Annotated in this window: 50 protein-coding genes and 1 tRNA gene (2 of these 51 only partly in view); 29 read left to right on the forward strand and 22 right to left on the reverse strand. The window is 69.2% G+C overall.

Annotation, left to right across the window (positions count from 1 at the left end):
* Positions 1-1,108: the 5' portion of a globin domain-containing protein gene (locus ACIG0D_RS18105; RefSeq protein ID WP_399801576.1), read on the reverse strand. Its footprint begins 335 nt before the window's first position; 1,108 of the gene's 1,443 nt are visible here — the first part of the coding sequence; its start codon is at positions 1,106-1,108; its stop codon lies off the left edge, out of view.
* 323 nt (positions 1,109-1,431) lie between these two features.
* Entirely contained in the window at positions 1,432-2,064 is a 633-nt protein-coding gene (locus ACIG0D_RS18110; RefSeq protein ID WP_399801579.1) for an HAD family hydrolase, read from the reverse strand.
* A gap of 219 nt (positions 2,065-2,283) precedes the next feature.
* Between ACIG0D_RS18110 and ACIG0D_RS18115 the strand changes: the two genes are divergently transcribed.
* Complete coding sequence (locus tag ACIG0D_RS18115) at positions 2,284-3,150, forward strand: GNAT family N-acetyltransferase (RefSeq protein ID WP_399801582.1); 867 nt, start codon at positions 2,284-2,286, stop codon at positions 3,148-3,150.
* A 68-nt stretch (positions 3,151-3,218) separates the two neighbouring features.
* On the opposite strand, the gene ACIG0D_RS18120 is transcribed toward ACIG0D_RS18115, so the two are convergent.
* Positions 3,219-3,641: a heme-binding protein gene (locus ACIG0D_RS18120; protein ID WP_399801584.1), complete on the reverse strand. Its 423-nt coding sequence runs from the start codon at positions 3,639-3,641 to the stop codon at positions 3,219-3,221.
* Positions 3,642-3,752: 111 nt separating this feature from the next.
* Complete coding sequence (locus ACIG0D_RS18125) at positions 3,753-4,955, reverse strand: MFS transporter (RefSeq protein WP_399801587.1); 1,203 nt, start codon at positions 4,953-4,955, stop codon at positions 3,753-3,755.
* A 142-nt stretch (positions 4,956-5,097) separates the two neighbouring features.
* Between ACIG0D_RS18125 and ACIG0D_RS18130 the strand changes: the two genes are divergently transcribed.
* Complete coding sequence (locus tag ACIG0D_RS18130) at positions 5,098-5,556, forward strand: MarR family transcriptional regulator (RefSeq protein WP_365757086.1); 459 nt, start codon at positions 5,098-5,100, stop codon at positions 5,554-5,556.
* 60 nt (positions 5,557-5,616) lie between these two features.
* Complete coding sequence (locus ACIG0D_RS18135; protein ID WP_399801590.1) at positions 5,617-6,069, forward strand: GNAT family N-acetyltransferase; 453 nt, start codon at positions 5,617-5,619, stop codon at positions 6,067-6,069.
* 53 nt (positions 6,070-6,122) lie between these two features.
* Here ACIG0D_RS18135 and ACIG0D_RS18140 read toward each other — a convergent pair whose 3' ends face one another.
* Positions 6,123-7,508 (reverse strand): serine hydrolase domain-containing protein, encoded by a 1,386-nt coding sequence (locus ACIG0D_RS18140; RefSeq protein ID WP_399801593.1) that lies wholly within the window; start codon positions 7,506-7,508, stop codon positions 6,123-6,125.
* Between the two features lie 238 nt (positions 7,509-7,746).
* Here ACIG0D_RS18140 and ACIG0D_RS18145 point away from each other — a divergent pair, with 238 nt between their 5' ends.
* Entirely contained in the window at positions 7,747-8,310 is a 564-nt protein-coding gene (locus tag ACIG0D_RS18145) for a dihydrofolate reductase family protein (protein WP_399801595.1), read from the forward strand.
* A gap of 84 nt (positions 8,311-8,394) precedes the next feature.
* On the opposite strand, the gene dnaB is transcribed toward ACIG0D_RS18145, so the two are convergent.
* Entirely contained in the window at positions 8,395-9,870 is a 1,476-nt protein-coding gene (gene dnaB, locus ACIG0D_RS18150) for a replicative DNA helicase (RefSeq protein ID WP_365757078.1), read from the reverse strand.
* A 460-nt stretch (positions 9,871-10,330) separates the two neighbouring features.
* On the opposite strand from dnaB, the gene ACIG0D_RS18155 reads away from it, so the two are divergent.
* The gene (locus tag ACIG0D_RS18155) at positions 10,331-11,668 is read left to right on the forward strand and encodes an MATE family efflux transporter (RefSeq protein ID WP_399801598.1); all 1,338 of its coding nucleotides are present in this window, start codon (positions 10,331-10,333) and stop codon (positions 11,666-11,668) included.
* A 194-nt stretch (positions 11,669-11,862) separates the two neighbouring features.
* On the opposite strand, the gene rplI is transcribed toward ACIG0D_RS18155, so the two are convergent.
* The 4 genes from rplI to rpsF all read right to left on the reverse strand — a co-directional run bounded on the left by rplI (position 11,863) and on the right by rpsF (position 13,553).
* Positions 11,863-12,309, reverse strand: a complete 447-nt coding sequence (gene rplI, locus ACIG0D_RS18160; RefSeq protein ID WP_399801600.1) for a 50S ribosomal protein L9 — start codon at positions 12,307-12,309, stop codon at positions 11,863-11,865.
* 18 nt (positions 12,310-12,327) lie between these two features.
* Positions 12,328-12,564 (reverse strand): 30S ribosomal protein S18, encoded by a 237-nt coding sequence (gene rpsR, locus ACIG0D_RS18165; RefSeq protein ID WP_003949403.1) that lies wholly within the window; start codon positions 12,562-12,564, stop codon positions 12,328-12,330.
* Positions 12,565-12,609: 45 nt separating this feature from the next.
* On the reverse strand, positions 12,610-13,182 hold the full coding sequence (locus ACIG0D_RS18170) for a single-stranded DNA-binding protein (RefSeq protein WP_399801603.1): 573 nt from the start codon (positions 13,180-13,182) through the stop codon (positions 12,610-12,612).
* A gap of 80 nt (positions 13,183-13,262) precedes the next feature.
* Positions 13,263-13,553 carry a 30S ribosomal protein S6 gene (rpsF, locus tag ACIG0D_RS18175; protein WP_014673750.1) on the reverse strand — a complete coding sequence of 97 codons (291 nt, stop codon included), beginning with the start codon at positions 13,551-13,553 and terminating at the stop codon, positions 13,263-13,265.
* A 288-nt stretch (positions 13,554-13,841) separates the two neighbouring features.
* Here rpsF and ACIG0D_RS18180 point away from each other — a divergent pair, with 288 nt between their 5' ends.
* The 3 genes from ACIG0D_RS18180 (at position 13,842) to ACIG0D_RS18190 (ending at position 16,629) form a co-directional block, all read left to right on the forward strand.
* Positions 13,842-14,144 carry a hypothetical protein gene (locus ACIG0D_RS18180; RefSeq protein WP_399801606.1) on the forward strand — a complete coding sequence of 101 codons (303 nt, stop codon included), beginning with the start codon at positions 13,842-13,844 and terminating at the stop codon, positions 14,142-14,144.
* A 230-nt stretch (positions 14,145-14,374) separates the two neighbouring features.
* Positions 14,375-15,496, forward strand: coding sequence for a peptidoglycan bridge formation glycyltransferase FemX (femX, locus tag ACIG0D_RS18185; protein WP_399801609.1), 1,122 nt, complete (start codon positions 14,375-14,377; stop codon positions 15,494-15,496).
* A 101-nt stretch (positions 15,497-15,597) separates the two neighbouring features.
* Positions 15,598-16,629 carry an alanine racemase gene (locus ACIG0D_RS18190; RefSeq protein WP_399801612.1) on the forward strand — a complete coding sequence of 344 codons (1,032 nt, stop codon included), beginning with the start codon at positions 15,598-15,600 and terminating at the stop codon, positions 16,627-16,629.
* A 121-nt stretch (positions 16,630-16,750) separates the two neighbouring features.
* Here the strand turns inward: ACIG0D_RS18190 and ACIG0D_RS18195 are convergent, their stop codons facing one another.
* The gene (locus ACIG0D_RS18195) at positions 16,751-18,259 is read right to left on the reverse strand and encodes a glycosyltransferase family 87 protein (protein ID WP_399801614.1); all 1,509 of its coding nucleotides are present in this window, start codon (positions 18,257-18,259) and stop codon (positions 16,751-16,753) included.
* A gap of 156 nt (positions 18,260-18,415) precedes the next feature.
* A complete protein-coding gene (locus ACIG0D_RS18200; RefSeq protein ID WP_399801617.1) occupies positions 18,416-20,683 on the reverse strand; it encodes a transglycosylase domain-containing protein in 2,268 nt (755 codons plus the stop codon).
* 740 nt (positions 20,684-21,423) lie between these two features.
* Between ACIG0D_RS18200 and ACIG0D_RS18205 the strand changes: the two genes are divergently transcribed.
* The 3 genes from ACIG0D_RS18205 (at position 21,424) to ACIG0D_RS18215 (ending at position 24,643) form a co-directional block, all read left to right on the forward strand.
* Positions 21,424-22,107 carry a PadR family transcriptional regulator gene (locus tag ACIG0D_RS18205; protein ID WP_399801620.1) on the forward strand — a complete coding sequence of 228 codons (684 nt, stop codon included), beginning with the start codon at positions 21,424-21,426 and terminating at the stop codon, positions 22,105-22,107.
* A 45-nt stretch (positions 22,108-22,152) separates the two neighbouring features.
* Positions 22,153-23,235, forward strand: coding sequence for an inositol-3-phosphate synthase (locus tag ACIG0D_RS18210; RefSeq protein ID WP_399801622.1), 1,083 nt, complete (start codon positions 22,153-22,155; stop codon positions 23,233-23,235).
* A gap of 145 nt (positions 23,236-23,380) precedes the next feature.
* Complete coding sequence (locus ACIG0D_RS18215) at positions 23,381-24,643, forward strand: MFS transporter (protein WP_399801625.1); 1,263 nt, start codon at positions 23,381-23,383, stop codon at positions 24,641-24,643.
* A 156-nt stretch (positions 24,644-24,799) separates the two neighbouring features.
* On the opposite strand, the gene ACIG0D_RS18220 is transcribed toward ACIG0D_RS18215, so the two are convergent.
* Positions 24,800-26,242 carry a CCA tRNA nucleotidyltransferase gene (locus tag ACIG0D_RS18220; protein WP_399801628.1) on the reverse strand — a complete coding sequence of 481 codons (1,443 nt, stop codon included), beginning with the start codon at positions 26,240-26,242 and terminating at the stop codon, positions 24,800-24,802.
* A 258-nt stretch (positions 26,243-26,500) separates the two neighbouring features.
* On the opposite strand from ACIG0D_RS18220, the gene ACIG0D_RS18225 reads away from it, so the two are divergent.
* From ACIG0D_RS18225 to trxA, 7 genes are all read left to right on the forward strand, one after another.
* Entirely contained in the window at positions 26,501-28,966 is a 2,466-nt protein-coding gene (locus ACIG0D_RS18225) for a DUF6049 family protein (protein WP_399801630.1), read from the forward strand.
* A gap of 44 nt (positions 28,967-29,010) precedes the next feature.
* On the forward strand, positions 29,011-31,308 hold the full coding sequence (gene murJ, locus ACIG0D_RS18230; RefSeq protein ID WP_399801633.1) for a murein biosynthesis integral membrane protein MurJ: 2,298 nt from the start codon (positions 29,011-29,013) through the stop codon (positions 31,306-31,308).
* Positions 31,309-31,446: 138 nt separating this feature from the next.
* The gene (locus ACIG0D_RS18235) at positions 31,447-33,153 is read left to right on the forward strand and encodes a protein kinase family protein (protein ID WP_399801636.1); all 1,707 of its coding nucleotides are present in this window, start codon (positions 31,447-31,449) and stop codon (positions 33,151-33,153) included.
* 18 nt (positions 33,154-33,171) lie between these two features.
* Positions 33,172-33,891: an RNA polymerase sigma factor SigM gene (gene sigM, locus ACIG0D_RS18240; protein ID WP_399801639.1), complete on the forward strand. Its 720-nt coding sequence runs from the start codon at positions 33,172-33,174 to the stop codon at positions 33,889-33,891.
* On the forward strand, positions 33,888-34,871 hold the full coding sequence (locus ACIG0D_RS18245) for an anti-sigma factor family protein (RefSeq protein WP_399801641.1): 984 nt from the start codon (positions 33,888-33,890) through the stop codon (positions 34,869-34,871). The genes sigM and ACIG0D_RS18245 overlap by 4 nt, the downstream gene beginning before the upstream one ends.
* Before the next feature lie 174 nt (positions 34,872-35,045).
* The gene (gene trxB, locus ACIG0D_RS18250; RefSeq protein WP_399801644.1) at positions 35,046-36,017 is read left to right on the forward strand and encodes a thioredoxin-disulfide reductase; all 972 of its coding nucleotides are present in this window, start codon (positions 35,046-35,048) and stop codon (positions 36,015-36,017) included.
* Between the two features lie 37 nt (positions 36,018-36,054).
* A complete protein-coding gene (gene trxA / locus ACIG0D_RS18255) occupies positions 36,055-36,387 on the forward strand; it encodes a thioredoxin (RefSeq protein ID WP_365757040.1) in 333 nt (110 codons plus the stop codon).
* A 96-nt stretch (positions 36,388-36,483) separates the two neighbouring features.
* On the opposite strand, the gene ACIG0D_RS18260 is transcribed toward trxA, so the two are convergent.
* The 9 genes from ACIG0D_RS18260 to rpmH form a co-directional block, all read right to left on the reverse strand.
* Positions 36,484-37,101, reverse strand: a complete 618-nt coding sequence (locus ACIG0D_RS18260) for a GNAT family N-acetyltransferase (RefSeq protein WP_399801649.1) — start codon at positions 37,099-37,101, stop codon at positions 36,484-36,486.
* A 162-nt stretch (positions 37,102-37,263) separates the two neighbouring features.
* Entirely contained in the window at positions 37,264-38,388 is a 1,125-nt protein-coding gene (locus ACIG0D_RS18265) for a ParB/RepB/Spo0J family partition protein (RefSeq protein WP_399801651.1), read from the reverse strand.
* Positions 38,385-39,464, reverse strand: coding sequence for a ParA family protein (locus ACIG0D_RS18270; protein ID WP_399801981.1), 1,080 nt, complete (start codon positions 39,462-39,464; stop codon positions 38,385-38,387). The genes ACIG0D_RS18265 and ACIG0D_RS18270 overlap by 4 nt, the downstream gene beginning before the upstream one ends.
* A gap of 319 nt (positions 39,465-39,783) precedes the next feature.
* Positions 39,784-40,500 (reverse strand): 16S rRNA (guanine(527)-N(7))-methyltransferase RsmG, encoded by a 717-nt coding sequence (rsmG, locus tag ACIG0D_RS18275; RefSeq protein WP_365757034.1) that lies wholly within the window; start codon positions 40,498-40,500, stop codon positions 39,784-39,786.
* Between the two features lie 117 nt (positions 40,501-40,617).
* Positions 40,618-41,130, reverse strand: coding sequence for a protein jag (locus ACIG0D_RS18280; RefSeq protein WP_399801654.1), 513 nt, complete (start codon positions 41,128-41,130; stop codon positions 40,618-40,620).
* Positions 41,131-41,145: 15 nt separating this feature from the next.
* Positions 41,146-42,417 carry a membrane protein insertase YidC gene (yidC, locus tag ACIG0D_RS18285; protein ID WP_399801657.1) on the reverse strand — a complete coding sequence of 424 codons (1,272 nt, stop codon included), beginning with the start codon at positions 42,415-42,417 and terminating at the stop codon, positions 41,146-41,148.
* Positions 42,418-42,420: 3 nt separating this feature from the next.
* On the reverse strand, positions 42,421-42,771 hold the full coding sequence (yidD, locus tag ACIG0D_RS18290; protein WP_365757028.1) for a membrane protein insertion efficiency factor YidD: 351 nt from the start codon (positions 42,769-42,771) through the stop codon (positions 42,421-42,423).
* On the reverse strand, positions 42,768-43,139 hold the full coding sequence (gene rnpA, locus ACIG0D_RS18295) for a ribonuclease P protein component (RefSeq protein ID WP_365757026.1): 372 nt from the start codon (positions 43,137-43,139) through the stop codon (positions 42,768-42,770). Before rnpA ends, yidD begins: the two co-directional genes overlap by 4 nt.
* A gap of 21 nt (positions 43,140-43,160) precedes the next feature.
* Positions 43,161-43,298, reverse strand: a complete 138-nt coding sequence (gene rpmH / locus ACIG0D_RS18300) for a 50S ribosomal protein L34 (RefSeq protein WP_003956500.1) — start codon at positions 43,296-43,298, stop codon at positions 43,161-43,163.
* A gap of 395 nt (positions 43,299-43,693) precedes the next feature.
* Between rpmH and dnaA the strand changes: the two genes are divergently transcribed.
* From dnaA to ACIG0D_RS18355, 11 genes are all read left to right on the forward strand, one after another.
* Complete coding sequence (dnaA, locus tag ACIG0D_RS18305; protein ID WP_399801661.1) at positions 43,694-45,652, forward strand: chromosomal replication initiator protein DnaA; 1,959 nt, start codon at positions 43,694-43,696, stop codon at positions 45,650-45,652.
* Positions 45,653-46,577: 925 nt separating this feature from the next.
* Positions 46,578-47,708, forward strand: coding sequence for a DNA polymerase III subunit beta (gene dnaN, locus ACIG0D_RS18310; protein WP_166000453.1), 1,131 nt, complete (start codon positions 46,578-46,580; stop codon positions 47,706-47,708).
* A gap of 215 nt (positions 47,709-47,923) precedes the next feature.
* Positions 47,924-48,799, forward strand: a complete 876-nt coding sequence (gnd, locus tag ACIG0D_RS18315) for a phosphogluconate dehydrogenase (NAD(+)-dependent, decarboxylating) (protein WP_399801664.1) — start codon at positions 47,924-47,926, stop codon at positions 48,797-48,799.
* 87 nt (positions 48,800-48,886) lie between these two features.
* Entirely contained in the window at positions 48,887-50,008 is a 1,122-nt protein-coding gene (gene recF, locus ACIG0D_RS18320; RefSeq protein ID WP_399801667.1) for a DNA replication/repair protein RecF, read from the forward strand.
* Complete coding sequence (locus tag ACIG0D_RS18325; RefSeq protein WP_399801670.1) at positions 50,005-50,535, forward strand: DUF721 domain-containing protein; 531 nt, start codon at positions 50,005-50,007, stop codon at positions 50,533-50,535. The genes recF and ACIG0D_RS18325 overlap by 4 nt, the downstream gene beginning before the upstream one ends.
* 462 nt (positions 50,536-50,997) lie before the next feature.
* On the forward strand, positions 50,998-53,070 hold the full coding sequence (gene gyrB, locus ACIG0D_RS18330; protein WP_399801673.1) for a DNA topoisomerase (ATP-hydrolyzing) subunit B: 2,073 nt from the start codon (positions 50,998-51,000) through the stop codon (positions 53,068-53,070).
* 42 nt (positions 53,071-53,112) lie between these two features.
* Positions 53,113-55,710: a DNA gyrase subunit A gene (gyrA, locus tag ACIG0D_RS18335; RefSeq protein ID WP_399801676.1), complete on the forward strand. Its 2,598-nt coding sequence runs from the start codon at positions 53,113-53,115 to the stop codon at positions 55,708-55,710.
* Between the two features lie 18 nt (positions 55,711-55,728).
* Complete coding sequence (locus ACIG0D_RS18340) at positions 55,729-56,595, forward strand: DUF3566 domain-containing protein (RefSeq protein WP_399801679.1); 867 nt, start codon at positions 55,729-55,731, stop codon at positions 56,593-56,595.
* Positions 56,596-56,695: 100 nt separating this feature from the next.
* Positions 56,696-56,772: transfer RNA gene (locus ACIG0D_RS18345), tRNA-Ile, on the forward strand.
* A gap of 290 nt (positions 56,773-57,062) precedes the next feature.
* The gene (locus tag ACIG0D_RS18350) at positions 57,063-57,524 is read left to right on the forward strand and encodes a lactococcin 972 family bacteriocin (protein WP_399801682.1); all 462 of its coding nucleotides are present in this window, start codon (positions 57,063-57,065) and stop codon (positions 57,522-57,524) included.
* Between the two features lie 114 nt (positions 57,525-57,638).
* Positions 57,639-57,671, forward strand: the 5' end (the start) of a protein-coding gene (locus ACIG0D_RS18355) for a DUF6518 family protein (RefSeq protein WP_399801984.1). 579 nt of this gene lie beyond the right edge of the window; 33 of the gene's 612 nt are visible here — the first part of the coding sequence; its start codon is at positions 57,639-57,641; the stop codon falls past the right edge of the window.

Here is a 57,671-nt window from a genome sequence, read left to right on the forward strand (position 1 = left end):
CCTTGATCGGGGCGATCCCGGTGCCGCCGCCCAGACAGAGCAGTCCGCTGTCGGTGGTGTGGTCGACGGTCATGGAACCGGCCGGCGGGCCGAGGCGGATGACATCACCGGGCCGGGCGCGGTGCACCAGGGCGTTGGAGACCCAGCCCGCGGGGACCGCCTTCACGTGGAACGTCAGCAGGCCGTCCGAGCGGGGGGCGGAGGCGAAGGAGTAGTGCCGCCACACACGCGGCCACCAGGGCGTCTCCACGCTCGTGTACTGGCCGGCGAGGAAGGGGTACGGCTGGTCCGGGCGGACGGTGATGACCGCGATGTCGGGGGTCCGCAGATCGTGGGCGACGACCTCGGCGTGCCACCAGGCGGGGGCGCGCAGCTCGTCCGCAGCCGCCGCGTCGATCATGACCTGCGAGATCGTCGTATACGTCCGCACCCAGGCCGCTTCGGTCTCCGCGTCCCAGATCCCCTCGGCGTACCGGCTCAGCGCGCCGATGAGGCATTCGCCGACGGCCGGGTAGTGCTCGGGCCGGGTGCCGTACTTGCGGTGTCCCCGGCCCAGGTTTTGCAGGTAGTCGACGAGCACCGGGGTGTTGTCGATGTGCTCCGCGGCGGTGAGCAGCGCCTTGAGCAGACGGTCCCGCTGGGTGTCCATCGCGGGCGGGAAGAGCAACCTCAGCTCGGGGTGCCGGACGAAGAGCAGCGCGTAGAAGTAGGAGGTGACCTTGTCGGCCACGGGGGCGATCTCGGCCATGGTTCGCCGGATGAGTACGGCGTCCGGTGAGGCGTCCTCGGCCGGAGCGGACGGCTGCGGCTCCGGCCGGCCGGTGGGGGCTGGGCGCTGCGTGGGGACGCGGTGGGGGGCGGAGGCTTCGGCGACGGCCGGGGATGGACGCGGTCCGGATATCGGAGGTGCCGATGTCGGAGGCGCCGATATCCGCTGTGCCGGGGATATCTCCGCGGGCTCCGAGGCGGTTGCCGCGTCGCGCTCGCTCTCCGGTGCCGTCGTCGCCGGCTTCTTGCGCGGCGTGAACCAGCCGCCCCCGCCGTCGGAAGTGCCGTTGTCGGCCGACGTGGTGGTCGGAGCGTCCATGCTGTGCCTCGCCTCGAACATCTCTCGGTCGGTCTGCGCACTTCCCGATCGGAAGGTGCCTGCTTCCCCCGCAGACGGCTTGTCCTGCCCCCGAGCACCGCCGCGCCCGGTGCGGCCTCATTCAACCCGTCTTCGCGCACGCGTCAGCCGTATACCCCGGAACGCGGGTCCTCGATCTCTCCGTTCCGTCAGGCTGCTTTTTCCTGCTCTGTCCCCACCGGGGAGGCGTGCCGCCTCTTCCCGACCGGGAACCGGACTCGACCATACCGGCCACCGCGTCGCACACAAGTCCCCCCTGCGCCGGCCACGAAATCGACCATGAAGCGAACCATGAGTTCTCTCAATTACAGGGCGTCACGGACCAATTCATAGGCATCCCACAGATCCTTCCCCTCATAGGCGTGGGTGGCCAGACCGGTCAGACGGTGGTCCGCGTTGACCGCGACGGAAACAGGAACGGCTGCGAACAGATCGGTGTCCGACGACGAGTCCCCGTACGCGACGCAGTCGGCCCGGGTCACCCCGAACTGCCGGCACAGCCGGTCGGCGATCATCACCTTGGCCGCGGCGCTGAGCACGCCCGTCGGGTCCACGGGCTCGGTGAACGGTACTGCGGGGAAGCGCGACCCGTGCGCCGCGTGCGCGCCCCACCCTGTCAGGCGTTCCACGAAGAACGAGGGGGACAGGGAGACGACGGCGCAGTAGTCGCCCCGTTCCCGGATCTCCGCCCAGACGTCCCGGATGCGAGCCAGCCAGGGCGCCCGGTCGAAGGCCGCCGCGACATGCGCCTCGGTCAGCTCCGCCCACAGGGTGTGCACCCGCTGCGCATACTCCGGCGAACCTATCTCTCCGGCCGCGATCGACCGGTCGAGCGCCACCGTCTCCCTCTCCAGACCGAGTTGCCGGGAGATCTCCACCGGCGCGGACGTCCCGTACAGCAAGGTGCCGTCGAGGTCGAAGAGATGAAGTCTCGCCATGGGCCCCGAGGGTACCGGCGGCAAGAGCGAGGCCTGCCGGCTGATGGGCCATCGGCACGGTGATGCATCGGGCGGACGCCCGCCGTTCGTCGACGTTTCACGTGAAACACCTCGCCCTCGTTCTCTCGCCGTGCCCATGGTCACGGCATGGCCAAAAGGACGTACGTCTCACTCGAAACAGGTGGACGCCGAGGGCACCCGTCGGACAGCCTGACCTGCGTGCCCACTCCTTCCGTCGCCGCTCTGCCCATCCGCCGTCTGACGCTTCGCGATCTCGCCGCCTGCGCCGACCTGTCCGAGAACCGGGGGTGGCCACGCGAAGAGCACAAGTGGGGCTTCCTCCTCACCGCGGGGAAGGGGTACGGCATCGACGACCCCGACGGAGGGCTCGTCAGCGCCTGTGCCGTCACCGAGTACGGTCCTCACGGCCGCCCCGATCTGGCGGCCATCGGCATGGTGCTGGTAGCCGAGCGGCACGCCCGGCAGGGCGTCGGGCGCCGTCTGATGCGCCATGTCGTCTCCACGATGGGCACCACCCCGCTGACTCTGCACGCGACGCCCTACGGCCGCCCGCTCTATGAAGAACTCGGGTTCAAGGTCACCGGCCAGGCGGAGATGCTGCTGGGCCGTTTCACCCCGGGCGGACCGGAACCGAAGGTCGCCACCCGGCCCGCGACGGCGGAGGATCTGCCGGCGATTCTGCGGCTCGACGAGGAGGTGTTCGGCTCCGACCGCACGCACATCATCACCCGGCTGCCCGCCTTCGCCGACCAGCTGCGCGTCGCCGAGGAGCACGGCCGGATCATCGGTTACACGGCCGCCTGGCCCAACATGGACACCCATGTGGTGGGTCCGTTGATCGCCCGGGACACGCAGACCGCGCAGGCACTCATCGCCTCCCTCGCCACCCACACCGATCGACCGCTGCGGACCGATATCGACGTACGGCACGAAGAGCTGCTGGCGTGGGCGAAGGAGCGCGGGCTGGCGTCCGTCGCCTTCAACGCGGTGATGACCTACGGCATCGGGGACCTGCCCGGTGACTGGAGTCGGCGCTTCGCTCCGCTGACGGTGGCCGCGGGCTGAGGCCTCGAAACGCGGAAGACGCCGGTCCCCCGTCGGGAACCGGCGTCTTTTCAGATGGAGAGCCGCGCTCAGGCGAGGGCTTCCACGGCGGCGGTGGCGAAGGCGTGGTCCTGTTCCGGCGCTCCGCCGCCGACGCCGATGGCGCCGATCAGCCGGCCGTCCCGGTGCACCGGCACACCACCGGCGATGAACAGCAGCGGCTGGCTGAGAGCGGTCGGCAGGCTGTGGAAGGGCCCGTCCGGCTTGACGGCGTCGACCAGGTCCGCGGTGGGGGCGTTGAGCTGGAGCGCGGTGTACGCCTTGCGGGTGCTGGTCTCACCGGAGATCAGGACGGCCCGGTCGTCGCGGCGGAAGGCCAGCAGGTGACCGCCGGCGTCCAGCACGGTGACGCTGACCGTCACCCCGGCGGCCTCGGCGGCGCGGGAGGCCGCCGCGACCAGGGTCTCGGCGTCCTGGGTGGTCAGAGGGGCGGCGGCGATGGTGGTGCTCACGAGGGGTTTCTCCTTGTGACTGTGTGACTGATGTGGCCGGCGTCGGATCGGTGCCCGCGGGGACGGCCCTGGCCCCGCGGCATCCGGATCCGGACCGGTCGGTGAGGGACGTCAGTGGTGGACGGGCGTCGGCTGCTCGGTGAAGGTGACGGACGCCGGTACGCGGGTCTTCTCGCGGCGCTCCAAGGCGGCCGAGAGGAAGGCGAGGACCAGGGCGGCGGCGGCCAGCAGCGCGCCCACCCAGTTGGGGGCGGTGTAGCCCAGTCCGGCCGCGATCACCAGGCCGCCGAGCCAGGCGGAGAGCGCGTTGCCGAGGTTGAAGGCGCCGATGTTCACGGCGGAGGCCAGCGTCGGGGCGCCGTGCGCCTGGTCGAGGACCCGCTTCTGCAGCGGCGGCACGGTGGCGAACCCCAGAGCGCCGATCAGGGTGATCGTGACGGCCGCGAGGATCTTGTTGTGCGCGGTGAGCGTGAACAGCGCCAGCACCACGGCGAGGGCGCCCAGGGAGACGTAGAGCATGGGCATCAGCGCGCGGTCGGCGAACTTGCCGCCGACGAGGTTGCCGCCGACCATGCCGAGTCCGAAGAGGACCAGCAGCCAGGTGACGGAGCTCTCGGCGAAGCCGGCGGCATGGGTCATCATCGGCGCGATGTAGGTGATAGCCGCGAAGACGCCGCCGAAGCCGAGGACGGTCATCGCCATGGCGAGCAGCACCTGGACGTTCTTGAAGGCGGCCAGCTCGTGGCGCAGGCGCACCCCCTCCGGCTTGGGCATGTCGGGCACCAGCTTGGCGATGCCCGCCAGGCCGATGACTCCGAGCAGGGCGACGATGGCGAAGGTCACGCGCCAGCCGATGGACTGGCCGACGAGGGTGCCCAGCGGGACGCCGACGACGTTGGCGACGGTCAGTCCGGTGAACATCATCGCGATGGCTCCGGCCTTCTTGTCCGGGGCGACCAGGTCGGCGGCGACGACGGAGCCGATGCCGAAGAACGCGCCGTGGGCGAGTGAGGCGACCACACGGCCGATCAGCATGATCCCGAAGACGGGCGCGATGGCGGACAGCAGGTTGCCGACGATGAACAGACCCATCAGCAGCATCAGCATCCGCTTGCGGGAGACCTTGGTGCCGAGCACGGTCATCAGCGGGGCGCCGAGCACCACGCCGAGGGCGTAGCCGGTCACCAGGTAACCGGCGGTGGGGATGGAGACCCCGTAGTCGCTCGCGACCTGGGGCAGCAAGCCCATGATCACGAACTCGGTCGTTCCGATCCCGAAGGCCCCGATCGCGAGGGCCAGAAGCGCGAGAGGCATGTGGGGTACACCTTCCCAGAAGATTGCAGGTGCGCTTAACGTGCGTCCACAATAGTTGCAGACGCGGGATAAATGCAACCGCCGACTATTGCGGTCCTGCTCTATCCTGGAAGCCAGACGCTCCGGGACGGAGGAAACGCCCATGACAGCGACGGACCCCGCGCTCACCGCCCTCGCCCAGGGCTGGTGCGCCCTCTCCCTGCTCCACGGCCGCATCGAGGCGCACATCGAACGCGCTCTGCAGGCCAGGCACGGACTGAGCGTGCGCGAGTACTCCCTGCTCGACGTGCTCAGCCGGCAGCACGACGGCGAAGGGGGGCACCTGCAGATGAAGCAGGTCGCCGACGCGGTGGTGCTCAGCCAGAGCGCGACCACCCGCTTGGTCACCCGACTCGAGGACCGTGGGCTGCTGGAGCGCTACCTGTGCCCCACGGACCGCCGCGGGATCTACACCAACGTCACCGAAGCGGGGCTGAAGCTGCTGGCGGAAGCCCGTCCGACCAATGACGCCGCGCTGCGCGAGGCACTGGACGAGGCGGCCAAGGTCCCGGAGCTGGCGCCGCTCGTGCGGGTCGTGGAGTCGGGGCGGGTGCCCGCATAAGGTGCAGGCAACAGATGCCCGCATAAGGTGCAGGCACAGGCGCCCGCATAGGGTGCGGGCATGGGAGATCTTGAGATACGTGCCGCGGTCGCCGACGACGTCCCCGCGATCGTGGCCATGCTCGCGGACGACCCGCTGGGTGCCCAGCGGGAGTCCCCGGAAGACCTGGCCCCTTATCTGACGGCGCTCCAGCGACTCGCCGACGATCCGAACCAGCACCTCGTCGTGGCCGTCCGTGAGGGCCGCGTGGTGGGCACGCTTCAGCTCACGATCATCCCGGGGCTCTCCCGGCGCGGGGCCACCCGGTCGATCATCGAGGGCGTGCGTATCCACGCCGACGAACGCGGCAGCGGTCTGGGCACCCAGCTCATCGAGTGGGCGATCGACACGTCCCGGAGCGAGGGCTGCCAACTGGTCCAGCTGACCTCCGACAAGTCCCGCGTGGACGCCCACCGGTTCTATGAGCGACTCGGTTTCGAGGCGTCTCACCTTGGGTTCAAGCTTCAGCTCTGACGACGAAGGGGCTCTGTTTCACGTGAAACAGAGCCCCTTCGTCTCCGTGCGGCCTACTTGATCCCCCGCCACCCCTCCGGGTCCACGCCTCCTGGCACATCGGCCGTCTCGTCGTACGGCTCACGCGTGAAGACGAAAGAGCCGAGGTCGAGATGGCTCACAGATCCATCCGGCCGCCGCACGGCCTTCAGCACTTCCCCGGCGTAGTAGCCCTCCAGCCCGGTCCAGGTGCCGTCGCCGTTCGCCCGGAACCGTGAACGGCGTCCGGCGGCGGACAGGGGTCCCAGCGAGACACCGCCGTCGGCCGTCAGCCGCAGGACGAACACCTGCGTTCCCCAGTACCACTGTCCCGCCAACTCCATTACGGCAGGCTCCACTTCCGGGAGTGGACGCCAGGGCTCGGGGATCCGGGGCTCCGCCTCCGCGACGATCCGGATGAGGTCGGCGCTCACCACCGCCGGCAGCGGCCCGGAGGTGCAGTTGGTCAGCACGACGGCCGCCACATCGTCGTCCACGCTGAGGGTGACGTTGGTCAGGAAACCCGGGAGCGAGCCCGAGTGGCCCGCCAGCAGCCGACCGCCCCCGTGGTAGATCTGCAGCCCGAGCCCGTAGGTGATCCCGTCGGCGACATCCGCCGGCTCGGCGGGAGCGGCCGGCGTCCGCATTTCCCGTACGGACTCCGCGCTCAGCACCCGGTCGTCGCCGTGCATCAGGAAGGCGGCGAATTTGGCCAAGTCGCCGGTGGTCGACCACAGTTGACCGGCCGGAGCCATCCGGCCCAGGTCCTCCGCCGGCTCCGGAAGCATCACATCGGCCCAGGGGTGCACCGCCCAGCCCCCGGCGTGCGGGGCCGATGGCCTGCCGCTCGTCCGGCTCAGGCCCAGAGGTTCGAGCACTTCGCGTCGGAGGACGTCCTCCCAGGGAGCGCCGCGCAGCTTTTCGACGAGTGCGCCGAGCAGCGTGTACCCGGGGTTCGAATAGTGGTGACGGCGGCCCACGGGATGCCGGAAGGGCTGTTCCCCCAGGACGTCCGACAGCTCCGGGCGCAGGGATCCGGGGGTGCGCTCCCACCAGGGTCCGGGGCTCTCGGCGGCCAGGCCGCTGGTGTGCGCCAGCAGTTGGGCGATGGTCGCCTCCCCCGCGCCGGTGTCCGGCAGATGCTTCTCCAGCGGATCGCCGAGGTCCAGGACGCCCTCGTCACGCAGCCTGAGGACGAGGACCGCGGTGAAGGTCTTGGTGATCGAGCCGATGCGGTACTGCACGTTCTCGTCCGGCCCGTGCCCCTCCATGGAGGTCCGGGACCCGTGCCACACCACTCGCCCGCCCCTGACCACCGCCGCCACCAGCGACGGGGTGCGCCCTTCGGCCTGTGCCACGGCGATCCGGTGCAGCAACGCCCGCCGGGTACCGGGAAGCAGCTCTTCCTGAGATGTCGTCATGCGCTCAGTCCATCCGGTGAGCCGCCCGGCGTCGAGTCCATTTCGTCCGAGGCCCGCGCTCGAATAGGACCGAGCCGGGCGTCGGCGCGGCCCAGGCCCCTCGCAGGTGGCTGCAGGGTCTCGCCGCCGATGACATGTCGAGCACGAGGGCTGCAGGCGAGCTCAGATCGCGCACCGATGAGTTCCCCGCGCCGCGCCGGTCTGTACGCGTAAGACCGACTCAGGGAAGGCTGGCGCCATGCGGAAGTTGATCTACGGGATGAACCTGAGCCTGGACGGCTACATCGCCGCGCCCGGCGACGACATCGGCTGGAGCGTGCCGAGCGACGAGCTGTTCCAGTTCTGGTCCGACCAGTTGCAGGCGACCGACCTGTCGCTGTACGGGCGCAAGCTGTGGCAGACGATGAGCTCCTACTGGCCGACGGGCGACCAGCAGCCCAACGCCACCCCGGCGGAGATCGAGTACGCGCGCCGCTGGCGGGACATGTCGAAGGTGGTGTTCTCCTCGACGATCGACAAGGTCGACTGGAACACCCGCCTGGTCACCGGCGACGCGGTCGCCGAGATCACCCGGCTCAAGGCCGAGGACGGCGGCCCGATGGACATCGGCGGCGCGACGCTCGCCGGGGCGGCCATGCGGGCCGGGCTGATCGACGAGTACCTGCTGGCCACCGCACCGGTCCTGGTGGGCGGCGGCACACCGTTCTTCACCGCGCTGGACAGCTGGGTGAACCTGAACCTGGTGGAGACGCGGACGTTTCCCTGCGGCGTGATCCTGACCAGGTACGAGACAAGGCGCTGAGCGCCCGCCCGGGAGTCACGGGCCGTCCATCTGCCGGCTGCCGTGAGATCTTGCCAAGGCTTTCGAGCCTTTTCAGGTGGCGGATCAGGTCTGCGCCATGTCCACGAACCGCGAGTAATGGCCCTGGAAGGCGACGGTGATCGTCGCCGTGGGGCCGTTTCGGTGCTTGGCGACGATCAGGTCGGCCTCGCCCGCGCGGGGGGACTCCTTCTCGTACGCGTCCTCGCGGTGCAGCAGGATGACCATGTCGGCGTCCTGCTCGATGGAGCCGGACTCACGCAGGTCCGAGACCATCGGCTTCTTGTCGGTGCGCTGCTCGGGACCACGGTTCAGCTGCGAGAGCGCGATGACCGGGATCTCCAGCTCCTTGGCCAGGAGCTTGAGGTTACGGGACATGTCCGAGACCTCCTGCTGCCGGCTCTCGGCCCGCTTGGAACCGCCGGACTGCATCAGCTGGAGATAGTCGATGACGACCAGCCGGAGGTCGTTGCGCTGCTTCAGGCGGCGGCACTTGGCGCGGATCTCCATCATCGACAGGTTCGGGGAGTCGTCGATGTAGAGCGGAGCCGCGGAGACATCCGGCATCCGGCGGGCCAGGCGGGTCCAGTCCTCGTCGGTCATGGTGCCGGACCGCATGTGGTGGAGAGCGACCCGCGCCTCGGCCGACAGCAGACGCATCGCGATCTCGTTGCGGCCCATTTCCAGGGAGAAGATCACGCTGGGCAGGTTGTGCTTGATCGCCGCGGCGCGGGCGAAGTCCAGCGCGAGCGTCGACTTACCCATGGCGGGACGCGCGGCGATGACGATCATCTGACCCGGGTGGAGCCCGTTGGTGAGCGCGTCGAAGTCGGTGAAGCCGGTGGGGACACCGGTCATCTCGCCGCTGCGCGAGCCGATGGCCTCGATCTCGTCGAGGGCGCCTTCCATGATGTCGCCCAGCGGCAGGTAGTCCTCGCTGGTGCGCTGCTCGGTGACCGCGTAGATCTCGGCCTGGGCGCGGTTGACGATCTCGTCGACGTCGTCGTCGGCCGCGTATCCCATCTGCGTGATCCGCGTACCGGCCTCGACCAGGCGGCGCAGGACCGCCCGCTCGTGGACGATCTCCGCGTAGTACTCGGCGTTGGCCGCGGTGGGCACCGTCTGCACGAGCGTGTGCAGATACGCGGCGCCGCCCACCTTGTTGATCTCGCCGCGCTTGGTCAGCTCGGCGGCGATGGTGATGGGGTCGGCCGGCTCGCCCTTGGCGTAGACGTCGAGGATCGCCTGGTAGATCGTCTCGTGGGCGGGCTTGTAGAAGTCGTGGCCCTTGAGGATCTCGACGACGTCGGCGATGGCGTCCTTGGAGAGGAGCATGCCGCCGAGGACGGACTGCTCGGCGTTGAGGTCCTGCGGCGGGACCCGCTCGAAGGCCGAACCTCCGCCGTCCCACGCGCCGTTCTCGCTGCCGCGGTCATGCTGCTCGTCCCGGCCCCGGCCGCCGTCCGGACGACGGCGGGAGGGCAGGCGATCGCTGGGACCGCTGTCGGCCCACGGATCGTCCAAGGGCTCGGAAATGCTCACCGAGCCACCTCCTCCCGTCCGCGGAACGGACCTCGCCGTGCCCCTCATTTCTACGGCACGGCACTGACAAATCGAGAAGCCCAACTCCGGTTCTGACGCGCCGGTTTTGTGACGGTTTCCCGGCCACCGGACGGAGCGGGCGCCGGACAACGGTAGGCCCCTCGGCACCGTCAGCCAATCTGGTTATCCACAGGCCATGTGGACGACGGGCCCGATGCTGTGGAGAACTGCCCTAAACCTGTGCACGACCCGGTGGACAGCCCTGTGAACAAGAACTCGCGTAACCCTCCACAACGCCTCTGACCTGCGGCTTTCACATCCACCGGCTGTGCAGAAGAAAAACTTCCCCAGTCGGATCAAGATCACTTCGCACGGTGCGCAGGGGTGCACGTCACGAGACGGAAAGTAAGGGTCACAATCCCTTTGCATCGCTTACCTGTGGACGATTAGATTGGTGCTCATGACACAGGCTCCCGCGACCCCCAGAGCGGTACGGCGACAGCACGATCGGGAGATCGTCGCGCTGGCCGTCCCCGCCTTCGGCGCACTGGTCGCCGAGCCCTTGTTCGTCCTGGCCGACAGCGCGATCGTCGGCCACCTCGGAACCGCACAGCTCGCCGGTCTCGGTGTGGCCTCCGCCCTCCTCACGACGGCGGTGAGCATCTTCGTCTTCCTCGCCTACGCCACCACCGCCGCCGTCGCCCGCCGCGTGGGCGCCGGAGAACTCCAGTCCGCCATCCGCCAGGGCATGGACGGCATCTGGCTGGCCCTGCTGCTGGGCGCCGGCGTCATCGCCGTCGTCCTGCCCACCGCCCCTGCGCTGGTGGACCTCTTCGGCGCCTCCGACACAGCGGCCCCGTACGCAACCACCTATCTGCGCATCTCGGCGCTCGGCATCCCCGCCATGCTCGTCGTCCTCGCGGCGACCGGCGTCCTGCGCGGACTCCAGGACACCAGAACACCGCTCTATGTCGCCATCGCCGGCTTCGTCGCCAACGGCGTCCTCAACGCGGGTCTCGTCTACGGCGCCGACCTCGGGATCGCGGGCTCCGCCTGGGGCACCGTGATCGCCCAGTGGGGCATGGCCACCGCCTACCTCGTGGTGGTCATCCGCGGCGCTCGCCGCCACGGAGCCTCCCTGCGCCCCGACGCCGCCGGGATCAAGGCATCCGCCCAGGCGGGCGTCCCCCTCCTGGTGCGCACCCTCTCCCTGCGCGCGATCCTGATGATCGCCACCGCTGTGGCGGCCCGTCTCGGCGACGCCGACATCGCCGCCCACCAGATCATCCTGTCGCTGTGGAGTCTGCTCGCCTTCGCACTCGACGCCATCGCGATCGCGGGGCAGGCCATCATCGGGCGCTACCTCGGCGCCGGTGACGCACAGAGCGCTCGTGACGTCTGCCGGCGCATGGTGCAGTGGGGTATCGCCGTCGGCCTCGTGCTGGGCCTGCTCGTGATCGTGTCCCGGCCGCTCTTCCTGCCGCTGTTCACCAGCGACTCCGCCGTGAAGGACGCCGCGCTGCCCGCCCTGCTCGTCGTGGCCCTGTCCCAGCCGATCAGCGGCGTCGTCTTCGTCCTGGACGGTGTCCTCATGGGCGCCGGTGACGGACCGTATCTGGCCTGGGCCATGGTGCTCACCCTGGCCGTCTTCACTCCGGTGGCCCTGCTCGTCCCCACGCTGGGTGGCGGGCTCACCGCCCTGTGGCTGGCAATGACCTTGATGATGACCGTGCGGATGGCGACGCTCTGGGTGCGCACCCGGTCGGGCCACTGGGTGGTGACGGGGGCGACGCGCTGACGGACGCCCGACCCGTTTCACGTGAAACGACGGTTTCACGTGAAACACCCCGCGATGCAGAACCGGAGCGCAGCAGGACCCGACTCCCACGCAGGGCCAACCCCCACTCAGACCCGGACCCGAGGCATACGAAGAGGGGCCGCACCCGACACGGGTGCGGCCCCTCTCTCAGCGGTTCAAGCCGAGCGCAGCGATCAGGCCGCGACAACCTCGATGTTGACCTTGGCGGCAACCTCGGGGTGCAGACGCACGGACGTCGCGTGGGCGCCCAGGGTCTTGATCGGCGCGCCGAGCTCGATGCGGCGCTTGTCGACCTCGGGACCGCCGGCAGCCTTGATCGCCGAAGCGATGTCGGCCGGGGTGACGGAACCGAAGAGACGACCGGCGTCGCCGGAGCGGACGGCCAGGCGGACCTTGACGCCCTCGAGCTGGGCCTTCACAGCGTTGGCCTGCTCGATGGTCTGGATCTCGTGGATCTTGCGAGCACGGCGGATCTGCTCGACGTCCTTCTCGCCACCCTTGGTCCAGCGGATCGCGAACTTCCGCGGGATCAGGTAGTTGCGAGCGTAACCGTCCTTGACGTCCACGACGTCGCCCGCGGCACCGAGGCCGGAGACCTCGTGGGTGAGGATGATCTTCATGAGTCGGTCACCCTTCCCTTATCGCGCGGTGGAGGTGTAGGGCAGCAGCGCCATCTCACGGCTGTTCTTGACGGCCGTGGCGACGTCACGCTGGTGCTGCGTGCAGTTGCCGGTCACGCGGCGGGCACGGATCTTGCCGCGGTCGGAAATGAACTTCCGCAGCATGTTCGTGTCCTTGTAGTCCACGTACGTGACCTTGTCCTTGCAGAACGCGCAGACCTTCTTCTTCGGCTTGCGCACAGGCGGCTTCGCCATGGTGTATCTCCTGTGTGATCAAGAAGTTGGGGTGCGAGCCCGCCCTTAGAAGGGAGGCTCGTCCGAGTAGCCTCCACCGCCGCCGGAGCCGCCGCCCCAGCCGCCGCCCTGGTTGCCACCGGCGGGAGCGCCGGTCGCCCACGGGTCGTCGGCGGGAGCGCCGCCAGCCTGCTGGCCGCCGCCGGGGCCGCCGCCCCAGCCGCCGCCCTGCTGGCCGCCGCCACCGCCGCCGTAACCGCCCTGGCCACCCCGGCCGCTGGTCTTGGTGACCTTGGCCGTGGCGTTGCGCAGGCTGGGGCCGACTTCCTCGACGTCCAGCTCGAAGACCGTGCGCTTGACACCCTCACGGTCCTCGTACGACCGCTGCTTCAGCCGGCCCTGCACGATGACGCGCATGCCTCGCTGAAGGGACTCGGCGACGTTCTCCGCCGCCTGGCGCCAGACCGAGCAGGTCAGGAAGAGGCTCTCGCCGTCCTTCCACTCGTTGGTCTGGCGGTCGAAGGTGCGGGGAGTGGACGCGACACGGAACTTCGCGACCGCCGCACCGGAGGGGGTGAAGCGCAGCTCGGGGTCGTCGACAAGATTGCCGATGACCGTGATGACGGTCTCGCCTGCCATGGGGGAACCTCTCGGCGGGTTTGCTGCTGCTGGCTGCTGGTGGTGCTACTCGAGTCCCGAGATCAGCTGAGCGGGAGAGCTCAGTGGGTCTCGGGGCGGAGGACCTTGGTCCGGAGGACCGACTCGTTCAGGTTCATCTGGCGGTCGAGCTCCTTGACGACCGCAGGCTCGGCCTGCAGGTCGATGACCGAGTAGATGCCCTCGGGCTTCTTCTTGATCTCGTACGCGAGACGACGACGGCCCCAGGTGTCGACCTTCTCGACCTTTCCGCCACCGTCACGGACGACAGAAAGGAAGTTCTCGATCAGCGGGGAGACAGCGCGCTCCTCGAGATCGGGGTCGAGGATGACCATCACCTCGTAGTGACGCATGTGGAACCCACCTCCTTTGGACTCAGCGGCCACGGTCGTTCCGTGGCAGGAGGGTTGTGATGCGTACGCAACGGTATCGGCCGCCACTGACAATCGGGGGTCGGTGAGCGGCGTCCCCAGGTGGCCTGGTGTTATCTCCTGGCGATCCTGGGCAGACACCGGTGCAGACGGTACAGACTACCCGCACACCGGCTTCCGGTTGAAATCCGGTCGCGGGGATGGTCAGTCTGTACACATCGGGTGTGTACGGCGCTACAGTGCGCCGCCTTCCGCGCAAGGAGGTGCCACATGGCACAGGCATTGCGACCCAACACCGCCGGTTCCCTCTTCGCCACCGACGGCAGGTCCCACCCCGTCCAGGACGCCCTGCTGGCGGTGACCCTGGTACTCGGTGTGGTCTCCTTCATCACGGCGCAGTTCCACAGTCTGCATCTGCTCAGCTCCTGGACCGGTCTGGTGGGGATCGTCACCGGCGCGTACGGCCAGTGGATCTCGGAGACGACCCGCGAACGCTTCGGGCTGATCCTGGGCCTCGGTGCCTCCGGACTCGGCTTCTTCCTCGGCATGGCCCACGGGGGCCTGTTCGGCTGAGGCTCCCGTCCGTACGCGGGGGCCGTTCGGCTGAGCCTGACCGCCGTACACGGCGGCCTCTTCGGCCGAGGCCCCCGGCGTACCGGCACCTCGTTACGCCCCGGCGGCCGTGAGGCCGGGGCGAAGGTGCCGTACGCCCAGTCGGGCCGCTGTCCGGGCGCAGTAGGCTTCGGCGCTAGAGCCGGAGCCCCTGTACCCATGGGGACACACCAGCCCGAGGAGCGCCCCGAATGAGCCTGACCCTGAGGACCATCAGTCGCGAGCAGCATCTGGCCTACATCCAGAGCCTGCCGGCGGCGAGCCACATGCAGGTCCCGGCATGGGCAGACGTCAAGGCGGAGTGGCGCTCCGAGAACCTCGGCTGGTTCGACGACCGGACCGGCGAGCTGGTCGGCGTGGGTCTCGTCCTCTACCGCCAGCTGCCGAAGATCAAGCGCTACCTCGCCTATCTGCCCGAGGGCCCGGTCATCAACTGGTTCGCGCCGAACCTCGAGGACTGGATCCAGCCGATGCTGGCGCACCTGAAGCAGCAGGGCGCCTTCTCCGTGAAGATGGGCCCGCCGGTGATCATCCGGCGCTGGGAGGCCTCGTCCATCAAGCAGGGCATCCAGAACCCGGACGTGAAGCGCCTGCGCGACATCGAGGCCGACTTCATCGAGCCGCGCGCCTTCGAGGTGGCCGACAAGCTCCGCCGTATGGGCTGGCAGCAGGGCGAGGACGGCGGCGCCGGCTTCGGCGACGTGCAGCCCCGCTACGTCTTCCAGGTGCCGCTGGCCAACCGGTCGCTGGAAGAGGTGCACAAGAACTTCAACCAGCTGTGGCGCCGCAACATCAAGAAGGCCGAGAAGGCCGGGGTCGAGGTCGTCCAGGGCGGCTACCACGACCTGGAGGAGTGGCAGCGGCTGTACGAGATCACCGCGGTGCGCGACAAGTTCCGGCCCCGCCCGCTGTCGTACTTCCAGCGCATGTGGACGGCCCTCAACACCGAGGACCCCAACCGCATGCGGCTGTACTTCGCCCGGCACAACGGTGTGAACCTGTCGGCGGCGACGATGCTGATCGTCGGTGGCCACGTCTGGTACTCCTACGGCGCCTCCGACAACATCGGCCGTGAGGTCCGGCCCTCGAACGCGATGCAGTGGCGGATGCTGCGCGACGCCTACGCGCTCGGCGCCACCGTCTACGACCTGCGGGGCATCTCCGACTCGCTGGACGAGTCCGACCACCTCTTCGGTCTGATCCAGTTCAAGGTGGGCACCGGCGGCCAGGCCGCCGAGTACCTCGGCGAGTGGGACTTCCCGCTGAACAAGCTGCTCCACAAGGCGCTCGACATCTACATGTCGCGCCGCTGAGCGCGCAGCGTTTGCTTCGATGGCTCCGGCGGCCTCCACGGCCCCGGCAGCTTCCACCCCTCTGACACACCGCAGCCACGAGAAAGGTTCCAGGTCCGGCCATGGCGCTCACGCTCTACGTCGACACCGCGCGCTGGCGGGCGCACCACAAGCACGTGCAGGAGCAGTTCCCGGGACTGGTCCCGGTCTGCAAGGGCAACGGCTACGGCTTCGGGCACGAGCGGCTTGCGGAGGAGGCCACGCGGCTGGGCGCCGACATGCTGGCCGTCGGCACCACCTACGAGGCCGCGCGGATCAAGGACTGGTTCGGTGGCGACCTGCTGGTGCTGACGCCGTACCGGCGCGGTGAGGAGCCCGTGCCGCTGCCCGACCGGGTGGTGCGGTCGGTCTCGTCGGTCGACGGCGTGTACGGCCTGGTGGGTGCCCGCGTGGTCATCGAGGTGATGTCCTCGATGAAGCGCCACGGCATCAGCGAGCAGGACCTTCCGCAGCTGCACGCCGCGATCGAGAACGTCCGTCTGGAGGGCTTCGCGATCCATCTTCCGCTGGACCGCACCGACGGCTCGGACGCCGTCGAGGAGGTCATCGGCTGGATGGACCGGCTGCGGGCCGCCCGGCTGCCACTGCACACGATGTTCGTCAGCCACCTCAAGGCCGAGGAACTGGCCCGGCTGCAGCAGCAGTTCCCGCAGACCCGGTTCCGCGCCCGCATCGGCACGCGGCTGTGGCTGGGCGACCACGAGGCCACGGAGTACCGCGGTGCCGTCCTGGACGTCACCCGCGTTTCCAAGGGCGACCGCTTCGGCTACCGGCAGCAGAAGGCGGCCTCCGACGGCTTCCTGGTCGTCGTGGCGGGCGGAACGTCGCACGGGGTGGGTCTGGAGGCCCCGAAGGCGCTGCACGGCGTCATGCCGCGCGCCAAGGGCGTCGCCCGGGCGGGCCTCGCCACGGTGAACCGGAACCTTTCCCCGTTCGTCTGGGGCGGCAAGCAGCGCTGGTTCGCCGAGCCGCCGCACATGCAGGTGTCCATCCTGTTCGTGCCGGCCGACGCCCCGGAGCCGAAGGTCGGGGACGAGCTGGTGGCCCATCTGCGGCACACCACCACCCAGTTCGACCGGCTCGTGGACCGCTGAGCACCCGGGGCATCGCCCCCGCCGGAGCACACGAAGTCCGTACGCGCGGCACACACGCGAGAAGGCCGTCCGCGGAGCCCCGCGTACGGCCTTCTGCGTACCGTCTCTCCGCCCTGTTCGCTCAGGGCGAATCATCGGCCGTCTGGGAAGCGCCCCACTCCACCTGCGGGCCCGGCCGGTCCTCGAAGTGGGCCGCGTGGCGCGGCGGGTGGGCGGCGGCACCGAGCACGAAGACGTCCTCCGCGCCGTCGAGCACCCCTCCGGACGGATCGTCGTCGCCGGCCAGGCGCACCACGTCGCGTTCCGGCATGAGGATGTCGCGCACGACGACGGCACACAGGTACAGCGTGCCGAGCAGATGCACGCCGATCGCCCAGTGGTAGCCGTCGGTCGGCAGTCCCTTGTGGGCGTCGCCGCTGGTCGTGTACGCGAGGTACATCCAGATGCCCAGGAAGTACATGACCTCGCAGGCCTGCCAGATGAGGAAGTCCCGCCACTTGGGCCGGGCCAGCGCGGCGAGCGGCACCAGCCACAGCACGTACTGCGGCGAGTAGACCTTGTTGGTGAGGATGAAGGCCGCCACGATCAGGAACGCCAGCTGGGCGAAGCGAGGCCGGCGCGGGGCGGTGAGGGTGAGCGCCGCGATGCCCACGCAGCACAGCAGCATCAGCAGCGTGGCGAGGGTGTTGACGGTCTCGGTGCTCAGCGGGTCACTGGAGTTCTGCGCGAGGATCAGCCAGAAGGAGCCGAAGTCCACGCCGCGTTCCTGGCTGAACCGGTAGAACTTCGACCAGCCCTCGAAGGCGAAGAGCATGACCGGTCCGTTCACCACCACCCAGGCGAGGACCGCGCCCCCCAGTGCCTTCCCGAAGTCCCGCCACCGGCCCGCCCGCCAGCACAGCACGAACAGCGGACCGAGCAGGAAGACGGGATAGAGCTTGGCGGCCGTGGCGAGCCCCAGGAGGACACCGAAGGCGAGCGAGCGGCCCCGCGCCCACATCAGCATCGCGGCGGCCGTCAGGGCGACGGCCAGCAGGTCCCAGTTGATGGTGGCGGTCAGCGCGTAGGCGGGCGCCAGGGCGACCAGCAGACCGTCCCAGGGGCGCCGGGCATGCGTACGGGTCACGCAGACGGCGATGACGGCCGCGCAGACCATCAGCATCCCGGCGTTGACCATCCAGTACCACTGCTCCTGGTGCTGGATGCTGCCGTCGCCCGGGGTGAGCCAGGCGGCGACCTCCATGAAGACGCCGGTCAGCACCGGGTACTCAAGGAACTCCATGTCACCGGGGAGCCGGTCGAAGTACGGCACGAGACCGTCGGCGAAACCGCGTCCCTGGTAGAGGTGCGGGATGTCCGAGTAGCACGCGTGCGTGTACTGCGAGCTGGCGCCGAAGAACCAGGCCCCGTTGTAGCAGGGCGCCTTCTGGACCAGTCCGAGGGCGAACACACCGATCGCCACGAGCGCGATCACCCGTACGGGAGTCCACCAGGACGTCCCGAGCAGGGCGCGCCGCCCGATGGGGCCGCCGATCAGCTCGCTGCCGGCCGCAGCGACCTCGTCGGCCTTCGTCGGCCGTACCGGGTCCGGCTCCTGCGCGCTCGTCTGCGTCGTTTCTGCACTGGGCATGGGGCACATCCTGCCGTACGCGGCTGAGGATCCACGGTGACGTCGGCCTCTGAGGAGGCCGGGGAGAGAAAAGTGCCCCTGTTTCACGTGAAACGAAGTGTTTCACGTGAAACAGGGGCACTACGCCACGCTCAGGGTGAGCCCTGGCAGCAGGCGTCACTCGGTGTCTGTGCCTCCGAAAAAGCCACCGTTGCCGTTGCCACCATTGCCGTTGCCACCGTTTCCGGCTGTCTCACTGATGGTGGGTGCGGGCGAGATCTCACCCTCTCCACCGCCGGTGGCACCGCCGTTTTCGTCATCGCACCAGCCGAAGGCGCAGGTCTCGCTCGCCGACGCGCTCGGAGTCGGCTCGGGCTCGGACGAGCTGGGCGAGGGGCTGGGCTCCTCCGTCGCGGTCTCGCTGGGCGTCACCGTGACCGACGGCGTCGGGGACGGGGCACCGACCTGGTCGATGACCTTTCCGATCGGCGAGGGCTCGGGGAAGCCGGGGTCGGACTCGCCCTCCAGCGCGGCCTTCATGTACTCGGTCCACACCTCGGTGGGGATGTCACCACCGTGGATGGAGTCCTTGCCGGCCGTGCCGTTCATGGAGAGCAGCGCATGGCTCTTGGGGTTCTCACGGAACATCGCGACCGCGGTCGACAGCTGCTGGGTGTAGCCGACGAACCAGGCGGACTTGTTCTCGTCGGTGGTACCGGTCTTGCCGGCCGCCGTGCGCCCCAGGGCCTTGGCGTTCTGGGCCGTACCGTTCTCGATGACGTTCTCAAGGACCTTCGTGACGTTGTTCGCCACGTTCTCGGGAATCGCGTTCTTGACCGCAGGCTTGTCGAAGCCCGGAAGCTCCTGGCCGCCCTGCTTGACCTGCTTCACCGAGTACGGGTCGACCTGCTTGCCGGAGGCCGCGAACGTCGCGTACGCGTCGGCCATGCGGATCGCGCTGGGCGTGGAGGTACCGAGCGCGAACGACGGGTTGATGTCGGAGAAGCTCTGCTTCAGGATGCCCGCCTCCGCGGCGACGTCCCGCACCCTCTCCATGCCAACGTCGACGCCGAGCTGCACGAACGGGGTGTTCACGGACTGCTCCATCGCCTTGTGCAGGGTGATGTAGCCCCAGGGATGGTCGCTCTCGTTCTCCTGGTAGAAGAGCGAGTTGTCCTTCTTGAGGTAGTAGCTGCCGTCCGGCTTCTGCACCTTGAGGTGGTCGTTGCCGTTGTACTTGCTCATCGGCGAGATGCCGACGCCGTCGCTCTTGTACGTGCCGTACTGCATGGCGGCGGCGAGCACGAACGGCTTCCACGTCGAACCGACGGGGACACCGGAGGTGTCGGCGTTGTTGTTGAAGTGGCCCTTCTCGTAGCCCGCGCCGCCGTAGAGGGCGACGATCGCGCCGTCGTTGGGCTTCACCGACGCGGCACCGAACTGGACGTGCTGGTCCAGCTTCCGCTTCGGGTCCAGGCGCTCCTTCTCGATCTTCTTGACGGCCTTGGCCAGCGCCTCGACCTTGTCCCGCTCGAAGGTCGTGTAGATCTGGTAGCCGCCCTGGTCGAACTGCGCCTCGGTGATGTCGCTGTGGGCCAGCACGTACTTCTTGGCGGTGTCGACCAGGTAGCTGATCTGGCCGGTCATGCCCTTGATCGCCTTGCGGCCCTGGGGCTCGGGGTACTCGCTGACGGCCTCCTGGTACTTGGCGTCCGAGAGGTGGCCGTCCTTGTTCATCTCTCCGAGGATCCAGCGCCACCGCTTCTCGGACCGCTCCCGGTTCGCGTCCGGGGTCGCCGCGTCGTCGAGGCTCTGGTTGCCGGCCGGGTCGTAGTACGTCGGGCCCTTCAGCAGGGCCGCGAGGAAGGCGCACTCGCTGGCGCTGAGGTCCTCGGCGTCCTTGCCGTAGTACGTCTGCGCGGCGGCCTGGATGCCGTACGCGCCCCGCCCGTAGTACGAGGTGTTCAAGTAGCCCTGAAGGATGTCGCGCTTGTCGAGCTTCGTCCCCACCTTGATCGAGATGAACATCTCCTTGAACTTCCGGGAGACGGTCTGTTCCTGGCTCAGGTAGGTGTTCTTGACGAACTGCTGGGTGATCGTGGATCCGCCCTGGGTGTCACCGCCCGTGGCCATGTTGGCCAGGGCGCGGGCGATGCCCATCGGGTCGACGCCGGAGTCCTCGTAGAAGGTCTTGTTCTCCGCGGAGATGACCGCCCACTGCATGTCCTTGGGGATCTGGTCGATGGAGATGTTCTGCCGGTTCTCGCCGGAGCCGGTCGCCACCATCTGCTTGCCGTCGGCCCAGTAGTAGACGTTGTTCTGGGACAGCGCGGCGGCGTTCTCCTCGGTGGGGATGCCCACCATCGCGTAGCCGATGCCGGCGACGGCGACGAGGCTGCCGAAGAAGGCCAGGCAGAGACCGGAGATCAGCTTCCAGGAGGGCATCCAGCGCTGCCAGCCGTACTTGCCGGAGCGCGGGTAGTCGATGAACCGCTTCCGGTCGGAGGCGGCGGCCCGCCCCCGGCCGCGTCCGGGTCCGTTCGGTCCGCCGGGACCGCGTCGCCCGTTCTCGGCGGCTCTGCGGCGACCGCCACCGCTTCTCTGCGCTGCCCGCCGGGCCTCGGCGCGGCCGCCGTACGGCCGCTCCTCGCCTCCCGGTGCGTGAGAACCCGACCCATAGGTGTCGGATGGAGATCCGGTGGCGCCTCGCGGTGCCGCTCGGCGGCCGGAGGACGAGCCGGACTGGCCGCGTCGGGCCGCGGCACGTCCGCCTCCCTGCGGCTGCGGCGGTTTGCGACGGTGCTCGCTCATCGAACGACTACTCCTCGGGCAGGCGCACCCTTGCGCGCCTGGAAACGGCGGCTGGTTTCCGGTCCCCCCGAAGTACGGATGTGGTCGGTTCCGCATTCACCCGTACTGCACCAGGGACGGGGACGTCCCCGGACGCAACTCGGTTCCCGGTGGTGTGCATGCCGCACAGACTACGCAGCGGCAAAACCCGCCGAGCCCTGAAGTTCACCCCAAAACAGGCAACTCGGCTCCTACGAATCAGTGATGTGACGCCGTTCACGATTCCCCCTCTTGTCGCATGAGAGGGGCCGTTCTATCGTGCTGATGTATCGAGTCGATACATCAGCACGGCATAAAGACCGTGACGGTACGACCGCGGCAGAGAGGAGGCGATCATGAGCCGGCGTTCCGGGATCCTCGAGTTCGCCGTACTCGGCCTGCTCCGCGAATCTCCGATGCACGGCTACGAGCTGCGCAAACGACTCAATACGTCACTGGGTGTGTTCCGCGCGTTCAGCTACGGGACGCTCTACCCCTGCCTCAAGACGCTGGTCGCAAACGGCTGGTTGATCGAAGAACCGGGCCAGGACGCCGAGGAGGCGCCGGCCGCCCCGCTCACGGGCCGGCGCGCCAAGATCGTCTACCGGTTGACGGCAGAGGGTAAGGAGCACTTCGAACAGCTGCTCTCGCAGACCGGCCCCGACGCGTACGAGGACGAGCACTTCGCCGCGCGGTTCGCCTTCTTCGGGCAGACGTCGCGCGATGTACGCATGCGCGTGCTGGAGGGCCGCCGCAGCCGGCTGGAGGAGCGTCTGGAAAAGATGCGCGCCTCCCTGGCGCGCACCCGAGAGCGCCTCGACGACTACACCCTCGAGCTCCAGCGCCACGGAATGGAGTCCGTGGAGCGCGAAGTGCGCTGGCTGAACGAGCTCATCGAGAGCGAGCGGGCCGGGCGGGACCTGAGGGGTTCCGCCTCCGGGGAGCCCGCTCAGCAGGACACCACATCTGGAGCGCCGGGCGGCCTGCCCCGGCCCGGGGACGACACCCGGCCGGATACGCCCGACGACACCGCCACGTGAGACCCCCGTCAGGGCCTCACCGAGTACACACAGGGAGCAACCGGAATGGGTTCGGTTCGCGTAGCCATCGTCGGCGTGGGCAACTGCGCCGCGTCGCTGGTGCAGGGAGTCGAGTACTACAAGGACGCCGACCCGGCGTCCAAGGTCCCCGGCCTGATGCACGTGCAGTTCGGCGACTACCACGTCCGTGACGTGGAGTTCGTCGCCGCGTTCGATGTCGACGCGAAGAAGGTCGGCCTCGACCTCGCGGACGCCATCGGCGCCTCCGAGAACAACACCATCAAGATCTGCGACGTGCCGAACACCGGCGTGACCGTCCAGCGCGGCCACACCCTCGACGGCCTCGGCAAGTACTACCGCGAGACCATCGAGGAGTCCGCCGAGGAGCCGGTCGACGTCGTCCAGGTCCTCAAGGACAAGCAGGTCGACGTCCTCGTCTGCTACCTGCCGGTCGGCTCCGAGGACGCGGCGAAGTTCTACGCCCAGTGCGCCATCGACGCCAAGGTCGCCTTCGTCAACGCCCTCCCGGTCTTCATCGCCGGCACCAAGGAGTGGGCGGACAAGTTCACCGAGGCGGGCGTCCCGATCGTCGGCGACGACATCAAGTCCCAGGTCGGCGCCACCATCACGCACCGCGTCATGGCGAAGCTGTTCGAGGACCGCGGCGTCATCCTGGACCGCACGATGCAGCTGAACGTCGGCGGGAACATGGACTTCAAGAACATGCTCGAGCGCGAGCGCCTGGAGTCCAAGAAGATCTCCAAGACGCAGGCCGTCACCTCGCAGATCCCCGACCGGGAGCTCGGCGAGAAGAACGTCCACATCGGCCCGTCCGACTACGTCGCCTGGCTGGACGACCGCAAGTGGGCGTACGTCCGCCTCGAGGGCCGCGCCTTCGGTGACGTCCCGCTGAACCTGGAGTACAAGCTCGAGGTCTGGGACTCCCCGAACTCCGCCGGTGTCATCATCGACGCCCTGCGCGCCGCGAAGATCGCCAAGGACCGCGGCATCGGCGGCCCGATCCTGTCGGCGTCCTCGTACTTCATGAAGTCCCCGCCGGTCCAGTACTTCGACGACGAGGCCCGCGAGAACGTCGAGAAGTTCATCAGGGGCGAGGTCGAGCGCTAGCGAGACAGGAAGCGCGCGCCAGCGAGACAGGAGGGTGCGCGCCGGCGAGACAGGAAGCGCGCGCTGAAGCTCCGCTCCCTGTGGGCAGTTGAGGGTCCCCGAGGCGTGACGCCCGGGGACCTTCCCCATATGTGAGGCTGACCCCATGGCCGTCGTACGTGATCTGCGCGTCCTGCTCCGCTTCCGGAACTTCCGGCGCCTCCTCGCCGTGCGACTGCTGTCCCAGGGCGCCGACGGCGTCTACCAGGTCGGCCTCGCCACCTACGTCGTCTTCTCCCCGGAGAAACAGACCTCGCCCGCCGCGATCGCCTCTGCCATGGCGGTGTTGCTGCTTCCGTACTCCCTGGTGGGCCCCTTCGCCGGTGTGCTCCTCGACCGCTGGCGCCGCCGCCAGGTCTTCCTCTACGGCAACGTGCTGCGTGCCCTGCTGGCCACGGGCACGGCCCTGCTGATGACGAGCCATGTCCCGGACTGGCTCTTCTACGTCTCCGCCCTCTGTGTCACCGCCGTCAACCGCTTCGTGCTCTCGGGCCTGTCCGCTGCGCTGCCGCGCGTGGTCGACGCCGAGCGGCTGGTGATGGCCAACTCCCTCTCCCCGACCGCCGGCACCCTGGCCGCGACCGCGGGCGGCGGCCTCGCCTTCGTCGTACGGCTGGCCGGGTCCGACTCCGACGCGGCGGTGGTGCTGCTGGGCGCCGTGCTGTACCTGTGCGGAGCCGCCGCCTCCCTGCGGATGCCCCGTGACCTGCTCGGCCCCGATCCGCAATGGGTACGCCCGCGTCTGGGGGCGGCGCTCTCCGGCACCCTTCGCGACCTGAGGGCGGGCGTACGCCATCTCGCCGAACCCGCCCGTCGGGAGGCCGCCTGGGCACTGACGTCGATGACGCTGATGCGCTTCTGCTACGGCGCCCTCACGGTCATGCTGCTGATGCTCTGCCGGTACGCGCTGACGTCCGATCCGGACGACGGACTCGCCCTGCTGGGGCTGGCACTGGGCGTGTCCGGCGCCGGATTCTTCGTCGCGGCTGTGGTGACCCCGTGGGCCGCCGGACGACTCGGTCCCGGACGCTGGATCGTGGTGTGCGCGGCGGCAGCCGCCGTCCTGGAGCCCGCCCTGGGTCTGCCCTTCGCCACCGTCCCACTGCTCGTGGCCGCCTTCGTGCTGGGGCTGATCACCCAGGGCGCGAAGATCGCGACGGACACCGTCGTGCAGTCCTCGGTCGAGGACGGCTTCCGCGGCCGGACCTTCTCCGTCTACGACGTCCTGTTCAACGTCGCCTTCGTGGGAGCCGCCGGCGTCGCCGCCCTGATGCTGCCCCCGGACGGCCGCTCCGCGGCACTGGTGCTCGTCGTGGCCCTGACCTACGCGGCGGTTGCTGCGGCTATGGCCCGCTTCGAGCGCCGATAGATGTCACATCAATGCGCGGGCCGTCGGCGACTGCCTGACCAACAGGAAGAGGGGCGACGTTTCACGTGAAACGTCGCCCTTCTTCACATCCAGACGGCCCCGTGAGCCTTGTACTGAGGTCATGTTTCACGTGAAACATGACCGCGTTTCACGCGCTCAGCTCCGCGCGGCCCACCACTCCTTGAGAGCCGTCACGGCCTCGTCGTGCCCCATCGGGCCGTGCTCCAGCCGCAGCTCCAGCATGTGCTTGTAGGCCTGGCCGACCTCGGGACCCGGCTTGATGCCCAGGATCTCCATGATCTGGTTGCCGTCGAGGTCGGGCCGGATGGCGTCCAGCTCCTCCTGCTCCTGAAGCTGCGCGATGCGCTCCTCCAGGCCGTCGTACGCCCGGGACAGCGCGGCCGCCTTGCGCTTGTTCCGCGTCGTGCAGTCCGAGCGGGTCAGCTTGTGGAGCCGGTCGAGAAGGTGCCCCGCGTCCCGGACGTAACGGCGCACGGCGGAGTCGGTCCACTCCCCGGTGCCGTAGCCGTGGAAGCGCAGGTGCAGCTCCACGAGCCGGGAGACATCCTTGATCAGCTCGTTGGAGTACTTCAGCGCGGTCATGCGCTTCTTGGTCATCTTCGCCCCGACCACCTCGTGGTGGTGGAACGAGACCCGGCCGTCCTTCTCGAAGCGGCGGGTGCGCGGCTTGCCGATGTCGTGCAGCAGCGCGGCCAGCCGGAGCGTCAGGTCCGGGCCGTTCTCCTCCAGCGCGATCGCCTGCTCAAGGACGATCAGGGTGTGCTCGTAGACGTCCTTGTGCCGGTGGTGCTCGTCGCTCTCCAGGCGCAGGGCCGGCAGCTCGGGCAGCACATACGCGGCCAGGCCGGTGTCGACCAGCAGCGTGAACCCCCTGCGAGGGTGCGCGGAGAGGATCAGCTTGTTCAGCTCGTCCCGCACCCGCTCGGCCGAGACGATCTCGATCCGTCCGGCCATCTCCGTCATCGCCGTGACGACCTCGGGGGCCACCTCGAAGTCGAGCTGCGCGGCGAAACGCGCGGCCCGCATCATCCGCAGCGGATCGTCCGAGAAGGACTCCTCGGGCGTACCCGGCGTGCGCAGCACACGCGCCGCGAGATCGTCGAGCCCGCCGTGCGGGTCGATGAACGTCTTCTCCGGCAGGGCCACCGCCATCGCGTTGACCGTGAAGTCACGCCGGACGAGGTCCTCCTCGATGGAGTCGCCGTACGAGACCTCCGGCTTGCGGGAGGTCCGGTCGTAGGCCTCCGACCGGTAGGTGGTCACCTCGATCTGGTAGCCGTCCTTCTGCGCCCCGACCGTGCCGAAGGCGATGCCGACATCCCAGACGGCGTCCGCCCAGGGCCGCACGATCTTCAGAACGTCCTCGGGGCGGGCGTCGGTCGTGAAGTCCAGGTCATTGCCGAGCCGGCCGAGCAGCGCGTCCCGTACCGAGCCGCCGACCAGGGCGAGAGAGAACCCGGCCTCCTGGAAACGGCGGGCGAGGTCATCGGCGACCGGGGCGACCTGCAGCGGCTCGGTCACCGCACGGTGCTGCTCCTGGGTCACGGCGCTGGTGGTTTCTTCGTTGGCGTTCGGCACAACAGAAGAGGGTACGTGGCCTGGGGCGCCGCGGGCGCGCCGATTGTCCCCGCCCGGTCCCGGCCACCGATACCCGCCCAAGCCGAGCCCTTGCGACGTACACCAGCGCTCTCCTTTATACGTGCACATTCGGGACGGCGGTCCGTAGTCCCCCGATCTTGTGGCGCGGTCCGCGGCACTTCCCCTCAGCGCGCATCGTTACCATGCGTGGACGCACATTCCGACGACCACTGACGACGACGAGGGACGGGCGAGCGCGTGGCCGAGGCGGCAGACATCCAGGGGACGTGTCCCTCACCTGCCCGCCGGCGGCTGCTGCGCGTCGGAGCACTGCTGGCGGGGGCACCCCTGCTGGCCGGCCTGTGCCAGCTGCCCGCCGCGTCGGCCGCGGACGCCGCCGGCCAGACCACCGCGAAGGCCGCCTCCGGCTCGGACACGGTGGCCGTCGCCCTCGACTCGTTCAGCCCCGCCGTCCCCACGGACGGCGACACGCTCACCGTCTCCGGCACCGTGACCAACAAGGGCAAGGAGACGATCACCGACGCCCAGGTGGATCTGCGCGTCGGCCAGGAGCTGACCACCCGCTCCGGGATCGACACCGCCGCGAAGAACGACGACTACGTCCCGGGCTCCGACGGCAGCGAGGTCGGCGGGGACTACACCGAGGAGTTCGCCAAGCTCACCCCGGGCGTCTCCGAGCACTTCAGCATCTCCGTGCCGGTCGACGAGCTGGATCTCGGCGACGAGGGCGTCTACGCGTTCGGTGTCTCGCTGACCGGCGAGACCCCCTCGCGCCCCTGGGACGAGGTGCTGGGCTTCCAGCGGACCTTCCTGCCGTGGCAGCCCGAAGAGGCCGAGCCGAGGACGAAGACGACGTTCCTGTGGCCGCTGGTCTCCACGGCGCACATGACGGCGGAGACCGGCTCGAACGAGCAGCAGACCCCGGTCTTCCTCAACGACGACCTCGCCAAGGAGATCGCCCCCGGCGGCCGGCTGGCCCGGATGGTGGCGCTCGGCAAGGAGCTGGACGTCACCTGGGTGATCGACCCGGACCTGCTGGCCTCCGTCGACGCGATGACGCGCAGCTACGAGGTGCGGAACGGCGACGACACCACGCCGGGCCGCCATCAGGCGGTCGCCAACCAGTGGCTCGCCGAATTGCAGAAGGCGGTGGCCGGCAAGGAGGTCGTCGCGCTGCCCTACGCCGATCCGGACCTGGCCTCGCTCGCCCACAACGGCACGGACGTCGCCGGCTCGCTGAGCCAGTACAAGGCGGCCACGGACGTCGCCGCCATCACTGTGGAGTCGATCCTCCACATGCAGCCGAGCACCGACTTCGCGTGGCCCGTCGAAGGGGCGATCGACCCGTCGATCGTGAAGGTCGCCACCTCCGCGGGCGCGGACCGGGTGATCGCCCGCAGCGACAGCCTCGAGGAGAACGACGCGCTGCCGTACACGCCGTCCGCGGCCCGCCCCATCGGCGGCGGCACCACCGCGGTCGTCGCGGACGCCCGGCTGTCCACCGCCTTCGAGGGGGATCTCACGAAGGCGTCCGCCGGCACGCTCGCCGTGCAGCGCTTCCTCGCCCAGAGCCTCGCCCTGAACCAGCAGACGGACAAGCAGCGCAGCATCGTCGTCGCCCCGCAGCGGATGCCGAGCGCCAGCCAGGCACGGGCGATGGCGGAAGCGATCACGGCTCTCCAGGGTGGCACCTGGACCGAGACGCAGGAGCTGACGGCCGCCGCCGAGGCCAAGCCGGACGCCCGGGCCACCCGGAAGGTGCCGCCGGCCTCGGCGTACCCGTCGGCGCTGCGCAAGCGGGAACTGCCCCGCGAGGCGTTCGAGCAGATCGCGGCCACGCAGGACAAGCTCGACGACTTCCAGGTGATCCTCTCCTTCCCGCGGCGCGTGGCCACGCCGTTCGGGCTGGCCATAAACCGTGAGATGTCCACGTCGTGGGAGGGCCGCTCCGCCGAGGCGCAGAGCTTCCGCGACGGCGTCGAGGGCTACCTGGACGACCTCGCCAAGCAGGTCAAGCTGATCGAGAAGTCGGAGACCAAGCTCTCCGGCCGCAGCGCCACCATCCCGGTGACCGTGCAGAACAACCTGGTGCAGGGCGTCGACAACCTGGTGCTGCGCCTCACCTCCACCAGCCCCACCCGTCTGGAGATCGGTGGCGAGGCCTACGACGAACAGCCCGTCTCCGTCTCCGGCGGGCACAGCCAGTCGGTGAAGTTCAACACGTCCGCCAACGCCAACGGCCGGGTGACGGTGATCGCCCAGCTGTTCACCGAGGACGGGCAGCCGTACGGCGAGGCCGTCCAGTTCGACGTGAAGGTCACCGAGATCACGGCCACCGTGATGCTCGTCATCGGCGGCGGCGTGCTCCTGCTGGTCCTCGCCGGCTTCCGGATGTACACCCAGCGCAAGCGGGCGGCCGCCCGGCAGGCCGAGGAGGAGGGCCAGGACCCGGCGGACACGACGGCGGACGCGACGACGGCCCCGGCGACGGACGCGTCAGCGGACGGACCAACGGATGCCTCGGCGGACGCGGACCACCCCGCGGACACACCCGAGAACCCGGAAGACCCCGACGACCGTCTCAAGGAGGAGTCGGACACCCGGCCCGGGGCAGGCGACCCGGAGCAGCCGAGTGACCCGACACCGGACACCGCAGCGGAAAGCGCCGACCCGTCCGGCACGGGTGAGAGAGTGGACCGTTGAGGATGTCGTGGCCGGTGGGCCCGGGACGATGAGGTGGGGTAAGCATGAACGCGCCGTACGACGGTGACCGCGGCCAGGCCGTGGGCAGCTCGGGCTTCCCCGAGGGCCCGCCGCCCGAGCACGGCCAGGTGCCGCCGCAGCACCCGGCGGACATGTACCTCCAGGACGCCTACGAGCAGGACCCGTACCGGGCGCAGGACGTCACCGCCCAGGACCCGGTCGCCGAGGCGCTGTACGACCGCGCCGCACACCCGCCGCCGCCCCCGGGCACGTATCCGCCGCCGCAGCAGCTGTACGCACAGCCCCCGCAGTCGCCGTACGCCCCCGACCCGAACGTGTGGGCGCAGACCCCGGCCCCCGAGCCGGACGGCGCCACCCAGTACCTGCCGTACGGCGACGACCCCCGCACCACGCAGTACGTGGGCGTCGACGACCTGGTCACCCAGGCCGGCGGGCAGCGCCACGAGCACGACGCCTTCGCCCACCTCTTCCGCGACCAGCAGCAGGGCGCCGTCCGCCCGTCGACGGAGCACCCGGGAGTGCCCGGACCGGCCGCCGCGCCGGGCACCGGACAGGGACCGGCACCGCAGTACCCCTCGCCCGAGCAGTACCAGGCGCAGGAGGGCCAGTACCCCGTGGCGGAGCAGCAGGAGCCCCACGACCAGGCTCCGGCGCCCGCGGCCCCGGCCCCGGCCGCCGCGCCGAGGAAGGGCGGCCGCGCGGCCGGGCTGCTGAAGTCGAGCGCCGTGATGGCGGCGGGCACGATGGTCTCGCGCCTGACCGGCTTCATCCGCTCGGCGATGATCGTCTCGGCGCTCGGCGTCGGCCTCCTCGGCGACACGTTCCAGGTCGCCTACCAGCTGCCCACGATGATCTACATCCTGACGGTGGGCGGTGGCCTCAACTCGGTCTTCGTCCCGCAGCTGGTCCGGGCGATGAAGGAGGACGAGGACGGCGGCGAGGCCTACGCCAACCGGCTGCTGACGCTCGTCATGGTCGCCCTGGGCGCGCTCACCGTGCTGACCGTCTTCGCCGCGCCGCTGCTGATCCGGCTGCTCTCCGACGCGGTCGCGAGCGATCCCGCGGCCAACGAGGTCGGCGTCACGTTCGTGACCTACTTCCTGCCCTCGATCTTCTTCATGGGCATCCATGTGGTGATGGGCCAGATCCTCAACGCGCGAGGCCGCTTCGGCGCAATGATGTGGACGCCGGTCCTGAACAACATCGTCATCATCGTGACGCTCGGGATGTTCCTCTGGGTGTACGGCACCGCCGAGCACTCGGGCATGACGGTCACGAACATCCCGCCGGAGGGCCAGCGGCTCCTCGGCATCGGTGTCCTGCTCGGCCTGGTCGTCCAAGCGCTGGCCATGATCCCGTACCTGCGCGAGACCGGGTTCCGGCTCCGCCTGCGGTTCGACTGGAAGGGGCACGGCCTGGGCAAGGCCGTGACCCTGGCCAAGTGGACCGTCCTGTTCGTCCTCGCCAACCAGGCCGGCGCGATCGTCGTCTCTCAGCTGTCCACCGCGGCGGGCAAGGACTCGCCCGTCGACGGCACCGGCTTCGCCGCCTACGCCAACGCCCAGCTGATCTGGGGCCTGCCGCAGGCCATCATCACGGTCTCCCTGATGGCGGCACTGCTGCCCCGGCTCTCGCGCTCCGCGGCCGAGGACGACGCGGGTGCCGTCCGTGACGACATCTCCCAGGGCCTGCGGACGACGGCCGTGGCGATCGTGCCGATCGCCTTCGGTTTCCTCGCCCTCGGCATTCCCATGTGCACCCTGATGTTCGGCACCTCCGGCACCGACGAGGCCACGAACATGGGCTTCATGCTGATGGCCTTCGGTCTGGGCCTGATTCCGTACTCCGTGCAGTACGTCGTGCTGCGCGCCTTCTACGCCTACGAGGACACCCGCACGCCCTTCTACAACACGGTCATCGTCGCCGCGGTCAACGCGGGTGCGTCCGTGCTCTGTTACCTGTTGCTGCCCGCCCGCTGGGCGGTGGTCGGCATGGCCGCCTCGTACGGCCTGGCCTACGTCATCGGCGTCGGTGTCGCCTGGCGCCGACTGCGCAACCGGCTGGGCGGCGACCTCGACGGCTCCCGCGTACTGCGGACGTACGCACGGCTGAGCATCGCCTCGGTGCCGGCGGCCCTGCTGAGCGGCGCGGCCTGCTACGGCGTCACCCAGGTTCTCGGTCAGGGTGCCCTCGGCTCCTTCGCCGCGCTGCTCGCCGGCGGGGCGGCACTGCTCGGGATCTTCTTCGTGGCCGCCCGCCGGATGCGCATCGAGGAGCTGAACTCGCTGGTCGGCATGGTGCGCGGGCGCCTGGGCCGCTGAGACGGGGGGTACGCGCACAACCTTCGACCGCCACCGTGTGTCGTGCATAGCGGCGGACTGTGGGCACAATTGGTTTCGGCGTCGGACGGCGCGCACGGGGTCGTACGGCGCGCAATGGATGGGGAGGCAGGAACGACGGTGGCGGAACGGAGCACGGCTGCCGTCGACGTGGCAGACAACAGCGGCGAGAAGCCGCTGACCGCCAAGGCGGACCAGGCGGACCAGTCCACGGCCGACGGGGTGGCCCAGAAGCGGGAGCGGGACACGGAACGGAACGAGGCACAGGGGAGTGACGGGACCGAGGGTCCCGTGAGGAAGGCCTCGCCGCCCGAGCTGCACAGCGGCCACAAGCTCGCCAGACGCTACCGGCTCGAGGAGTGCGTCACCCGTCTGGACGGTTTCAGCAGTTGGCGCGCGGTCGACGAGAAACTGCGCCGCGCCGTCGGCGTCCATGTGCTGCCCGCCGACCACACCCGTGCCCGTGCCGTGCTGGCCGCGGCCCGCTCCTCCGCGCTGCTGGGCGACCCTCGGTTCGTCCAGGTCCTCGACGCCGTCGAGGAGAACGACCTTGTTTACGTCGTGCACGAGTGGCTGCCCGACGCCACCGAGTTGACCACGCTGCTGGCCGCCGGGCCGCTGGAGCCGCACGACGCCTACCAGCTCGTCAGTCAGGTCGCCTCCGCCATGGCCGCCGCGCACCGCGAGGGCCTGGCCCATCTGCGTCTGAACCCCAACGCCGTGCTGCGCACCTCCACCGGCCAGTGGCGGATCCGCGGCCTCGCCGTGAACGCGGCGCTGCGCGGCATCAGCTCCGACACCCCGCAGCGCGCCGACACGGAGGCCATCGGCGCCCTGCTCTACGCCGCGCTCACCCAGCGCTGGCCGTACGAGAACGACGCCTACGGCCTGTCCGGGCTGCCCAAGGACGTCGGGCTGATCGCCCCGGACCAGGTACGCGCCGGCGTCCACCGCGGCCTGTCGGAACTCGCCATGCGCGCACTCGTCAACGACGGCGCCACCGCCTCGCGTCACGAGTCCCCCTGCACCACCCCGGAGGAACTGGTCAAGGCGATCGGCGAGATGCCGCGCATCCGCCCGCCGGAGCCCGCGTTCACCGCCCCGCCGGAGTACCAGCGCACCACCTACCAGCAGGGCACCTACGGCCGCACCGCACCGCACCCCGGCGTCACCCAGCCGGTGCCGGCCCCGCCGCCCCCGCTGCAGAGCCGCACCGGCAAGGCCCTGAAGTGGGCCGTCTCCGCACTGCTCATCGCCGCCCTGGGACTGGGCAGCTGGCAGCTCGCGGACGCCCTGATGGACCAGGGCGGCAATGCCGACGACCCCACCCAGACGCAGACGACGGACGGCGACGACAAGAACACCGAGAAGCCCAAGAAGCCCCAGCCGATCGCCATCCAGAACGCCCGGGACTTCGACCCGTTCGGCAAGGACGGATCCGAGAAGCCGGGCGACATAAGCAAGGTCTACGACGGCATTCCCGGCACGTACTGGCAGACGGACTACTACCTCGGCGCCAAGTTCGGCAATCTGAAGAGCGGCGTCGGCGTCATCCTCGACCTCGGCAAGGTCCAGGAGGTCGGGAACGTCTCCGTCACCTTCGTGGGCAGCACCTCGGTCGAACTGCGGGCCGCCCAAGGGGACGTGGAGCCGCAGAGCTTCGACGCCTACACCAAGGTCGCCGGAGGCACCGGCACCACGGTGCCGCTGAAGCCCGGCAAGGAGCTCAAGGCCCGGTACCTGCTGGTCTGGCTCACCGAGCTGCCCCTCCAGGCGGACAGCGGCCAGTACCGCGGCAGGGTCGTCGACATCAAGGTGACCAGCTGAAAGGGCGGGGGCGGGGGCGTGCGGAGCGACCATCACGATGCACCTGACGAGGTCCTTCTGGCGCGCCACGTCGCCGGCGACCCCAACGCCTTCGGTGAGCTGGTCCGCCGCCACCGCGACCGGCTCTGGGCCGTCGCCCTGCGCACCCTCGGCGACCGCGAGGAGGCGGCCGACGCGGTGCAGGATGCCCTCGTCTCGGCCTTCCGCGCCGCCCACACCTTCCAGGGCAAGTCCGCCGTCACGACCTGGCTGCACCGGATCACGGTGAACGCCTGCCTGGACCGCGCCCGCAAGGCAGCCTCCCGCAAGACCGCGCCCGTCGACGACACCGAGCGCCTGGAGCAACTGCTGGAGCCGCACGAGTCGGCCGCGGCGCCCGCCGAACGCAACGATCTGCACCGGCAGCTGCTGGACGCGCTCGCCACGCTCCCTCCCGACCAGCGGGCGGCTCTCGTCCTGGTGGACATGCAGGGCTACCCGGTCGCCGAGGCCGCCCGCGTGCTGGACGTGCCGACCGGGACGGTCAAGAGCCGCTGCGCCCGGGGCAGAGCGAAACTCCTGCCCCTGCTCACCCATCTACGGCCGGAGAACACCAGTGCCGGTACACAACCGGGTGAAGGGCGGAACCGGACGCAGGGGACATCCGTCCCACCGGCAGCGGGCCCACGCGACGGAAGCGCGCGGGATACCGGGTCGAGCGATTCAGCTGCTGTGAAGGGCGGAGGTGGGCGAGCGTGACTTCGACGACGGACACGGCCGGGCACCCGGACGTCACCGAGATCTCCGACTTCACCGAGGGCCTGCTCCCTCCCTCCCGCACTGCGGACGTACGACGGCACCTGGACGAGTGCGAGCTGTGCTCCGACGTCCACGCCTCGCTGGAGGAGATCCGCGGCTTGCTGGGCACCCTCCCTGGGCCCCCGCGCATGCCCGCCGATGTCGCCGGCCGGATCGACGCCGCACTCGCCGCAGAGGCCCTGCTGAACGCCTCGGCACCCGAGCCGACGACCGATGACAGGGACGCCGCCGGTGAGCCGGTGGCCACCCCTCACCTCACCTCCGACGCGCACAGCGGCACCAGCGGCGCCCCCGTTTCACGTGAAACATCGACCGCCCCAGACCGCCCCGCCGGACGCGCCCGTGTCTCCTCCACCGGCCCGGGCCGCAAGAACCACAACGACCGCACCGACCGCCGCGACGGCAAGGACCGCAGGCGCGCCGGCCGCCGCCGAGCGGCCGTCCTCGGTGCCGTCCTCTCGGTTGCCGTGCTGGGACTGGGTTCCGTCCTGTGGACGTCGCTGACCGGCTCGGAGCCGGGCACCACCGCCCAGGAGCGGCAGACCACCGCTGCGGACACCTTCTCCGAGGGACGGCTCAAGACACAGGTCGCGGATCTCCTGGCGGAGCAGCAGGGCTCCAGGAAGGGCTCCCGCAGCCCGGACCGGCACGTCGAGACCACCCCCGGCTCCGGTCAGCCCCGCGTCTTCCAGCAGCCCACCGTCGATGTCCCCGCGTGCGTCCAGCAGGGCATCGGACACGAAGGGGAAGCCCTCGCGACGGAGGAAGGCATCTACAAGGGGACCGACGCGCTGCTCGTCGTCCTGGCCGACGCCTCCGACCCCGCACGGGTGACCGTCTTCATCGTCGAGTCGACGTGCGTCAAGGAACCGGCGGCGGGTACGGCAAAGGTGCTGCTGAAGCAGTCCTACCCACGCTGAGCCGCCGCCTCGTTCGTTCCTGGTCCGCTGGGCCCGTCTCGTATAGCGGTCACCCGCCCGTGTGCCCGGACACAGCGGGAATGCGCGCCCCTTAGGATCCGTTGGGTGGGGTGAGAGTTCTGAAAGGGGCTCCCACCGGTCAAACGACGCCGTCCAGAGACGAGGAATCAAGCCGTGAGCGACGTCCGTAACGTGATCATCATCGGCTCCGGGCCCGCCGGCTACACCGCGGCGCTGTACACCGCGCGCGCGTCGCTGAAGCCGCTGGTGTTCGAGGGCGCCGTCACCGCGGGTGGTGCGCTGATGAACACCACCGAGGTGGAGAACTTCCCGGGCTTCCGAGACGGCATCATGGGCCCCGAGCTCATGGACAACATGCGCGCCCAGGCCGAGCGCTTCGGTGCCGAGCTCGTCCCGGACGACATCGTCTCCGTCGACCTGACCGGTGAGATCAAGACCGTCACGGACACCGCAGGTACCGTCCACAAGGCGAAGGCCGTCATCGTCGCCACCGGCTCCCAGCACCGCAAGCTCGGCCTGCCCAACGAGGACGCCATGTCCGGCCGTGGTGTCTCCTGGTGCGCCACCTGCGACGGCTTCTTCTTCAGGGACCACGACATCGCCGTGATCGGTGGCGGTGACACCGCGATGGAGGAGGCCACCTTCCTCTCGCGCTTCGCCAAGTCCGTGACGGTCGTCCACCGCCGGGACACCCTGCGCGCCTCCAAGGCGATGCAGGAGCGTGCCTTCGCCGACCCGAAGATCAAGTTCATTTGGGACAGCGAGGTCGCCGAGATCCAGGGGGGCCAGAAGCTGTCCGGGCTGAAGCTGCGCAACGTCAAGACCGGCGAGCTCTCGGATCTGCCGGTGACCGGCCTGTTCATCGCGATCGGCCACGACCCGCGCACCGAGCTCTTCAAGGGCCAGCTCGACCTGGACGAGGAGGGCTACCTGAAGGTGGACGCGCCCTCCACCCGGACGAACGTGACCGGTGTCTTCGCCGCCGGTGACGTGGTGGACCACACCTACCGCCAGGCGATCACCGCAGCCGGTACCGGCTGCTCCGCCGCTCTCGACGCCGAGCGCTTCCTCGCTGCCCTCGCGGACAACGAGCAGAAGGCCGAGCCCGAGAAGACCACTGTCTGACCATCCGCCCCACGCATCACCAGTTAAGGAGCCCGCCGTGGCCGGCACTCTCAAGAACGTGACCGACGACTCCTTCGAGCAGGACGTCCTCAAGAGCGACAAGCCCGTCCTGGTGGACTTCTGGGCCGCCTGGTGCGGTCCGTGCCGCCAGATCGCGCCGTCTCTCGAGGCGATCGCCGCCGAGTACGGCGACAAGATCGAGGTCGTCAAGCTGAACATCGACGAGAACCCGGGTACGGCCGCCAAGTACGGCGTCATGTCGATCCCGACGCTGAACGTCTACCAGGGCGGCGAGGTCGCGAAGACCATCGTCGGCGCCAAGCCGAAGGCCGCGATCATCCGCGACCTCGAGGACTTCATCGCCGAGTGACGCCCACGGGAAGCGATCGACGTTTCACGTGAAACACGAATGGGCCAGCCCGCACGGGCTGGCCCATTCGTATGAGAGAGCCAGGAAGGAGAGCCGTCAGAGCGGCCGGAGCGCCGGCTCCTTCTGTACGGCGCCCAGAAGCCGGTCCAGCGCCATCTCCACGTCTTCCTTCCAGGAGAGCGTCGTCCTCAGCTCCAGCCGCAGGCGCGGATACGTGGGGTGCTGCCGAACCGTCTTGAAGCCCACGGCGAGGAGATGGTCGGCGGGCAGCACACAGGCGGGCTCCTTCCAGCGTGCGTCGCCGAACGCCTCGATCGCCTTGAACCCTCGCCGGAGCAGATCCTTGGCGACCGTCTGCACCATCACACGGCCCAGCCCCTGCCCCTGGTAGCCCGGCATGATGAACCCCGTGATCAGCTGGACCGCGTCCGGCGAGACCGGGCTCGTGGGGAACGCCGTCGAACGCGGCACATAGGCCGGAGGCGCGTAGAGCACAAAGCCCACCGGATTGTCATCGACATAGACGACCCGGCCGCAGGAACCCCAGTCCAGGAGTACGGCGGAGATCCATGCTTCCTTCTCCACTTCCGCCGTGCCCGACTGCACCGCGGACTCACCGCTGACCGGGTCCAGCTCCCAGAAGACGCAGGTGCGGCAGCGCTTGGGCAGATCCTGAAGGTTGTCCAGCGTGAGCGGTACGAGCCGACGCCCCATGAAGGCTGTTCCTCGCTTCCTTCTCCGCTCCCCTACCCCCACGCATGGTATCCACGAAGCGATTCCATCGATACCGCCAAAAAGCAAAGTGCGGGCCGTGTTCCGGTACACACCGGACACGGCCCGCACAGGTCGTCGGACGAGACCGCCGACTGCGGAGGCTCAGTCCTCCGTCTCCTCGGCGTTGTTCTCCAGCAGGCTCTTCTGCAGGACCGGCCCCTCGCCGGGGGCCAGCGTGCTGAGGATGCGCTCAAGGTCCTCCACAGAGGCGAACTCGACGGTGATCTTGCCCTTCTTCTGGCCCAGGTCGACCTTCACCCGCGTCTCGAAACGATCGGAGAGCCGGGTGGCCAGCTCGTTCAGCGCCGGGGAAACCAGGGAGCCGGCCCGGGGGCCCTTGGCCCGCTGAGTCGTCTTGGGCCGCGACCCCATCAGGGTCACGATCTCCTCGACGGCCCGCACGGACAGCCCCTCGGCCACGATCCGGTGAGCCAGCCGGTCCTGCTCCTCCGAGTCCTCCACGGAGAGCAGAGCCCGGGCGTGCCCGGCGGAGAGCACTCCGGCGGCCACCCGGCGCTGCACCGCCGGCGAGAGCTTCAACAAACGCAGGGTGTTGGAGACCTGCGGGCGAGAGCGACCGATGCGGTCCGCCAGCTGGTCGTGCGTGCAGTTGAAGTCCTTCAGCAGCTGGTCGTAGGCAGCCGCCTCTTCCAGCGGGTTCAGCTGCGCGCGATGCAGGTTCTCCAGGAGAGCGTCGAGGAGAAGCTTCTCGTCCTCCGTCGCCCGCACGATCGCAGGGATCGCTTCCAGACCCGCCTCACGGCAGGCCCGCCACCGCCGCTCGCCCATGATGAGCTCGTACTGGCCGGGGCCCAGCTGCCGTACGACGACCGGCTGGAGCAGGCCGACCTCCTTGATGGAGGTGACCAGCTCGGCCAGCGCGTCCTCGTCGAAGACCTCACGCGGCTGCCGGGGGTTGGGCTTGATGGCGTCGAGCGGGATCTCGGCGAAGTGGGCGCCCATCGGGGGAGCGGGAATGTCCCCGGCGCCGTTGACCGACGGCTCCTCGGTTTCACGTGAAACAGGCGGCAGCGTGGCCACCTTCGCGGCGGCCACCCCCCGGTCGCTCGTCAGCACCGGAACGGCCGCAGGAGACGTCGAAGCAGCGACCCCCGCAGCACCCCCCACGGCACCCGCCATCGCGGTCTGCGCCGGCGTCTTCTCGGTCGGGGCCGCAGGGATCAATGCCCCGAGTCCACGGCCCAGCCCCCTCCGTCGCTCGCTCACTGGATCCCCTCCACCATGCTCTGGTCGTTCTGAGCGCCGATGTGCGCGTGCGTCCCGTCATAGCTGACGCTGACGCCGGCGCCCCTCAGCGCGATTTCTCGTGCCGCCTCAAGATAGGAGAGGGCACCGCTCGATCCGGGATCGTAGGTCAGCACCGTCTGCCCATAGCTCGGCGCCTCGGAGATACGGACCGAGCGGGGAATGCTCGTCCGCAGCACCTCGTCGCCGAAGTGGTTGCGCACCTCTTCCGCGACCTGGGACGCAAGGCGCGTCCGGCCGTCGTACATGGTGAGCAGGATCGTCGATACATGCAGGGTGGGGTTGAGGTGCCCCCGCACCAGGTCGACATTGCGCAGCAGCTGACCCAGGCCCTCCAGCGCGTAGTACTCGCACTGGATCGGGATCAGGACCTCCTGACCGGCGACCAGCGCGTTGACCGTCAACAGGCCCAGCGACGGCGGGCAGTCGATGAGGATGTAGTCCAGCGGCTGCTCGTACGCCTGGATCGCCCGCTGAAGACGGCTCTCCCGTGCCACCAGGGACACCAGCTCGATCTCCGCACCGGCGAGATCGATCGTGGCGGGGGCACAGAAGAGACCTTCGACGTCGACGACCGGCTGGACGACCTCCGAGAGCGGCTTGCTCTCGACCAACACGTCGTAGATGGAAGGAACTTCGGCGTGGTGGTCGATCCCCAGAGCAGTGGACGCGTTGCCCTGCGGATCGAGGTCGATGACCAGGACCCGGCTGCCGTGCAGAGCCAGCGAAGCGGCGAGGTTGACGGTCGTCGTGGTCTTGCCCACGCCGCCCTTCTGGTTCGCGACCACGATGACGCGGGTCTGCTCGGGCCGTGGCAGGCCCTCGCCTGCGCGGCCCAGAGCCTCGACCGCCAGTTGGGCAGCACGACCGATGGGAGTGTCGTCCATCGGAGGCGGTGTTTCACGTGAAACATCCGCTCCCGTCGACTCGGTACGGGGACCGGGGACCGGATCGGTCATCGGTCCCGCGATGTTGGCGTCGGACCGCAAGGATTCACTCTCCTCGACTTCAGGCTCGCGATGAACAGAGCCTCCCATGCCTTCGGTGTCGTGAACCAGTGAGGCCTGGTCTTCTGTGGAGAAATCCACCTCTGTGGACAACTCCGTGCCCCCGGAGAGGGATGGGGCGTCGGAGGGAGTAGGGGCATCGGAGGAAACAGGAGCCTCGCCGAGAGACCCGAGAGGCTTACGGTCGCGGGGTTCGGCCGCAGCGCGGCCGCGGCTGATGATGCCGTGCAGCAGTGAGCGACGTTTCACGTGAAACACGATGCACAGCGGCTGCGGCCGAACTGCCGCGACACTCCGTGATGCGTAGGTTTGGCAGCTTGTGTGGAGTACGTGTCGTCGAACGGGTCGATCAGCGACGCCTGCGGGTCCGTCCCGTCCGGGCCGCCTTGGCGCGCTTGGCTGCGAAGCGGACGCCGCCCGGGCTCTCGCCGACCTCCACGCGCACGACCGTGGACATCGGATCGACGATCCCCTCACCCACATGCAGGATCGAGGTCTCGACCGCGCCGAGCTTGCTCAGCGCGCTGGCCGCCGCCTTGAGCTCCTCCTCGGCGGTGTCACCCTTGAGCGCCAGCATCTCGCCGTAGGGGCGCAGCAGCGGGATGCCCCAGGCGGCCAGCCGGTCCAGCGGGGCCACGGCTCGGGCCGTGACCACATGGACCGGGGGCAGCTTGCCCATGACCTCCTCGGCACGGCCGCGGACCACCGTCACATGGTCCAGGCCCAGCAGCTCCACGACCTCGGTGAGGAAGTTGGTGCGCCGCAGCAGCGGCTCCAAGAGCGTGATCTTCAGGTCCTCCCGGACCAGCGCCAGCGGGATCCCGGGCAGGCCGGCGCCCGAGCCGACGTCGCACACCGTCACACCCTCGGGCACGACCTCGGAGAGCACCGCACAGTTCAGCAGGTGCCTCTCCCACAGGCGGGGCACCTCACGCGGGCCGATGAGCCCCCGCTGCACTCCTGCCTCGGCGAGGAGCTCGGCGTATCGGACCGCATCCGCGAAGCGATCGCCGAATACGTCACGAGCCTGCTCGGGAGCAGGGGGGAGCTCAGCTGCCTCCGTCACGGGGACCGTCCTTCCTACCGCATCGGCGCGCCGGGCGCCGACCTCCAGAACTACCAGGCTGACAAAGTTCGGCCCCGCCTGCGCAACAGACGGGGCCGGAGGAACGTGCGTACCGAATCAGTCGGGCAACACGACGACGAAGCGCTGCGGCTCCTCGCCCTCGGACTCGCTGCGCAGTCCGGCGGCCTTGACCGCGTCGTGCACGACCTTGCGCTCGAACGGCGTCATCGGCTTCATCCTGACCGGCGAGCCGCTGCTCTTGGCCTCGGCGGCGGCCTTGGCGCCCAGCTCGGACAGCTCGGAGCGCTTCTTGGCGCGGTAGCCGGCGATGTCGAGCATCAGGCGGCTGCGGTCCCCGGTCTCCCGGTGCACGGCCAGACGGGTGAGCTCCTGGAGCGCCTCCAGGACCTCGCCGTCGTGGCCGACCAGCTTCTGCAGATCACGGCTGCCCGTGTCGCTGATGATCGAGACAGAGGCGCGGTCGCCCTCGACGTCCATGTCGATGTCACCGTCGAGGTCGGCGATGTCCAGCAGACCCTCAAGGTAGTCCGCCGCGATCTCACCCTCCTGCTCCAGGCGGGTCAGGGTGTCTGCACCCTCGGCAGCGGCGGAGATGGTGCCTTCCGTCACGGGATGGACTCCTTCTTACTTCTTGGACGGGGACTTGGGCCGCTGCGGACCCTTGCGCTGGCCGGACTGGGCCCGGCTGCGGGAGCCGCCGGACTTGGACGCCGCCTTCCCGGCGGAGTCCGCGGACGTGTCGTCCTGCGGCTCGTCGGACTTGGTCAGCGACGTCTTCTCACCGCCACCGGCCGGCTTGGGGCCACCGGCCTGGCGCTTGGACTTGGGCTGCCGCTTGGGCTGCTGGCGCCGCACAGCGGCGGTGGCGGTCGTCGTACCGTCCTCGTTCTCCGCGACGACGGTGGTCTCGCTCTTCACCACGGAGCCGTCGGGCTGGGCCGCGAGCCCGGCCTTGCTGAGGCCGTTGATGAACTTGCGCTCGTACTCGTTGCGGTCGCGGCCCTTGGCGACGATGGCCTTCACGATGGCGCGCTCACGCCGACTGCGGGTCTTGCCGTGGTGGGTGACGTGCTTGTAGAGGCGCTCCAGGTGGGCGGCCTGGGCCTTGGAACCCGGGGTCGGGTTGTTATGGATGACGTACATCTGCTGGCCCATGGTCCACACGTTGGTGGTCAGCCAGTAGACGAGGACACCGACCGGGAAGTTGATGCCGAAGACGGCGAAGATGACGGGGAAGACGTACATCAGCATCTTCTGCTGCTGCATGAACGGCGTCTTCACCGTCGTGTCGACGTTCTTCATCATCAGCTGGCGCTGCGTGTAGAACTGCGACAGCGACATCAAGACGATCATGAGCGCGGTGACGATCCGCACGTCGGTAATCGAGGAGCCGAGCGCTTCGACCTTGCTCGAGCTGTCGGTGAACTTCGCGGCGAGCGGGGCGCCGAAGATATGGGCCTTCTGCGCGCTCTCCAGCAGCCGGTCGTTGATCACGCCGATGGTGTCGTTCGACGCGATGCTGTTGAGCACGTGGTACAGGGCGAAGAAGAACGGCGACTGCGCCAGGATGGGAAGGCACGAGGAGAGCGGGTTGGTGCCCGTCTCCTTGTACAGCTTCATCATCTCTTCGGACTGGCGCTGCCGGTCGTTCTTGTAGCGCTCCTGGATCTTCTTCATCTCCGGCTGGAGCGTCTGCATGGCCCGGGTCGCCTTGATCTGCTTCACGAAGAGCGGGATCAGGCAGATACGGATCAGGATCACCAGGGACACGATGGACAGGCCCCAGGCCCAGCCCGTGTCAGGGCCGAAGATCGCACCGTACAGCGAGTGGAACTGGACGATGACCCACGAGACGGGTGTGGTGATGAAGCTGAAGAGGCTGGCAATCGTGTCCACTAATCATGCTCCTTGGGCATGGGACGAGGTCTCTGCGGCCGGGCTCGAGACATTGTCTTCGGTGGCCGTTTCGGCGGCGGAGGGCCCGCCCTTCCGTGCGCGCCAGGCGTCGCGCAGCATCTCGTGCCACCGGGGGCGCTTGCGCGGCGGGACATGGTCCACACCGCCCAGCGACCACGGATTGCAACGCAGGATGCGCCAGGCCGTGAGTGCGGTGCCCTTGAGAGCCCCGTGTCGGTCGATGGCCGTGTAGCCGTAGTGGGAACACGACGGGTAGTACTTGCACACCGGCCCGAGCAGCGGGCTGATGGTCCACTGGTAGAGCTTGATCAGCGCCAGCAGCGGGTACTTCATCGCGCGCCCCCTCCCAGCAGCCGCTGCAGAGCGGCGTCCAGGTCTCGGGCCAGTTGGGCGTGGTCGGCGTCACCCGCTCCGGGCAACGCGCGTACGACTACCAGGCTACCGGGGGGCAGCTGGGCGACTCGGTCGCGCATCAGATGGCGAAGTCTGCGCTTCACCTTGTTGCGCACGACCGCACCGCCCACGGCCTTGCTCACGACGAAACCCGCACGCGTCGGGGGAGCGCTCTCCCCAGGCGCGTGCGGGTCCGTGGCACCGCTTCGAAGGTGGACGACGAGGAGTGGGCGTCCGGCCCGGCGTCCTCGTCGTACCGCGGTCGCGAAGTCCTCGCGCCGCCTCAGCCGGTTCTCGGTGGGCAGCACGACGGCATGACCTGACCGGGATCAGGCGGACAGACGGGCGCGACCCTTGCTACGGCGGGACGCGAGAATCGCGCGGCCGGCACGGGTGCGCATACGCAGCCGGAAGCCGTGGGTCTTCGCGCGACGACGGTTGTTCGGCTGGAAGGTGCGCTTGCTCACTCGGGGGCTCCAGAAAGAAATCGGTGGTGGCGGGGTGCCGTCCTGGCTGTCACCGTGCGCCCACGAGTAGCTCGCGTTACGCCCGAGTGCACCGCTTTCCGATCACCGGACTACCCCCGCGCTGGCGGGGACGTGATCTGTGCCCATCGGAGGCAGGCGGCAGCAGCCATCGACAACTCGACCTGGTTACGGTACGCGGGGCTACGCCATCCGGTCAAACCGGCGGTGGGTGGGGGACACTATCCACAGGCTGGGGACAACAACTTGAACCGCAGCGGTCGCCCTGACTACCGTGGCTGGACTCCGATTCGTTCCCTTATCCCTACCCACCCGGTTTTTCATCCCGACCCGTCCCACAACCACACGTTCGTGGGACCTGTGAGAGAGCGTGCCCTGTGGCTGACGTACCTGCCGATCTTGCCGCAGTGTGGCCACGTGTACTCGAGCAGCTCCTCGGCGAGGGCCGCGGGCAGGGGGTCGAGGCCAAGGACGAGCACTGGATCCGGCGCTGCCAGCCGCTGGCGCTGGTCGCCGACACCGCGCTGCTCGCCGTACCGAACGAGTTCGCCAAGGGTGTGCTGGAGGGCCGCCTCGCACCAGTCGTCAGCGAGACGCTGAGCCGCGAGTGCGGCCGTCCGATCCGGATCGCGATCACCGTCGACGACTCCGCGGGCGAGCCTCCGGCCCCGCCGGCGCCTCCCGCCCAGCTGCGCTACGAGGAGCAGCCCGAGCTTCCGTCGGGCCCGTACGAGGGGGGATACGGCCGCCACCGCGCGGAGCCCCTGCCGGGCACCGGCGACGACCAGCTCCCCACCGCCCGCCCCGCCTACCCGGCGGAGTACCAGCGCCCGGAGCCGGGCGCCTGGCCGCGGCCGGGGCAGGACGAGTACGGCTGGCAGCAGCAGCGCCTCGGCTTCCCCGAGCGCGACCCGTACGCGACGCCGCCGCAGGACGCGTACCGCTCCCGCGCCCAGGACTCCTACGGGCCGCCCGCCCAGGAGTCGTACGGGTCCTCCGGGAACGACACCTACGGGTCCCCGGGCTCCGAGGGCTACGGCGGCAAGCCGGGCGAGGGCTACGGGAGGCCGTCCCAGGACTACCGCCCACAGGGTGTGGACCGGCCGCCGTACGAGCAGCAGCGCTCCGACTACGAACCGTCTCGCGGCGACTACGACCAGCAGGGTGCCCGCCGGGACCTGCCCGAGCAGTCGGGCGGAGGCCCCGTGCACCGTGGTCCGGCCGGCACCGCGCTGCCCTCCGCGAGCGGTGCCCCCGGCCCGCTGGCCGCGCAGCCCGCCCCGGCGACCGGACCCGGCGAGCCGACCGCGCGGCTGAACCCGAAGTACCTCTTCGACACCTTCGTCATCGGCGCCTCGAACCGCTTCGCGCACGCCGCGGCGGTCGCCGTCGCCGAGGCGCCCGCGAAGGCGTACAACCCGCTGTTCATCTATGGCGAGTCCGGGCTCGGCAAGACGCATCTGCTGCACGCGATCGGGCACTACGCGCGCAGCCTCTACCCGGGCACGCGCGTGCGGTACGTGAGCTCGGAGGAGTTCACCAACGAGTTCATCAACTCCATCCGCGACGGCAAGGGCGACAGCTTCCGCAAGCGCTACCGGGAGATGGACATCCTGCTCGTCGACGACATCCAGTTCCTCGCGGACAAGGAGTCGACGCAGGAGGAGTTCTTCCACACCTTCAACACGCTGCACAACGCGAACAAGCAGATCGTGCTGTCCTCCGACCGGCCGCCGAAGCAGCTGGTCACGCTGGAGGACCGGCTGCGCAACCGTTTCGAGTGGGGTCTGATCACGGACGTCCAGCCGCCCGAGCTGGAGACGCGGATCGCGATCCTGCGCAAGAAGGCGGTGCAGGAGCAGCTGAACGCGCCGCCGGAGGTGCTGGAGTTCATCGCGTCCCGGATCTCGCGCAACATCCGCGAGCTGGAGGGCGCGCTGATCCGGGTGACGGCGTTCGCGTCGCTCAACCGGCAGCCGGTGGACCTGGGCCTGACGGAGATCGTCCTGAAGGACCTGATCCCCGGCGGCGAGGACTCGGCGCCCGAGATCACCTCGACGGCGATCATGAGCGCCACCGCGGACTACTTCGGGCTGACCGTGGAGGACCTGTGCGGCACCTCGCGCGGGCGCGCGCTGGTCACCGCACGGCAGATCGCCATGTACCTGTGCCGTGAGCTGACGGATCTGTCGCTGCCGAAGATCGGCGCGCTGTTCGGCGGCCGGGACCACACCACGGTCATGCACGCCGACCGCAAGATCCGCAATCTGATGGCCGAGCGGCGCTCCATCTACAACCAGGTGACCGAGCTGACGAACCGCATCAAGAACGGCTGACAGCGCCGTCCACGGCCCCGAGGGCGCCCCCGGAGGAGATCCGGGGGCGCCCTTCGTCGTGACCGGGGACGCCCTTCGTCATGCCCAGAAGCGCCGTCCGGAGGCCCGCAGCCGCGCCGCCGCCGCTCCCGCCGGCCACCCGCTGTTCGATTACCTGCCGGGTTACGGCCACTCTCCACAGATTCGGCGACTTTTTTCCGTCCACACGCTGGGGACTGCCGAGTTGTCCAGATCGCATCCACAGGCGAGCCTGTTGAAGGACCATCAGACCAGGTCAGCGGGTTGTGGATCCGTGGACGAACGATCTCCACAGGTTGTGGACAACGCGGTGGTCCACAACCTGTGCACGGAGTTGTCCACGGGCAACCCACAGCCTGGGGGCGGTTGTCCCCAGCGATCCCCAGCTTCTCCACATGGCTGTCCACTGTTCGGCAACCCGACGCACCTCCTCACCGCGTCGAGTGAAAGCCGTCACACCAAGGTGCCGGATTGGGCTGTGGGAAAGCTGGGTAAAACTGGGGACGCCGCTGGGGAGAACTCGCCCCGGCCTGTGCATGGGGTGTGCAGAACTTTCTTTTCTCCACAGAGACCCCCGGTTGTCCACCGGTGCCGCCCACAGGCCCCGTGGACAAAATCTCCGCTCTGAGCTGGGCAAACGAAGTTATCCACGGTATCCACAGGCCCTACTACTACGAACGACTAGAGAGAGCGCTGAATCCGTTTCGAAGTGGGCCCTGTGCACAACTCGCTCTGCGTTGCCCGGCTGCCCCTCGGCACGACTTGACCCCGAGAGGCACCTACTGTCAGTGCGGTGCGTCAGACTGGTGCCCGGTGTCCTTCCCCTCCCCGGGGCCGGTGACACCGAGACAGACGACGAAGGCGAAGCAGGGCGAGAAGCGCCGGCAACAGCAGGAGGCGGCTTACGGTGAAGATCCGGGTGGAACGCGACGTACTCGCGGAGGCAGTGGCCTGGGCGGCGCGCAGCCTCCCGGCCCGTCCGCCGGCGCCTGTCCTCGCCGGCCTGCTCCTGAAGGCCGAGGACGGCCAGCTGAGCCTGTCCAGCTTCGACTACGAGGTCTCCGCGCGTGTCAGCGTCGAGGCCGAGGTCGAGGAGGAGGGCACGGTGCTGGTCTCCGGCCGCCTGCTCGCCGACATCTCCCGCGCGCTCCCCAACCGCCCGGTGGAGATTTCCACAGACGGTGTACGGGCGACCGTGGTCTGCGGCTCCTCCCGCTTCACCCTCCACACCCTGCCGGTGGAGGAGTACCCGGCGCTGCCGCAGATGCCGAACGCCACGGGCACCGTCCCCGGCGAGGTCTTCGCCTCCGCCGTGCAGCAGGTCGCCATCGCCGCTGGCCGCGACGACACGCTGCCCGTCCTCACCGGTGTGCGCATCGAGATCGAGGGCGACACGGTCACGCTGGCCTCCACCGACCGCTACCGCTTCGCGGTCCGCGAGTTCCTGTGGAAGCCGGAGAACCCGGACGCCTCCGCGGTCGCCCTGGTGCCCGCCAAGACGCTCCTGGACACCGCGAAGTCCCTGGGCGCCGGTGACAGCGTCACCCTGGCGCTCTCCGGCTCCGGCGCGGGCGAGGGTCTGATCGGTTTCGAGGGCGCCGGCCGCCGTACGACCACGCGGCTGCTGGAGGGCGACCTCCCGAAGTACCGGACGCTGTTCCCGACGGAGTTCAACTCCGTCGCCGTGATCGAGACCGCCCCCTTCGTGGAGGCCGTCAAGCGTGTGGCCCTGGTCGCCGAGCGGAACACCCCGGTGCGGCTCAGCTTCGAGCAGGGCGTGCTCATCCTGGAGGCCGGCTCCAGCGACGACGCACAGGCTGTGGAAAGGGTCGACGCCCAGCTGGAGGGCGACGACATCTCGATCGCCTTCAACCCGACCTTCCTGCTGGACGGTCTGAGCGCGATCGACTCCCCGGTGGCCCAGCTGTCCTTCACCACGTCCACCAAGCCCGCGCTGCTCAGCGGCAAGCCGGCGCTGGACGCGGAGGCGGACGAGGCCTACAAGTACCTGATCATGCCGGTCCGGCTCAGCGGCTGACCCTTCGTCCACGTTCCGGTCGGACCCTTCGTCCACAGCCCCTCCACAGCGAGGAAACCGCAGGTCAGGGGCTGTGTCCGAATGAGCGCTCAGGCCCACAGGTGTGCACAGGTGTCCGGGTTTAGGCTCGGACACGAGTACGACGGTGCCGTGGCGGAAAACCGCCCGGCGCGCCGTACCGCCACGCCACCTCGGACACCTAAGGAACACAACTGATGGAGCTCGGTCTCATCGGCCTCGGCAAGATGGGCGGCAACATGCGCGAGCGGATCCGCCGCGCGGGCCACACCGTCGTCGGATACGACCGCAATCCGGACCTCGCCGATGTCCACAGCCTGGAAGAGCTTGTGGGCAAGCTCAGCGGACCGCGCGTGGTCTGGGTCATGGTCCCGGCCGGCGAGGCCACCCAGTCGACCATCGACCGGCTCGCCGAGCTGCTGGAGCCCGGCGACATCGTCGTGGACGGCGGAAACTCCCGCTGGACGGACGACGAGAAGCACGCCGCCCAGCTCGCCGCGAAGGGCATCGGCTTCGTGGACTGCGGTGTCTCGGGCGGTGTCTGGGGCCTGGAGAACGGCTACGCGCTGATGTACGGCGGCGACGCCGAGCACGTCGCCAGGGTGCAGCCGATCTTCGACGCGCTCAAGCCGGAGGGCGACTTCGGCTCGGTGCACGCCGGCAAGGTCGGCGCGGGCCATTTCGCGAAGATGGTCCACAACGGCATCGAGTACGCCATGATGCAGGCCTACGCCGAGGGCTGGGAGCTGCTGGAGAAGGTCGACTCCGTGGAGAACGTCCGCGAGGTCTTCCGCTCCTGGCAGGAGGGCACGGTCATCCGTTCCTGGCTGCTCGACCTGGCGGTCAACGCCCTCGACGAGGACGAGCACCTGGACCGGCTGCGCGGTTACGCACAGGACTCCGGCGAGGGCCGCTGGACCGTGGAGGCCGCCATCGACAACGCCGTGCCGCTGCCCGCGATCACGGCCTCCCTGTTCGCGCGGTTCGCCTCGCGGCAGGACGACTCGCCGCAGATGAAGATGATCGCCGCGCTGCGCAACCAGTTCGGCGGCCACGCGGTCGAGAAGAAGTAGTCCACACCCTGGGGAAACCCGGGGGCACTGAGGGAAACCCCGGGGACGACCCGGGGAGATCCACGCCGGAGGAGGTCGGCGACCGCCATGCACGTCACGCATCTGTCGCTGGCCGACTTCCGCTCGTACGCCCGGGCCGAGGTCTCGCTCGACCCGGGCGTCACCGCGTTCGTCGGCCCCAACGGCCAGGGCAAGACGAACCTCGTCGAGGCCGTCGGCTATCTCGCCACCCTCGGCAGCCACCGCGTCTCCTCCGACGCCCCCTTGGTCCGCATGGGCGCCGAACGGGCGGTGATCCGCGCGCAGGTCCGGCAGGGGGACCGGCAGCAGCTGATCGAGCTGGAACTGAACCCCGGCAGGGCCAACCGCGCCCGCATCAACCGCTCCTCGCAGGTCAGACCCCGCGACGTACTGGGCATCCTGCGCACCGTGCTGTTCGCGCCGGAGGACCTGGCGCTGGTGAAGGGCGACCCCGGGGAACGGCGCCGCTTCCTCGACGAGCTGATCACCGCCCGCTCCCCGCGCATGGCCGGCGTGCGCTCGGACTACGACCGGGTCCTCAAGCAGCGCAACACCCTGCTGAAGACGGCCGCGCTCGCCCGCCGCCACGGCGGCCGTTCCATGGACCTGTCCACCCTCGACGTCTGGGACCAGCACCTCGCCCGCGCGGGCGCCGAACTCCTCGCCCAGCGCCTGGACCTGATCAACGCCATCCAGCCGCTCGCCGACAAGGCGTACGAGCAGCTGGCCCCCGGCGGCGGCCCGGTCGCCCTGGAGTACAAGCCGTCCGCACCGGGCGAGGCCCACACCCGTGAAGCGCTGTTCGAGCAGCTGATGGCGGCACTCGCCGACGTGCGCAAGCAGGAGATCGAGCGCGGCGTCACCCTCGTCGGGCCCCATCGCGACGATCTGCTGCTCAAGCTCGGCGAACTGCCCGCCAAGGGGTACGCCTCGCACGGCGAGTCCTGGTCCTACGCGCTGGCGCTGCGCCTGGCCTCCTACGACCTGCTGCGCGCGGAGGGCAACGAGCCGGTGCTGATCCTCGACGACGTCTTCGCCGAGCTGGACGCCCGCCGCCGGGAGCGGCTGGCCGAGCTGGTCGCGCCCGGCGAGCAGGTCCTGGTGACGGCGGCGGTCGACGACGACGTACCGCACGTCCTGAGCGGGGCCCGGTACGCCGTGGCCGGCGGGACGGTGGAACGCGTATGACCGACCAGGCACCGAAGCGGGCCCCCGAACCCTCCGGCGTCGACCTCGCGCGTGTGGCGCTGCGGGCCGCGAAGGAGGCGGCACGCGCGCGTGGGGACGCGGCGCAGCAGAAGAAGCAGGCGCGCCGCGGCGGCGGTCTGCGCTCCGGGGCGCGCGCCGACGGCCGCGATCCGATGGCGCTCGGCTCGGCGATCAACCGGCTGATCACCGAGCGGGGCTGGGAGGCGCCGGCCGCGGTGGGCGGGGTGATGGGCCGCTGGCCGGAGATCGTCGGCGAGAACGTGGCCAAGCACTGCGTCCCGGAGAGGTATGACGAGGACGAGCGGGTGCTGGTCGTGCGCTGCGACTCCACGGCCTGGGCGACGAACCTGCGGCTGCTGGCTCCGCAGCTGGTCGCGCGCCTGAACGAGGACCTGGGCCACGGCAGGGTCCGGATGATCAAGGTGCTCGGTCCCGGCGGCCCGGCCCGCCGCTACGGCCCGCTGCGCGCGCCCGGCAGCACCGGGCCCGGCGACACCTACGGCTGAGCATCCCGCCCCTGAGTACCGGGCACCTCGCCCCGTGCCTCGCGAGCACCACGGCACCACCTTCCCCGCACCCACCGATCTCACGTGACTGAGATCACGTCGCTGTGCCCCACGCATCCCGTTTTCCACAGCAGTCACTGCCTTGTCGTACAACCGCACGCGCATGCGATTTTCGACCTGACCGGGGAGTAGCTATGGGTTGACGGCTCGAAGCGCTGGGTGCCTCTGTGAGCCTCTTGGAGACCCCTTCCGTATATCGGGACCCGATCGAGGACGGTTCAGGGCGGCACATGAGGACTCAGGTACCGGCAAACCCCCAGCGATGTCAGTGCTACCGGTAGACTGGAAGACAATCCCGCCCCGAACGTGGGGACCGCCCGGGAAACGCTGAGCAACGCTGATCAAGGCTTACCAACGCAACATGCCGCAGCCGCTCCGGCAACCCGCCGACGAGCCCGGCTCGTGCTGTGCCAGAAAGGGCGCTTCGTGGCCGATTCCGGCAACCCCAACGAGAACATCCCGTCCACCGAGGCCGCGGCCGAAGGCACCGAGGCCTCCGTCTCGACCTCGTACGACGCCAGTGCCATCACCGTCCTCGAGGGTCTGGACGCGGTCCGCAAGCGACCCGGTATGTACATCGGTTCCACCGGTGAGCGCGGCCTGCACCACCTCGTGTACGAGGTCGTCGACAACTCCGTCGACGAGGCCCTGGCCGGCCACGCGGACACGATCGACGTCACGATCCTCGCCGACGGCGGCGTACGCGTCGTCGACAACGGCCGTGGCATCCCGGTCGGCATCGTCCCCTCCGAGGGCAAGCCGGCCGTCGAGGTCGTGCTGACCGTCCTCCACGCGGGCGGCAAGTTCGGCGGCGGCGGCTACGCGGTCTCCGGTGGTCTGCACGGTGTCGGCGTCTCGGTCGTGAACGCGCTGTCGAGCAAGGTCTCCGTCGAGGTCAAGACGGACGGCCACCGCTGGACGCAGGACTACAAGATGGGCGTCCCGACCGCCCCCCTGGCCAAGCACGAGCCCACCGACGAGACCGGCACCTCGGTCACCTTCTGGGCCGACGGCGACATCTTCGAGACCACCGAGTACTCGTTCGAGACGCTGTCGCGGCGCTTCCAGGAGATGGCGTTCCTCAACAAGGGACTGACCATCAGGCTCACCGACGAGCGCGAGTCGGCGAAGGCCACGGCCGGCGCGGACGAGGCGGGCGCGGACGAGAAGCACGAGCCGAAGACCGTCACGTACCACTACGAGGGCGGCATCGTCGACTTCGTGAAGTACCTCAACTCCCGCAAGGGAGACGTGGTGCACCCCACCGTCATCGACCTGGAGGCGGAGGACAAGGAGAAGTCCCTGTCCCTCGAGGTCGCGATGCAGTGGAACAGCGGCTACAGCGAGGGCGTCTACTCCTTCGCCAACATCATCCACACCCACGAGGGCGGCACCCACGAAGAGGGCTTCCGCGCGGCGCTGACGAACCTGATCAACAAGTACGCGCGCGACAAGAAGCTGCTCCGCGAGAAGGACGACAACCTCACGGGTGACGACATCCGCGAGGGTCTGACCGCGATCATCTCGGTCAAGCTGAGCGAGCCCCAGTTCGAGGGCCAGACCAAGACCAAGCTGGGCAACACCGAGGCGAAGACCTTCGTCCAGAAGGCGGTCTACGAGCACCTCAGCGACTGGCTGGACCGCAACCCGAACGAGGCCGCGGACATCGTCCGCAAGGGCATCCAGGCGGCCACCGCGCGCGTGGCGGCCCGCAAGGCCCGCGACCTGACCCGCCGCAAGGGCCTGCTGGAGACCGCGTCGCTGCCGGGCAAGCTGGCCGACTGCCAGTCCAACGACCCGGCCAAGTGCGAGATCTTCATCGTCGAGGGTGACTCCGCCGGCGGCTCGGCCAAGTCCGGCCGCAACCCGGAGTACCAGGCGATCCTCCCGATCCGAGGCAAGATCCTCAACGTCGAGAAGGCGCGGATCGACAAGATCCTGCAGAACCAGGAGATCCAGGCGCTCATCTCCGCCTTCGGCACCGGAGTCCACGAGGACTTCGACATCGAGAAGCTGCGCTATCACAAGATCATCCTGATGGCGGACGCCGACGTCGACGGCCAGCACATCAACACCCTGCTGCTGACCTTCCTGTTCCGCTTCATGCGGCCGCTGGTCGAGGCGGGCCACGTCTTCCTGTCCCGTCCCCCGCTCTACAAGATCAAGTGGGGCCGGGAGGACGTCGAGTACGCGTACTCCGACCGCGAGCGCGACGCGCTCATCGAGATGGGCCGCCAGCGCGGCAAGCGCATCCGCGAGGACTCGATCCAGCGCTTCAAGGGTCTCGGCGAGATGAACGCCGAGGAGCTGCGCGTGACGACCATGGACCAGGAGCACCGCGTCCTCGGCCAGGTCACCCTCGACGACGCCGCCCAGGCCGACGAGCTGTTCTCGGTCCTCATGGGCGAGGACGTCGAGGCCCGCCGCCAGTTCATCCAGCGCAACGCCAAGGACGTCCGCTTCCTCGACATCTGAGTCGGTCTCAGCTGACCGCACCAGGAAGGATCTTCACCAGCAATGGCCGACGAGAACACTCCCGTCACCCCCGAGGCAGAGGGCGGCGACATCGCGATGCGGATCGAGCCCGTCGGGCTCGAGACGGAGATGCAGCGCTCCTACCTCGACTACGCGATGTCCGTCATCGTCTCGCGTGCGCTGCCGGACGTCCGGGACGGCCTCAAGCCCGTCCACCGCCGCGTGCTGTACGCCATGTACGACGGCGGGTACCGCCCCGAGCGCGGCTTCTACAAGTGCGCGCGCGTGGTCGGCGACGTCATGGGCAACTACCACCCCCACGGCGACAGCTCCATCTACGACGCCCTGGTCCGCCTCGCCCAGCCCTGGGCGATGCGCATGCCGCTCGTCGACTCCAACGGCAACTTCGGCTCGCCGGGCAACGACCCGGCGGCGGCCATGCGCTACACCGAGTGCAAGATGGCGCCGCTGTCGATGGAGATGGTCCGCGACATCGACGAGGAGACCGTCGACTTCACGGACAACTACGACGGCCGCTCCCAGGAGCCGACCGTCCTGCCCTCCCGCTTCCCGAACCTGCTGATCAACGGCTCGGCCGGTATCGCGGTCGGCATGGCGACCAACATCCCGCCGCACAACCTGCGCGAGGTCGCCGCCGGCGCCCAGTGGTACCTGGAGCACCCCGAGGCCTCCCACGAGGAGCTGCTGGACGCGCTCATCGAGCGCATCAAGGGCCCCGACTTCCCGACCGGCGCGCTCGTCGTCGGCCGCAAGGGCATCGAGGAGGCGTACCGCACCGGCCGCGGCTCCATCACCATGCGCGCGGTCGTCGAGGTCGAGGAGATCCAGAACCGCCAGTGCCTGGTCGTCACGGAGCTGCCGTACCAGGTCAACCCCGACAACCTCGCGCAGAAGATCGCCGACCTGGTGAAGGACGGCAAGATCGGCGGCATCGCCGACGTCCGCGACGAGACGTCGTCCCGCACGGGCCAGCGCCTGGTGATCGTCCTCAAGCGGGACGCGGTCGCCAAGGTCGTCCTGAACAACCTGTACAAGCACACCGACCTGCAGACGAACTTCGGCGCCAACATGCTGGCGCTGGTCGACGGCGTCCCGCGCACGCTGTCCCTCGACGCGTTCATCCGCCACTGGGTGACGCACCAGATCGAGGTCATCGTCCGCCGTACGCGCTTCCGGCTGCGCAAGGCCGAGGAGCGCGCCCACATCCTGCGCGGCCTCCTCAAGGCCCTGGACGCCATCGACGAGGTCATCGCGCTGATCCGGCGCAGCGACACCGTCGACGTCGCGCGCACGGGCCTGATGGAGCTCCTGGAGATCGACGAGATCCAGGCCAACGCCATCCTCGAGATGCAGCTCCGCCGCCTCGCGGCCCTGGAGCGGCAGAAGATCGTCCAGGAGCACGACGAGCTCCAGGCGAAGATCAGCGAGTACAACGAGATCCTGGCCTCGCCGGTCCGCCAGCGCGGCATCGTCAGCGAGGAGCTGGCCGCGATCGTCGAGAAGTACGGCGACGACCGCAAGACCCAGCTGGTGCCCTACGACGGTGACATGTCCATCGAGGACCTGATCGCCGAGGAGGACATCGTCGTCACCGTCACGCGCGGCGGCTACGTCAAGCGGACCAAGACGGACGACTACCGCGCCCAGAAGCGCGGCGGCAAGGGCGTACGCGGCGCGAAGCTGAAGGAAGACGACATCGTCGACCACTTCTTCGTCTCCACCACGCACCACTGGCTGCTGTTCTTCACCAACAAGGGCCGGGTCTACCGCGCGAAGGCCTACGAGCTGCCGGACGCCGGCCGCGACGCGCGCGGGCAGCACGTCGCTAACCTGCTGGCCTTCCAGCCGGACGAGGCGATCGCCGAGATCCTCGCGATCCGCGACTACGAGGCGGCGCCCTATCTGGTCCTGGCGACCAAGGCCGGCCTGGTGAAGAAGACCCCGCTGAAGGACTACGACTCCCCGCGTTCGGGTGGTGTCATCGCCATCAACCTGCGCGAGCGGGAGGACGGCTCGGACGACGAGCTGATCGGCGCCGAGCTGGTCTCGCCCGACGACGATCTGCTGCTCATCAGCAAGAAGGCGCAGTCGATCCGGTTCACGGCGACGGACGAGGCGCTGCGCCCGATGGGCCGTGCCACCTCGGGCGTCAAGGGCATGAGTTTCCGCGAGGGAGACGAACTGCTCTCGATGAATGTTGTTCGACCCGGTACGTTCGTGTTCACTGCCACAGACGGCGGGTACGCGAAGCGGACCGCTGTCGACGAGTACCGCGTCCAGGGACGCGGCGGCCTCGGCATCAAGGCCGCCAAGATCGTCGAGGACCGCGGTTCGCTCGTCGGTGCGCTGGTGGTCGAGGAGACCGACGAGATCCTCGCCATCACGCTGTCCGGCGGTGTGATTCGCACGCGAGTCAACGAGGTCAGGGAGACGGGCCGTGACACCATGGGCGTCCAACTGATCAATCTGGGCAAGCGCGATGCCGTGGTCGGCATCGCACGTAACGCCGAGGCGGGACGCGAGGCGGAGGAGGTCGACGGCGACGTGGCCGTCGACGAGACCGCCGAGGGTGCCGCGACGACCGGCACGGACGAGGGTGAGGCGCCCTCGGCCGAGTAGCACGAGGAGTGAGTCAGCGTGAGCGGAGCCACGGGCGCCGGATCGGCCGGTACCTCGACGGGTCATACGACCGGTCAGGAAACGGACGGCGGGGGCCGTGGCTCCGCCGCGCAGGCGGCGGATCCGCAGACGACCAATCTGAAGGCCATCACGTCGCCGGTGAACGCCGAGGAAGCCTCCGACGCGACCGAAGCGACCGACGCCGATGCCGCCAAGAGCGGCAGGAGCGGCCGGGGCCGCCGCGGCGGCAGGGCCGCCAAGGACGCGAAGAGCGCGAAGAACGCGAACACCTCGCCCTCGCCTGACACGCATGGATCCCAGGGGGGAACTGTGACGGACACCCGAGGCCCGCAGACCCAGCAGCCGGGGGCCTCGCCGCTGCCCGGGGAACGGCAGCCGCAGCAGCCCTCCGGGCCGTACCACCCGCCGCAGGCCTACCCGGCGGGCCAGCCGGCGCAGAGCGCGGCGGGCAGCGCCGTACGCCGGCCGCGCACCGGGGCGCGCACCACCCCGCGCGTCCGCAAGGCGCGGCTGCGGGTGGCCAAGGCCGACCCGTGGTCGGTGATGAAGGTCAGCTTCCTGCTGTCGATCGCGCTGGGCATCTGCACGATCGTGGCGGCGGCCGTGCTGTGGATGGTCATGGACGCGATGGGCGTCTTCTCGACCGTCGGCGGCACCATCTCGGAGGCCACCGGGTCGAACGAGTCGAACGGCTTCGACCTCCAGGCGTTCCTGTCGCTGCCCAACGTGCTGCTGTTCACGTCGATCATCGCAGTGATCGACGTCGTCCTCGCGACGGCCCTCGCCACCCTCGGTGCGTTCATCTACAACCTCTCCGCGGGCTTCGTGGGCGGTGTGGAGCTGACGCTCGCCGAGGACGAGTGAGCGGTTCCCGGGCCCTCGACGGCCATCGATTTTGGGACTGGCCCGGTCGTGCGCTAATCTTCAGGAGTCAGCGCGCGGGACACACACCGCAGAGCGCGGCGGGGCTATAGCTCAGTTGGTTAGAGCGCATCCCTGATAAGGATGAGGCCACAGGTTCAAATCCTGTTAGCCCCACCAGCACGAAGACCCCCGGTCCGATGGACCGGGGGTCTTCGGCGTTCTGCGACGTCTACGCGTCTACGGCATCTTCCGTCGGCAGGCCGTCTCGGCGCGGTTGATCGACGCGTGCGGGGGATCTGCCCGAAAAAGGGATTTGCGTCCGTATTGGGCGCATTAAATCGTGGGGGAATTTCTCGCCAAGATCGTTTACAGTAGGTCTTGATCGTTCGAGATCACCGCAAGGGCTGTGTGCGTTTTTTACCGCACGGACCAGCAGCCCTTTTTGTTGACGGGGAGAAAATTTAAAAATGAAGAAGTCCGTGAAGAATATAGCCATCGCCGCTTCCGCGACGGCTTTCATCGGGACATTCGTCGCGGCGGCGCCCGCGACCGCGGCCAACCCGGCTCCGGCTCCGGTCCAGGTCCGCACTTTCACCGCCGACAGCGGCGTCAAGCCTCCGGCGGAGCTCATCGGCCCGAACGGTGAGAAGCCCAGCGAGTGGGGCGTGGTGAGCTACCCCGCCGGCGCCAAGGGTCTGAAGACCCCGCGGGTGAGCAAGGGCGGCGGTACCTGGAACTACGGCACCACCCTCGACGGTGCCTACAAGGGCTGCTACTCCAACTACATCCACCCGACCAAGAAGCACTCGGCCAGCGTCTCCATCGCGAACGCCACCGACAAGGACATCCGCGAGAAGGACATCTGGGCCAAGGCCTACGCCAAGGCCGGGGCCGCCCACACCTGCAACGCGTACTGGGGTGTCTACTAGGCACGGCCTCTGACCCGGCGCACTGATCCATGTCCTGGCCGGCCGCCGTCTCGGCGGTGCGGGCCAGGGCATGGTTTGTTTCTGCCCCATCCCCCCCACCGCAAGGGTGTGCTCGTGCGTTCCTCTTTTCCGAGATTGACACTGGTC

The sequence above is a fragment of the Streptomyces sp. NPDC052773 genome, assembly GCF_044547145.1.
Classification (GTDB): domain Bacteria; phylum Actinomycetota; class Actinomycetes; order Streptomycetales; family Streptomycetaceae; genus Streptomyces.

Excerpts from the sequence above, each read along its gene's own strand:
- ACIG0D_RS18110 (WP_399801579.1), bottom strand. The coding sequence starts at position 2,064 with ATGGCGAGACTTCATCTCTTCGACCTCGACGGCACCTTGCTGTACGGG.
- ACIG0D_RS18125 (WP_399801587.1), bottom strand. The coding sequence starts at position 4,955 with ATGCCTCTCGCGCTTCTGGCCCTCGCGATCGGGGCCTTCGGGATCGGA.
- ACIG0D_RS18130 (WP_365757086.1), top strand. The coding sequence starts at position 5,098 with ATGACAGCGACGGACCCCGCGCTCACCGCCCTCGCCCAGGGCTGGTGC.
- ACIG0D_RS18135 (WP_399801590.1), top strand. The coding sequence starts at position 5,617 with ATGGGAGATCTTGAGATACGTGCCGCGGTCGCCGACGACGTCCCCGCG.
- ACIG0D_RS18140 (WP_399801593.1), bottom strand. The coding sequence starts at position 7,508 with ATGACGACATCTCAGGAAGAGCTGCTTCCCGGTACCCGGCGGGCGTTG.
- ACIG0D_RS18145 (WP_399801595.1), top strand. The coding sequence starts at position 7,747 with ATGCGGAAGTTGATCTACGGGATGAACCTGAGCCTGGACGGCTACATC.
- ACIG0D_RS18155 (WP_399801598.1), top strand. The coding sequence starts at position 10,331 with ATGACACAGGCTCCCGCGACCCCCAGAGCGGTACGGCGACAGCACGAT.
- rplI (WP_399801600.1), bottom strand. The coding sequence starts at position 12,309 with ATGAAGATCATCCTCACCCACGAGGTCTCCGGCCTCGGTGCCGCGGGC.
- rpsR (WP_003949403.1), bottom strand. The coding sequence starts at position 12,564 with ATGGCGAAGCCGCCTGTGCGCAAGCCGAAGAAGAAGGTCTGCGCGTTC.
- ACIG0D_RS18170 (WP_399801603.1), bottom strand. The coding sequence starts at position 13,182 with ATGGCAGGCGAGACCGTCATCACGGTCATCGGCAATCTTGTCGACGAC.
- rpsF (WP_014673750.1), bottom strand. The coding sequence starts at position 13,553 with ATGCGTCACTACGAGGTGATGGTCATCCTCGACCCCGATCTCGAGGAG.
- ACIG0D_RS18180 (WP_399801606.1), top strand. The coding sequence starts at position 13,842 with ATGGCACAGGCATTGCGACCCAACACCGCCGGTTCCCTCTTCGCCACC.
- femX (WP_399801609.1), top strand. The coding sequence starts at position 14,375 with ATGAGCCTGACCCTGAGGACCATCAGTCGCGAGCAGCATCTGGCCTAC.
- ACIG0D_RS18190 (WP_399801612.1), top strand. The coding sequence starts at position 15,598 with ATGGCGCTCACGCTCTACGTCGACACCGCGCGCTGGCGGGCGCACCAC.
- ACIG0D_RS18195 (WP_399801614.1), bottom strand. The coding sequence starts at position 18,259 with ATGCCCAGTGCAGAAACGACGCAGACGAGCGCGCAGGAGCCGGACCCG.
- ACIG0D_RS18200 (WP_399801617.1), bottom strand. The coding sequence starts at position 20,683 with ATGCCCTCCTGGAAGCTGATCTCCGGTCTCTGCCTGGCCTTCTTCGGC.
- ACIG0D_RS18205 (WP_399801620.1), top strand. The coding sequence starts at position 21,424 with ATGAGCCGGCGTTCCGGGATCCTCGAGTTCGCCGTACTCGGCCTGCTC.
- ACIG0D_RS18210 (WP_399801622.1), top strand. The coding sequence starts at position 22,153 with ATGGGTTCGGTTCGCGTAGCCATCGTCGGCGTGGGCAACTGCGCCGCG.
- ACIG0D_RS18215 (WP_399801625.1), top strand. The coding sequence starts at position 23,381 with ATGGCCGTCGTACGTGATCTGCGCGTCCTGCTCCGCTTCCGGAACTTC.
- murJ (WP_399801633.1), top strand. The coding sequence starts at position 29,011 with ATGAACGCGCCGTACGACGGTGACCGCGGCCAGGCCGTGGGCAGCTCG.
- ACIG0D_RS18260 (WP_399801649.1), bottom strand. The coding sequence starts at position 37,101 with ATGGGGCGTCGGCTCGTACCGCTCACGCTGGACAACCTTCAGGATCTG.
- ACIG0D_RS18270 (WP_399801981.1), bottom strand. The coding sequence starts at position 39,464 with ATGGGAGGCTCTGTTCATCGCGAGCCTGAAGTCGAGGAGAGTGAATCC.
- yidD (WP_365757028.1), bottom strand. The coding sequence starts at position 42,771 with ATGAAGTACCCGCTGCTGGCGCTGATCAAGCTCTACCAGTGGACCATC.
- gnd (WP_399801664.1), top strand. The coding sequence starts at position 47,924 with ATGGAGCTCGGTCTCATCGGCCTCGGCAAGATGGGCGGCAACATGCGC.
- recF (WP_399801667.1), top strand. The coding sequence starts at position 48,887 with ATGCACGTCACGCATCTGTCGCTGGCCGACTTCCGCTCGTACGCCCGG.
- ACIG0D_RS18325 (WP_399801670.1), top strand. The coding sequence starts at position 50,005 with ATGACCGACCAGGCACCGAAGCGGGCCCCCGAACCCTCCGGCGTCGAC.
- gyrA (WP_399801676.1), top strand. The coding sequence starts at position 53,113 with ATGGCCGACGAGAACACTCCCGTCACCCCCGAGGCAGAGGGCGGCGAC.
- ACIG0D_RS18350 (WP_399801682.1), top strand. The coding sequence starts at position 57,063 with ATGAAGAAGTCCGTGAAGAATATAGCCATCGCCGCTTCCGCGACGGCT.